General features: G+C 70.1%; 51 protein-coding genes and 1 pseudogene (1 of these 52 cut by a window edge). 17 read left to right on the top strand and 35 right to left on the bottom strand.

Translation table 11 applies throughout. The annotated features are described in order from the left end of the window. The 7 genes from AC3EGR_RS22110 to AC3EGR_RS22080 form a co-directional block, all read right to left on the bottom strand. Positions 1-48, bottom strand: partial view of a M23 family metallopeptidase gene (locus tag AC3EGR_RS22110; RefSeq protein WP_488548688.1) — the 5' end (the start) only. It extends 747 nt beyond the left edge of the window; 48 of the gene's 795 nt are visible here — the first part of the coding sequence; the start codon lies at positions 46-48; its stop codon lies off the left edge, out of view. A 5-nt stretch (positions 49-53) separates the two neighbouring features. Next, a complete protein-coding gene (locus AC3EGR_RS22105; protein WP_488548687.1) occupies positions 54-575 on the bottom strand; it encodes a hypothetical protein in 522 nt (173 codons plus the stop codon). Next, positions 572-1,633 (bottom strand): L,D-transpeptidase family protein, encoded by a 1,062-nt coding sequence (locus AC3EGR_RS22100; RefSeq protein WP_488548686.1) that lies wholly within the window; start codon positions 1,631-1,633, stop codon positions 572-574. Before AC3EGR_RS22100 ends, AC3EGR_RS22105 begins: the two co-directional genes overlap by 4 nt. Positions 1,634-1,738: 105 nt before the next feature. Next, positions 1,739-2,431, bottom strand: coding sequence for a transglutaminase-like domain-containing protein (locus AC3EGR_RS22095; protein ID WP_488548685.1), 693 nt, complete (start codon positions 2,429-2,431; stop codon positions 1,739-1,741). Positions 2,432-2,440: 9 nt separating this feature from the next. Next, on the bottom strand, positions 2,441-3,220 hold the full coding sequence (locus AC3EGR_RS22090; RefSeq protein ID WP_488548684.1) for a 2-keto-4-pentenoate hydratase: 780 nt from the start codon (positions 3,218-3,220) through the stop codon (positions 2,441-2,443). A 1,175-nt stretch (positions 3,221-4,395) separates the two neighbouring features. Next, positions 4,396-5,040 carry a glutathione S-transferase family protein gene (locus AC3EGR_RS22085; protein WP_488548683.1) on the bottom strand — a complete coding sequence of 215 codons (645 nt, stop codon included), beginning with the start codon at positions 5,038-5,040 and terminating at the stop codon, positions 4,396-4,398. 7 nt (positions 5,041-5,047) lie between these two features. Further along, positions 5,048-6,028 carry a Bug family tripartite tricarboxylate transporter substrate binding protein gene (locus tag AC3EGR_RS22080; RefSeq protein ID WP_488548682.1) on the bottom strand — a complete coding sequence of 327 codons (981 nt, stop codon included), beginning with the start codon at positions 6,026-6,028 and terminating at the stop codon, positions 5,048-5,050. A 122-nt stretch (positions 6,029-6,150) separates the two neighbouring features. Between AC3EGR_RS22080 and AC3EGR_RS22075 the strand changes: the two genes are divergently transcribed. The 3 genes from AC3EGR_RS22075 to AC3EGR_RS22065 all read left to right on the top strand — a co-directional run bounded on the left by AC3EGR_RS22075 (position 6,151) and on the right by AC3EGR_RS22065 (position 8,096). Then, positions 6,151-6,768 carry a 3'-5' exonuclease gene (locus AC3EGR_RS22075; protein ID WP_488548681.1) on the top strand — a complete coding sequence of 206 codons (618 nt, stop codon included), beginning with the start codon at positions 6,151-6,153 and terminating at the stop codon, positions 6,766-6,768. A 79-nt stretch (positions 6,769-6,847) separates the two neighbouring features. Next, positions 6,848-6,991 (top strand): hypothetical protein, encoded by a 144-nt coding sequence (locus AC3EGR_RS22070; protein ID WP_488548680.1) that lies wholly within the window; start codon positions 6,848-6,850, stop codon positions 6,989-6,991. Between the two features lie 154 nt (positions 6,992-7,145). Then, positions 7,146-8,096 (top strand): hypothetical protein, encoded by a 951-nt coding sequence (locus tag AC3EGR_RS22065; protein ID WP_488548679.1) that lies wholly within the window; start codon positions 7,146-7,148, stop codon positions 8,094-8,096. A 40-nt stretch (positions 8,097-8,136) separates the two neighbouring features. Here AC3EGR_RS22065 and AC3EGR_RS22060 read toward each other — a convergent pair whose 3' ends face one another. From AC3EGR_RS22060 to AC3EGR_RS22045, 4 genes are all read right to left on the bottom strand, one after another. Beyond that, complete coding sequence (locus AC3EGR_RS22060) at positions 8,137-10,164, bottom strand: penicillin-binding protein 1A (protein WP_488548678.1); 2,028 nt, start codon at positions 10,162-10,164, stop codon at positions 8,137-8,139. 97 nt (positions 10,165-10,261) lie between these two features. Beyond that, positions 10,262-10,618 carry a translation initiation factor Sui1 gene (locus tag AC3EGR_RS22055; RefSeq protein WP_488548677.1) on the bottom strand — a complete coding sequence of 119 codons (357 nt, stop codon included), beginning with the start codon at positions 10,616-10,618 and terminating at the stop codon, positions 10,262-10,264. Between the two features lie 41 nt (positions 10,619-10,659). After that, positions 10,660-10,842 (bottom strand): hypothetical protein, encoded by a 183-nt coding sequence (locus tag AC3EGR_RS22050; RefSeq protein WP_488548676.1) that lies wholly within the window; start codon positions 10,840-10,842, stop codon positions 10,660-10,662. Between the two features lie 103 nt (positions 10,843-10,945). Further along, positions 10,946-12,505, bottom strand: coding sequence for an amidase family protein (locus AC3EGR_RS22045; protein WP_488548675.1), 1,560 nt, complete (start codon positions 12,503-12,505; stop codon positions 10,946-10,948). 185 nt (positions 12,506-12,690) lie between these two features. Here AC3EGR_RS22045 and AC3EGR_RS22040 point away from each other — a divergent pair, with 185 nt between their 5' ends. Then, complete coding sequence (locus AC3EGR_RS22040; RefSeq protein WP_488548674.1) at positions 12,691-13,821, top strand: chitosanase; 1,131 nt, start codon at positions 12,691-12,693, stop codon at positions 13,819-13,821. A 77-nt stretch (positions 13,822-13,898) separates the two neighbouring features. On the opposite strand, the gene AC3EGR_RS22035 is transcribed toward AC3EGR_RS22040, so the two are convergent. After that, positions 13,899-14,921, bottom strand: coding sequence for a LacI family DNA-binding transcriptional regulator (locus AC3EGR_RS22035; RefSeq protein ID WP_488548673.1), 1,023 nt, complete (start codon positions 14,919-14,921; stop codon positions 13,899-13,901). Between the two features lie 140 nt (positions 14,922-15,061). Between AC3EGR_RS22035 and AC3EGR_RS22030 the strand changes: the two genes are divergently transcribed. The 5 genes from AC3EGR_RS22030 to AC3EGR_RS22010 are packed head-to-tail and all read left to right on the top strand — an operon-like array spanning position 15,062 to position 21,152. Further along, positions 15,062-16,093 (top strand): TRAP transporter substrate-binding protein, encoded by a 1,032-nt coding sequence (locus AC3EGR_RS22030; protein WP_488548672.1) that lies wholly within the window; start codon positions 15,062-15,064, stop codon positions 16,091-16,093. A 13-nt stretch (positions 16,094-16,106) separates the two neighbouring features. Beyond that, positions 16,107-17,987: a TRAP transporter large permease gene (locus tag AC3EGR_RS22025; protein WP_488548671.1), complete on the top strand. Its 1,881-nt coding sequence runs from the start codon at positions 16,107-16,109 to the stop codon at positions 17,985-17,987. Between the two features lie 14 nt (positions 17,988-18,001). Continuing rightward, positions 18,002-18,556 (top strand): VOC family protein, encoded by a 555-nt coding sequence (locus AC3EGR_RS22020; RefSeq protein ID WP_488548670.1) that lies wholly within the window; start codon positions 18,002-18,004, stop codon positions 18,554-18,556. 2 nt (positions 18,557-18,558) lie between these two features. Next, positions 18,559-19,842: a ribulose-bisphosphate carboxylase large subunit family protein gene (locus tag AC3EGR_RS22015; RefSeq protein ID WP_488548669.1), complete on the top strand. Its 1,284-nt coding sequence runs from the start codon at positions 18,559-18,561 to the stop codon at positions 19,840-19,842. Next, positions 19,839-21,152, top strand: coding sequence for a four-carbon acid sugar kinase family protein (locus tag AC3EGR_RS22010; protein WP_488548668.1), 1,314 nt, complete (start codon positions 19,839-19,841; stop codon positions 21,150-21,152). The genes AC3EGR_RS22015 and AC3EGR_RS22010 overlap by 4 nt, the downstream gene beginning before the upstream one ends. A 72-nt stretch (positions 21,153-21,224) precedes the next feature. Here AC3EGR_RS22010 and AC3EGR_RS22005 read toward each other — a convergent pair whose 3' ends face one another. Together AC3EGR_RS22005 and AC3EGR_RS22000 are read right to left on the bottom strand one after the other, a co-directional pair. After that, a complete protein-coding gene (locus tag AC3EGR_RS22005; protein WP_488548667.1) occupies positions 21,225-22,283 on the bottom strand; it encodes an alpha/beta fold hydrolase in 1,059 nt (352 codons plus the stop codon). Positions 22,284-22,375: 92 nt separating this feature from the next. After that, positions 22,376-23,440 carry an Ldh family oxidoreductase gene (locus AC3EGR_RS22000; protein WP_488548666.1) on the bottom strand — a complete coding sequence of 355 codons (1,065 nt, stop codon included), beginning with the start codon at positions 23,438-23,440 and terminating at the stop codon, positions 22,376-22,378. A 190-nt stretch (positions 23,441-23,630) separates the two neighbouring features. Between AC3EGR_RS22000 and AC3EGR_RS21995 the strand changes: the two genes are divergently transcribed. Then, complete coding sequence (locus AC3EGR_RS21995; RefSeq protein WP_488548665.1) at positions 23,631-24,893, top strand: phospholipase D-like domain-containing protein; 1,263 nt, start codon at positions 23,631-23,633, stop codon at positions 24,891-24,893. Positions 24,894-24,956: 63 nt separating this feature from the next. Here the strand turns inward: AC3EGR_RS21995 and AC3EGR_RS21990 are convergent, their stop codons facing one another. The 3 genes from AC3EGR_RS21990 to AC3EGR_RS21980 form a co-directional block, all read right to left on the bottom strand. After that, positions 24,957-25,772 (bottom strand): caspase family protein, encoded by an 816-nt coding sequence (locus AC3EGR_RS21990; RefSeq protein ID WP_488548664.1) that lies wholly within the window; start codon positions 25,770-25,772, stop codon positions 24,957-24,959. 110 nt (positions 25,773-25,882) lie between these two features. Further along, a complete protein-coding gene (locus tag AC3EGR_RS21985) occupies positions 25,883-26,533 on the bottom strand; it encodes a cupredoxin domain-containing protein (protein ID WP_488548663.1) in 651 nt (216 codons plus the stop codon). A gap of 10 nt (positions 26,534-26,543) precedes the next feature. Continuing rightward, positions 26,544-26,918, bottom strand: coding sequence for a COG4315 family predicted lipoprotein (locus tag AC3EGR_RS21980; RefSeq protein WP_488548662.1), 375 nt, complete (start codon positions 26,916-26,918; stop codon positions 26,544-26,546). Positions 26,919-27,056: 138 nt separating this feature from the next. Here AC3EGR_RS21980 and AC3EGR_RS21975 point away from each other — a divergent pair, with 138 nt between their 5' ends. Beyond that, positions 27,057-27,920: an alpha/beta fold hydrolase gene (locus AC3EGR_RS21975; RefSeq protein WP_488548661.1), complete on the top strand. Its 864-nt coding sequence runs from the start codon at positions 27,057-27,059 to the stop codon at positions 27,918-27,920. Positions 27,921-27,947: 27 nt separating this feature from the next. Here AC3EGR_RS21975 and AC3EGR_RS21970 read toward each other — a convergent pair whose 3' ends face one another. From AC3EGR_RS21970 to AC3EGR_RS21930, 9 genes are all read right to left on the bottom strand, one after another. Further along, positions 27,948-28,529 carry an NYN domain-containing protein gene (locus tag AC3EGR_RS21970; RefSeq protein ID WP_488548660.1) on the bottom strand — a complete coding sequence of 194 codons (582 nt, stop codon included), beginning with the start codon at positions 28,527-28,529 and terminating at the stop codon, positions 27,948-27,950. Positions 28,530-28,574: 45 nt separating this feature from the next. Further along, entirely contained in the window at positions 28,575-29,174 is a 600-nt protein-coding gene (locus AC3EGR_RS21965) for a DedA family protein (RefSeq protein ID WP_488548659.1), read from the bottom strand. Between the two features lie 31 nt (positions 29,175-29,205). Beyond that, complete coding sequence (locus tag AC3EGR_RS21960; protein WP_488548658.1) at positions 29,206-30,393, bottom strand: aminotransferase-like domain-containing protein; 1,188 nt, start codon at positions 30,391-30,393, stop codon at positions 29,206-29,208. A gap of 133 nt (positions 30,394-30,526) precedes the next feature. Then, positions 30,527-31,132 (bottom strand): hypothetical protein, encoded by a 606-nt coding sequence (locus AC3EGR_RS21955; protein WP_488548657.1) that lies wholly within the window; start codon positions 31,130-31,132, stop codon positions 30,527-30,529. A gap of 15 nt (positions 31,133-31,147) precedes the next feature. Next, positions 31,148-31,771 (bottom strand): hypothetical protein, encoded by a 624-nt coding sequence (locus AC3EGR_RS21950; protein ID WP_488548656.1) that lies wholly within the window; start codon positions 31,769-31,771, stop codon positions 31,148-31,150. Between the two features lie 157 nt (positions 31,772-31,928). Then, a complete protein-coding gene (locus tag AC3EGR_RS21945; protein WP_488548655.1) occupies positions 31,929-33,158 on the bottom strand; it encodes an ROK family protein in 1,230 nt (409 codons plus the stop codon). After that, positions 33,155-33,940 (bottom strand): ATP-binding cassette domain-containing protein, encoded by a 786-nt coding sequence (locus tag AC3EGR_RS21940; protein WP_488548654.1) that lies wholly within the window; start codon positions 33,938-33,940, stop codon positions 33,155-33,157. Before AC3EGR_RS21940 ends, AC3EGR_RS21945 begins: the two co-directional genes overlap by 4 nt. Continuing rightward, positions 33,940-34,977: an ABC transporter permease gene (locus tag AC3EGR_RS21935; RefSeq protein ID WP_488548653.1), complete on the bottom strand. Its 1,038-nt coding sequence runs from the start codon at positions 34,975-34,977 to the stop codon at positions 33,940-33,942. The genes AC3EGR_RS21940 and AC3EGR_RS21935 overlap by 1 nt, the downstream gene beginning before the upstream one ends. Positions 34,978-34,982: 5 nt before the next feature. Continuing rightward, positions 34,983-35,969 carry a substrate-binding domain-containing protein gene (locus tag AC3EGR_RS21930; protein ID WP_488548652.1) on the bottom strand — a complete coding sequence of 329 codons (987 nt, stop codon included), beginning with the start codon at positions 35,967-35,969 and terminating at the stop codon, positions 34,983-34,985. Between the two features lie 101 nt (positions 35,970-36,070). Here AC3EGR_RS21930 and AC3EGR_RS21925 point away from each other — a divergent pair, with 101 nt between their 5' ends. Further along, a complete protein-coding gene (locus tag AC3EGR_RS21925) occupies positions 36,071-36,994 on the top strand; it encodes a carbohydrate kinase family protein (protein ID WP_488548651.1) in 924 nt (307 codons plus the stop codon). Between the two features lie 27 nt (positions 36,995-37,021). Here AC3EGR_RS21925 and AC3EGR_RS21920 read toward each other — a convergent pair whose 3' ends face one another. Together AC3EGR_RS21920 and AC3EGR_RS21915 are read right to left on the bottom strand one after the other, a co-directional pair. Beyond that, positions 37,022-37,969 carry a dioxygenase family protein gene (locus tag AC3EGR_RS21920; protein WP_488548650.1) on the bottom strand — a complete coding sequence of 316 codons (948 nt, stop codon included), beginning with the start codon at positions 37,967-37,969 and terminating at the stop codon, positions 37,022-37,024. 11 nt (positions 37,970-37,980) lie between these two features. After that, complete coding sequence (locus AC3EGR_RS21915) at positions 37,981-38,640, bottom strand: ankyrin repeat domain-containing protein (RefSeq protein ID WP_488548649.1); 660 nt, start codon at positions 38,638-38,640, stop codon at positions 37,981-37,983. Positions 38,641-38,749: 109 nt separating this feature from the next. Between AC3EGR_RS21915 and AC3EGR_RS21910 the strand changes: the two genes are divergently transcribed. Together AC3EGR_RS21910 and AC3EGR_RS21905 are read left to right on the top strand one after the other, a co-directional pair. Continuing rightward, positions 38,750-40,471, top strand: coding sequence for an outer membrane protein assembly factor BamB family protein (locus AC3EGR_RS21910; protein WP_488548648.1), 1,722 nt, complete (start codon positions 38,750-38,752; stop codon positions 40,469-40,471). After that, on the top strand, positions 40,471-41,046 hold the full coding sequence (locus tag AC3EGR_RS21905; RefSeq protein ID WP_488548647.1) for a c-type cytochrome: 576 nt from the start codon (positions 40,471-40,473) through the stop codon (positions 41,044-41,046). Before AC3EGR_RS21910 ends, AC3EGR_RS21905 begins: the two co-directional genes overlap by 1 nt. A 90-nt stretch (positions 41,047-41,136) precedes the next feature. Here the strand turns inward: AC3EGR_RS21905 and AC3EGR_RS21900 are convergent, their stop codons facing one another. Both AC3EGR_RS21900 and AC3EGR_RS21895 read right to left on the bottom strand, forming a co-directional pair. Then, a complete protein-coding gene (locus tag AC3EGR_RS21900; protein ID WP_488548646.1) occupies positions 41,137-42,750 on the bottom strand; it encodes a gamma-glutamyltransferase family protein in 1,614 nt (537 codons plus the stop codon). A 4-nt stretch (positions 42,751-42,754) separates the two neighbouring features. Then, on the bottom strand, positions 42,755-43,720 hold the full coding sequence (locus AC3EGR_RS21895) for a tripartite tricarboxylate transporter substrate binding protein (RefSeq protein ID WP_488548645.1): 966 nt from the start codon (positions 43,718-43,720) through the stop codon (positions 42,755-42,757). An 83-nt stretch (positions 43,721-43,803) separates the two neighbouring features. On the opposite strand from AC3EGR_RS21895, the gene AC3EGR_RS21890 reads away from it, so the two are divergent. The 3 genes from AC3EGR_RS21890 to AC3EGR_RS21880 all read left to right on the top strand — a co-directional run bounded on the left by AC3EGR_RS21890 (position 43,804) and on the right by AC3EGR_RS21880 (position 45,743). Further along, complete coding sequence (locus AC3EGR_RS21890) at positions 43,804-44,658, top strand: LysR family transcriptional regulator (protein ID WP_488548644.1); 855 nt, start codon at positions 43,804-43,806, stop codon at positions 44,656-44,658. A gap of 115 nt (positions 44,659-44,773) precedes the next feature. Further along, a complete protein-coding gene (gene nth / locus AC3EGR_RS21885) occupies positions 44,774-45,424 on the top strand; it encodes an endonuclease III (RefSeq protein WP_488548643.1) in 651 nt (216 codons plus the stop codon). A 34-nt stretch (positions 45,425-45,458) separates the two neighbouring features. Then, positions 45,459-45,743, top strand: a complete 285-nt coding sequence (locus tag AC3EGR_RS21880; protein ID WP_488548642.1) for a hypothetical protein — start codon at positions 45,459-45,461, stop codon at positions 45,741-45,743. Between the two features lie 66 nt (positions 45,744-45,809). Here AC3EGR_RS21880 and AC3EGR_RS21875 read toward each other — a convergent pair whose 3' ends face one another. The 5 genes and pseudogenes from AC3EGR_RS21875 to AC3EGR_RS21855 all read right to left on the bottom strand — a co-directional run. After that, positions 45,810-46,220, bottom strand: coding sequence for a hypothetical protein (locus AC3EGR_RS21875; RefSeq protein ID WP_488548641.1), 411 nt, complete (start codon positions 46,218-46,220; stop codon positions 45,810-45,812). 57 nt (positions 46,221-46,277) lie between these two features. Further along, a complete protein-coding gene (locus tag AC3EGR_RS21870) occupies positions 46,278-47,696 on the bottom strand; it encodes an efflux transporter outer membrane subunit (protein ID WP_488548640.1) in 1,419 nt (472 codons plus the stop codon). Between the two features lie 4 nt (positions 47,697-47,700). Then, a complete protein-coding gene (locus AC3EGR_RS21865) occupies positions 47,701-50,946 on the bottom strand; it encodes an efflux RND transporter permease subunit (RefSeq protein WP_488548639.1) in 3,246 nt (1,081 codons plus the stop codon). Beyond that, positions 50,943-54,107, bottom strand: coding sequence for an efflux RND transporter permease subunit (locus AC3EGR_RS21860; protein ID WP_488548638.1), 3,165 nt, complete (start codon positions 54,105-54,107; stop codon positions 50,943-50,945). Before AC3EGR_RS21860 ends, AC3EGR_RS21865 begins: the two co-directional genes overlap by 4 nt. A gap of 61 nt (positions 54,108-54,168) precedes the next feature. Then, positions 54,169-54,550 (bottom strand): annotated as a pseudogene (locus AC3EGR_RS21855) (hypothetical protein); the annotation flags it as partial.

Genomic DNA, 54,550 nt, shown 5'->3' with positions numbered 1-54,550 from the left:
CAGCACCGCCGCCGCGGCGCAGGCTACGAGCAGGACTTTGCAGCGCATGGCCGTCAGGACCTCCCCCGTCCGGCCGTGGCTGCCTTGCCGTCGGCCTTGGCGTTCGACTCGGCCGCGCCGGAGTCGCTGGCGCTGGCGCCCTGGTTGCGGGGCTGCACCGGGTTTTCGTCCAGGAAGCGCGCGAGTTCGGTGGGCGCCGCTGCGCCATCGGCCGCAGCCGTCGCACCCGGCATTCCCGGGGCCGGCGCGGGAGCTGCGGAGGCCCCCAGCTCGGTGCTGTTCGTCGTCGGTGTCGCCGGCGCGGTCTCCGTTGTTCCGGAAGCGGCGCCAGCCACGGTACTGCCGCTGTCCGCGGCTGCCGGGGCTGGCGCAGCGGCGGTGGCGCCCGGTGCGCTGTCCGCGGGCGTGGCGGCCACGGTGCCGGCCGGCGCCGCGGCTTGCGGCTGCGGGGACGCGGGGGCCGTCTGGCTCGTCGACTGGCCATCGGCGGCGGGCTTGTCGTGCACGGCCACGTCGCAGGCCTGCAGGGCCAGCGCCGAGGCGGCGGCCAGAAGGGTCAGGCTCCAGTTCTTCATGCTTGCACCTCCACGTTGATGCCCTTGTCGGCGACCGTCGACAGGCGCACGACGTCCCAGTTGGTCAGCCGCACGCAGCCGCTGCTTTCCGCGCGCGACATCTGCGAGGGTTCGGCCGTACCGTGGATGCCCAGGTGTTCCTTGCTCAGGGCGAGCCACATCACGCCCACGGGACTGTTCGGCCCGGGCGGCAGCTTGACCTTCTTGTCGCTCTTGGGATGGCGCAGCAGCGCCGGGTTGTAGCTGTAGTCCGGGTTGGGTGCGCGCGCCGCGATCTGCAGCGTGCCCTCGGGCAGGGGAAACTCCTTGCCGCCGATGGTGACGGGGAACGCTCCCATCACGCGGCCGTCGGCGCCCAGCAGGTAGAGCATCTGGTCGGACTTGTCGATGCGCAGCGAAGCCGCCTTGGACATGGCGGCCGCGCGGCCGACGTCCGGCACCACGATGGCCTGGCCCGCCTGCATGTTGCGCCCCTTGTTCAGGGCGGCGAACAGTTTCGGGCTCATGTGGAAGCGCTCGCTGATCGCTTCGTCCATCGCCTCGTATCCCAGCGTGGGCAGCAGCGACTGCGTCTCGGGATCATCCTTGGGAATGGTCACGAACGGGCCGGCGACGTCCTTGTCGGTCAGCACGTAGGTGGCGAACGCGGGCGCCTGCTGGCCTAGCGCCTGCCAGGTCGCGGCATCCACGACGCCGGTGACCGGCAATCCCCGCGACTCCTGGAAGGCATGCAGGGCTTTCTTCATGTTGCTGCCGAAGCTGCCGTCGATCTCGCCCACCGAGAACCACGCGCGATCCAGCATCACTTGCGCGCGGATGACCGCCGGCCCCTTGGCACCCTGCTTGAGGTCGGGGGTCGAGGTGTCCGCGTTCAGTTGCTGGACATGCTGGGCGGCGTCGGCCGGGAAGTTCGCAGGAACCGGCGTCGCACTCTCAGCGGTCTTGTCTGCGGTCGCGGCCGCCTTGTGCGCGGTCTTGGCGAGCACGGCCTGGGGTACCGCGACGGCCAGCGGCAGCACCAGGGCGAGCGCGCGCAGGATCGAGTTGTGTTGGGGCATGGGCAGACTCCATCTTGGAATGCCCTACCGTAGCGCTGCGCCGGCGTGCTTCGTGTAGTCGCCTCGCCATGGCGGCAGTCGGCCTGCGCTGGCCTGGGACCAAGCTCAGCCGCCCTGCGGCTCCTTCGCGACGTCCTGCAGGAAGTCGCTGCCATGCAGTTCGCTGCGCACGCCGGCCGCATGGAGCCAGCGGGGATAGACCTCGCGGAAGTCCGCGACGATACGCGCGAGCGGCATCTCCACGTAGCTGCCGCGGTCCTGCAGGTACTCCATGTGCCGCTGGCCGGTCTTGTCGAACGGATGGTAGATGGAGTCGTGCTGGCCGTCGAAATCCAGCGGATGCAGGCCGAAGCGGTCGCAGAGTTCGACGTTGAAGGCCGGCGTGGCCTTGCGCCAGCCGCCTTCCAGCCACAGCTCGGTGTAGCCGTGCCAGATGAAGACGTCCGTCTGCATCGTCTCGCGCATGCGCTGGGTCGAGAGGTGGTTGCGCACGTCGGCGAAGCCCAGGCGCGCGGGAATGCCCGCCGCGCGCGCGGCCGCGGCCAGCAGCGCCGCCTTGGTCACGCACCAGCCGTAGCCGAGCGAGAGCACGGAGCTCGCGCACATGCCCTGCGGGCCGAGGTCCAGCCGGTACGGGTCGTAGCGGAAGCGGTCCCGCACGGCGTAATAGAGCGCCACCGCCTGCTCGCGCGGCGTGGCGCCTTGTCCGTGTTCCTGCGCGAAGGCGCGCACGGCGGGATGGTCGCTGTCCACGAGCGGCGTGGAAACGAGGCACTGTTCGGGAGACGGGGACTGCATGGACTGCCTTCAGGTGAAACGCACGGACAAGGGGGCGAGCGGCGCGCCGAAGTCCGCACGCCAGTGTTCGCCGCGCTGCACCGGCCAGGCATCCGTCCAGGTGCCGGTGGTGACGACGTCGCCGGGCTGCAGGTCCGTCGCGCCGGGGCAATCCCGCAGCGCCGCCAGGAAATGCGCCAGCGCGTGCAACGGGCCATCGAGGACGTTGGCGCCCACGCCTTCGTCCACCGGCTGGCCGTCGCGCGTGAGGCGGATGCGTGCGGCGGCGAGTTGCGCCTCCAGTGCCGCGGCGTCGGTGGCTTGCACGGCGATGCGGCGGCCGACCAGCAGGCGTGCGTGCAGCCCGCTGTCGGCGACCGTGTCCGCGGCGGAGAATTTCCAGTCCGGCATGTGCGACTGCACGATCTCGAAGCCCGGTGCCATCCACTCGATGCAGGCCGGCAACTGGTCCAGCGTGGCGCGCGCCGGCGGGGTCGCCTTCAAGCCGAAGACGCACTCCGGCTCGATGCGCGGCTGGCAGGTGCCGGCCAGCGAGAGCTCGCCCTCGCCTTCGCAGAACGCGAGCGTCGTGTTCCAGACCGTGCCCCAGATCGGCGCGAACACGCCGTAACGCTCCCAGATCGTGCGATTGGTGAACCCGATCTTGTACCCGCGCGGCTGCTCGCCGCGCCGCATGCGCAGCTGCCGCACGCTCAACGCGCGCTCGTAGGCCTCCCCGACCGAGAGGCCGCAGCCGGCCGGCCAGGGCGTGGCCTGGTCGATGTGTCGCAGCAGGAGTTCCGGTGTCATGGGGGTGCAGCTTAGCGCGGATGCGATGGGGGGCTCGGGCGGCGCCCAGGGTTCCGTCATCCCCGCGCAGGTGGGGACCCAGGGCTTGCTGTTATCGAGCGCTGGCCCCAGGGGCGAGATGGAGCGCTGCGCCCAGGGGCGAGGGCCCGGGTACCCGCTCTCCGGTCAGCTCGCGATGCAGTGCCTGTGGCTTGCCACCGCCTTGGCTCGGAAGACGGCCAGTGGCTGATTGCCCGCCCCAGGGGTCGCGAATGATCCCTGCGATCGGATACCCGAACCCTCACCCCCTCATCGCCGCGCTTGATCGAGGACGCCTGATCGCGCGCCGCGCCCATGACCGGGAACTTCCCAATGCGCCACTGTCCACGAGGGGTCGGCGGTTTGGGTACCCGATCGCAGGGATCATTCGCGGCCCCTGAGGCGCTCGTGTGGCGCTTGCCGGATTCCGAGCAACTGGCCGTGGGTTCTCAACGGCGGCTTCATCGCGAGCTGACCGGAGAGCGGGTGCCCGGACCGACGGCCCTTGGCGCAGCGCTGGTGAGCAAGCTCCTGAACGCTCCGGGTCCCGCCTCCCCTTCTCCCGGCGTTCTGGCGTAGCCGAGTTACCCCTGATCGAACGCTGCGCCCAGGGGCGAGGGCCCGGGTACCCGCTCTCCGGTCAGCTCGCGATGAAGTGCCTGTGGCTTGCCACGGCCTCGGCTCGGAACACGGCCAGTGGCTGATGGTGAGCCCCAGGGGCCGCGAATGATCCCTGCGATCGGATACCCGAACCCTCACCCCCTCATCGCCGCGGTTGATCGAGGACGCCTGATCGCGCGCCGTGCCCAGGACCGGGAACTTCCCGATGCTCCACTGTCCACGAGGGTCGGCGGTTCGGGTAGCCTGATCCCGCGCCGCGCCCATGCCCGGGAACTTCCCAATGTTCCACTGTCCTCGAGGGGTCGGCGGTTTGGGTACCCGATCGCAGGGATCATTCGCGGCCCCTGAGGCGCTCGTGTGGCGCTTGCCGGATTCCGAGCAACTGGCTTTGGGTTCTCAACGGCTGCTTCATCGCGAGCTGACCGGAGAGCGGGTGCCCGGACCGACGGCCCTTGGCGCGGTCGGCTCGAGACGCAATTCATGCAGCGCTTGGTGGAGCGCCCCGTGGATCCCGGGTCCAGCCCGGATGATCCCTCTCACGGCTTCGTCAGCGCCGCCTTCCGGTCCGCCTGCACGCGCTGCGCCGAGGGGCGCTCGCCGATGAACTTCATGTAGGGCTTGTAGTCGACGCCGTTGGCCAGCAGCAGGTCTTCGTCGTACACCGCCTTGGTCGCCAGCCCCACCAAGGGCAGGTCGACGAAGGCGCTGCAGTCGGCCATGGTGAAGGTCTCGCCCGCGGCATACGGCGCCATCTTCAGCAGGCGCTTGACGCCACCGATCTTCTGCTCGATCTCGCGCCGGATGCGCGCCAGGTTGCTTTCGGACAGCGGCGGGGCGCCGAAGAAGGCCACGCCATAGAGCTGCCGCGCCGCCATCTCCAGGTGCCAGTCCAGGAAGGTCACCAGCTCGCGTACCTTCGCCGCGGCGAACGGATCCCGCGGCAGCAACGGCGGCTGCGGGTGCACGCTTTCCAGGTACTCCAGGATCACCTGGCTTTCGCACACGCAGCCCGCGTCCGTGGTGAGGAAGGGGATCTTGCCCAGCGGCGACAAGGCGTACAGCGCGTCGTCCTTGTTGCGGAAGTCGATCACCTTCTCCTCGAAGGCCAGGCCCTTCTCCAGCAGCGCGAGCTTGGCCTTGTTGTGGTAGTTGCTGATGGGGGAGCCGTGCAGGGTCAGCATGCCGTCCTCACTCGATCCTGGCGCCGGATTCCTTGACCACCTTGGCCCACTTGAGCGTCTCGGCCTGCATCAGCGTCGCCAGCGCCTCCGGCGTGCCGGGGTTCGGGTCGAGTCCCAGCTTGGCGAGCTTCTCCTTCACGTCCGGCATGGCCATCACCTTCAGCGTCTCGGCGTTGATGCGCATCTGCACGTCGCGCGGGATGCCCGGGCCGCCCAGCAGCGCGAACCAGGAGGTCGCCTCGAAGCCGGGGAGGCCCGATTCCGCGATGGTCGGGATGTCGGGTGCCGCCGGCGAACGCTTCGCACTGGTGACCGCGATGGCCTTGAGCTTGCCTTCCTGCACCAGGGGCAGCGCCGAGGGCATGTTGTCGAAAATCATCTGGATGCGCCCGCCCAGCAGGTCCGGGATCGCTTCGGCCCGGCCCTTGTACGGGATGTGCTGCATCTTCACGCCGGCCATGGTGTTGAACAGCTCGCCGGACAGGTGGATGGACGTGCCACTGCCCGAGGAGCCGAAGAACAGCTTGTCCTTCTTCGCCAGCTCGATCAGTTCCTTGACGTTGTTGGCCGGCACGCTCTTGTTCACCACCAGCAGGTTGGGCGTGGAGGCGAGGAAGCTGATCGGCGTGAAGTCCTTGATGTTGTCGTAAGGCATCTTCGCGTACAGCGAAGGATTGATGGCGTGCGTGCCCACGGTGCCGACCACCAGGGTGTAGCCGTCGCCGGGCGCCTTGGCGACGATGTCCGCGCCGAGGTTGCCACCGGCCCCCGGCTTGTTCTCCACCACGACCGACTGGCCCAGGCCGCTCCATTTCTCGGCCAGCACGCGCGCCAGCGTGTCGGGCGCACCCCCCGGCGGGAAGGTGACGATGATGCGCACCGGCTTGGCCGGCCAGGCGGCCTGCGCCAGCGCGGCGACCGGAGCCAGCGCGGCGGCGAACAGCAGGGCGGGCACGCCCGCGAGCAGGCGGACGCGGGAACGGGACATGGAGGTTCTCCTGGGACGGGGTTGCATGCAAACATTCTCCGGCGCGGACGAGGAGGCGCCGCTAAGGGTTTCCGCCCCTGTCCGTCGCCAACTCGACAGCCCGTGCCGCTATGCTTGGCGCCATGCAAGCCCCCACCCTGCCGGCGCCCGAGGAAATCGCGCTGCTCGAACCCTTCGAGCGCATCGGGCTGGACCGCATCGCGCTGGTGGCCACGCAGAAGGAGGCGGAACTGGCCGCCGACGCGCTGGTGCTCGCGCCCGTGTGGGGCTTCGACACCGAGTCGCGCCCTACCTTCGAGGCGGGCGTGCCCTCCGAAGGGCCGCACATCGTGCAGCTGGCGACGCACGAGGCGGTGTTCATCTTCCAGCTGCACGAGGCCGGCTGCCGCGCCATCGCCGGGGACTTGCTGGCGCGCACGGGCATCGTCAAGGCCGGTTTCGGCCTGCACGACGACAAGCGCCGCATCACCAGCAAGCTCGGGGTCGAGCCGCAGGACGTGCTGGACCTCGACACGGTGTTCCGGCAGAGCGGCTATCGCCGGCAGATGGGGATCAAGGCGGCCGTGGCGGTGCTGTTCGGAAAGCGCTACCTGAAGTCCAAGCGCGCGGCGACTTCCAACTGGGCGCAGCGGCGACTGTCCGAGTCGCAACTGCTGTATGCGGCGAACGACGCATGGGCCGCGCTGCGGGTCTACGAAGCGCTGGGATTGGGAACCGCTGCGTCGCCGGCACCTGGCTGAGCCAGGCGCCCTGCCCCTAGGGCCAATAGCCGAGGCGCGGCGCAGGGGCCACGCTGCGCTCCGGACCCAAGGAGTGGACATGGCCAAGGCGTTCTTCCTCGTCGCATTGCTCGCGCTCGCGGGTTGCGCCGCCCCTGCGGGCTACGTGGCCCAGCCGGACCCGTGCAGCGCGGGCGAGGCGACGATGGACTGCCAGGCCTACCGCTACCGCAACATGCCTTGAACTCGGGTGGCCCCGCCCCCCGCGCAGATGGCTCGGCAGGGCGCGCAAGTGCGAAAAAATCGCGGGATGAGGCGTTCCGGCGTACGACCATTGAACTTGTGCGCGTAGGCATCCTCCTACCGCGTTCATGTCTTTCTGCTGGAGAGCCATCCGCATGTTGAAGTCCGGTACCGCCGCGCTGCTCGTTCTCGCGGCCGTCTTCCCGTCCATCTCCCGTGCCGACGCCTTCGACAAGGGCATGGACACGATGTGGGAAGTGCTGTGGCACCAGAGCGGCACCGCCACGCGCGTCGTGCGCTGGGACCAGGACCTGAAGGTGCGCGTCTTCGGCGCCGATGCGGCTGGCCACAAGGCCCACACGCTGCGGGCGCTACGCGACGTGGCGGCCGAGGCCGGCCTGAAAGTCATCGACGTGAGCGACGATGCCGATGCGGCGCGCGAGGCGAACGTGAGCGTGGAGATCGTCCCGGACAGCCAGCTCAGCGAAGCCCAGCCTTGCGAGACGCGGCTGCACTACGCGACCGAGACCCGCATCGACTCGGTGACCATGCAGATGCGCGCCAGCGAGGAATGGCGCTGCGCCTACCACGAGTCCATGCACGTCATGGGCGTGCGCGGGCATCCCGAAGGGGCCACCGTGCTGAGCTACTTCGCGACCAAGGTCGAAGGCCTGCAGCCCCTGGACAAGGCGATGCTGCGCGCCTGGTATTCGCCGCGTGCGCGTGGCGGCATGACGCCGTTCGAGATGCTGCCCATCCTGGCCGACGAGCTGGTCGCCATCCTCCCGGACAAGGCGCGGGCCCAACAGTCGCGTGACCGCTACCTCGTGCGCACGGTGCAGGAGATGCAGTCCTTCGCCCAGGGCCAGGCGGACGTGCCGATGATCGTGAAGAAGTGCGGCAAGTCCACGGAGCAAGGCATCCGCTACGGCCGCATGGAGATGAGCTACTTCCTGGGCGTGGCCTACCTGCAGGGCGCTTCCGTCGCCAGGGACGAGGCCCAGGCCGTGAACTGGCTGCAGCGCGCCGCCAGCCTCGGCAGCCGCTCCGCGCTCGCGCAACTGGGCGCGGCAGGCAACACGCTGGCCGGGAGCGGGAAAAGCTAGGCGGCCCGCCGCTCCCCGGCGAGTTCGTCCGGGAACCCGCTCACTGGATCATCCGCATCAGTCTTCCGAGCAGGTCGTTCACGATCTCCTGCACCGGGTCGGCCTGCTCGCGCGGCTTCGGCCGCGGCCGCGGGATGTCGAACTCCACCCGCCCGTCCACCGCCCGCGTGCGCAGGGCCTGCGCGAAGAATTCGCCCACGATCGGCAGCGCGCTGCGGGCGCCCTGCCCCCAGCTGTCGCCCATGGTGACGCGGCTGTCGTTGAAGCCGACCCAGGCGCCCGCGACCAGCTGCGGGTGCATCAGGATGAACCAGCCGTCGGTGTTATCCTGCGTGGTGCCGGTCTTGCCGGCCACGTCGGCCTGGATGCCGTAGCGCGTGCGGATGGCCGTGCCCGTGCCTTCGTCGACCACGCCGCGCATCACGTCCACCAGTTGCAGCGCCTGCGACCTGGGCATCACCTCCATGCCCTTGGGCCGCGTCAGCAGCGCGAGCGTGTGCCCCTCGCGGTTGTCCACGCGGGAGACGATCTGCGGCTCGCCCAGGTAGCGGCCGCTGTTGGCCAGCGTGCCGTAGGCGGTGAGCATCTCGCGCAGCGTCACCGGGCTGGTCCCCAGGGCCAGGGAGGGCACGAGCTCCAGCTTGCTGCTGCGCACGCCGAGGTTGAAGGCGAACTCGCCCACCTTTTGCGGCCCGACCCGCTCCATCACCTGGGCGGTGATGGTGTTGCGCGACTGCGCGAGGCCTTCGCGCAGCGTCATCGGCTGGCCGGTGGGCGGCGTCGCGTCGCGCGGCGTCCAGGGCGCTCCGCCCCGGTCGTGGTAGGTCACGACCTGGTCGATGAAGGTGTCCTGCGGCGACAGCCCGTGGGCGAAGGCCGCGCCGTAGACGAAGGGCTTGAAGGTGGAACCGGGTTGCCGCCGTGCCTGGTTGACGTGGTCGAACTGGTCCTGCGTGAAGTCCGCGCTGCCGACCCAGGCCTTCACCTCGTTGCTGCGCGGGTCCAGCGCCAGGAAGCCAGCCTGCAGCAGCTGGCGCTCGTCGCCCTTGTGGCGGGCGCGGTCGGCCAGGTCCTGCAGCTGGCGTAGCTGCCGCGTGACCGCCGCATTGGCCGCCTTCTGCAGGCGCGAGTCGATGCTGGTGCGCACGACCAGGCCGTCGGCGTAGATGTCGTAGTCCTCGCGGTCGGCCCAGGCGATCAGCCACTTCTTGATCTGCTGCGCGGCGTGGGCCGCGATGCCCACCTGCTGGTCCTGGCGCTCGAAGTCGACGCGCAGCGGCCGCGCGGCGAGCTGCTCGGCGCGCTTGGGGTCCAGCTTGCCGTACTTCGCCATCTGCGCCAGCACGGTGTTGCGGCGCTCGCGCGCGCGCTCCGGGTTGAGCACGGGGTTGTAGTAGGCGGTGCCCTTGAGCATGCCGATCAGCGTGGCGCTCTCCAGCACGTCGAGCTTGTCGGCGGACTTGTCGAAATAGGTCCGGGCGGCCATCTCGATGCCGAAGGCGTTGTACAGGAAGGGAACCGTGTTGAGGTAGGTCTCCAGGATCTCGTCCTTGGAGTAGATGCTCTCGATCTTGAGCGCGGTGATCGCTTCCTTGGCCTTGCGCGTGAGCGACAGCGAACGGCCGATCTCCTCGGGGTACAGGTTGCGCGCGAGCTGCTGCGTGATGGTGGAGCCGCCCTCGCGGCGGCCGCGCAAGGTGTTCAGCACCGCGGCGCCCGTGCGGCGCAGGTCGATGCCATGGTGCTCGTAGAAGCGGCGGTCCTCGGTGGCGATCAGCGCATCGACGACCGGCCTGGAGATCTTCTTCAGCGGCACCCACTCGCGGTTGATCCGCTTGAACTCCGCCAGCACGATGCCGTCGGAGGACATCACCACGCTGGGCACCTCCGACTTGGCCTTGCGCAGGTCCGCGGTGCTGGGCGTGAAGGGGATGAGGACGAGGAGGTAGACGAGAAGCAGGGCCGGCGGGAGCAACGCGGTACGCACCGGATGGCGCCGCACGAGGTCGCGGGCGCTCAGCAAGTGGTCGACGGCCCAGACTCGGGCCCGGGCAAGGGCCGGGGTCATGCGCAGGAATCTAGTAGTGCTTTAGGCTGAGCCATGTAGGACTTCGTCGCGAGCCGGCGGTTCAGCTCCTGACGTAAAGCCTTGTGAGGCCTTGTGACTAACCACCGGCGCGCCTGGACTTGAAGCCCCGCTGCTGCAGCAGGGCCATCACCTTCTCCACGTGGTCCCCCTGGACCTCGATCGTGCCGTCCTTGACGGTGCCGCCGCTGCCGCACGCCGCCTTGAGGTCCTGCGCCAGTTTCACCAGGGCCGCGGCATCGACCGGGACGCCGCGCACCACGGTGACCGCTTTGCCGCCCCGGCCCTTGGTCTCGCGCAGCACCCGCGCGATGCCGTCGCCGGCGGGCGCCGCCGTCGCCTGGCGGCAGGTGCATTGCGCCACGGGCCGGCGGCACGCGGGGCACATGCGGCCGCTGTCGGTGGAATAGACGAGGCCGCCTCCCGTGTTGCGCATCCCTGCATTTTACGGAAGGACGCGGCAGCCTCGCTGCGAGCTCACTCCTGCGCGCTGCGCGAGGCGATCGCCCATTCGAGGAGCACGAAGCCGGCGGCGATCAGCACAGCCCACAGGGCGACCGAGGGCGCGAAGAGGTCCTGGGCATAGGCATCCGAGGCGCGCGTGTACGCCTTGAGCGCAACCCTGATGCCCTGTGCCCATTCCTCGTGAAGGATGTCCATGCTGTCCTCGCTGCCGGCGTGCGGCCGTCCCCGCCTGTGCAAGCAAACTTAGCACCAGCCACCCCCAACTGCCTCGCCCTTTCGGGGGGCCTAGGCAAAATGCTCAATCCAGCGGCGGCGTGCTCTGCGGTGGCTTGCGCGCATGCGTCGCCTGCTCGAACGCGTACGCCAGCGACAGCAAGCGCGGCTCGCTGTAGTCGAGCGCGAGCAGTTCCGCGCCCACGGGAACGCCGATGGGCGCGCTGGCGGTCGGCGCGGAGAAGCCGGCGGGGAAGGTGACGGCGGGGAAGCCGGTGCCATGCGAGAGCACGCCGTTGCGCTCCGGCTGGTCCGGCTGGCCGGTGGCGGCCACCAGCACGCGCTGCAGGGGGTAGAGGATGGCATCGAGCTTCAGCTCGGCGAGTTTCGCCGCGACCAGCACGCGCAGCTTGTCGCGGTTGAGCATGCGCTCGCGGTACGTGGCGTTCGCCAGGCCGTCCTCGATGGCGATCTCGGCTTCCATGGTCTTCTGGATGTCGGGCGACGCGGTGCGGCTGTCCACGAGCTGGCGGAAGCTGCCCACGGGCTGGTTGGGCCCCAGCTCGGCGAAATACTGGTCGAAGGCCGCGCGTGCCTCCCAGCGATCGGCGCCGACGTTGGCGGCCAGCGCGTCGAATCCGGGCAGCGTGAAGCGCACCACCGTGGCGCCTTGCGCTTCCATGGTGCGCATCGCCTGTTCCATCACGCGGTTCACCTCCGCGTGCCGCGGCTCGCTGCCGTACAGGTTGCCCAGCACGCCGATGCGAGCACCGCGCAGCGCCCGCGCATCGAGTGCCGCCGCGTAGCCGGCCGGCACCTTGCCCACGCCGAGCGCGGTGACGGGGTCGCGCGGATCGAAGCCGGCCATGACCTCGAGCAGGCGCGCGGCGTCCTTGACCGTGCGTGCGATCGGGCCGACCTCGTCCTGCGTGAAGCTGTTGGGCATCACGCCGGCGCGGCTCACGAAGCCGCGCGTGGGCCGCACGCCCACCAGCGCGTTGGCCGAAGCGGGCGAGCGGATCGACTGGCCGGTATCGCTGCCCGTGCCCAGCACCGCGAAATTCGCGGCGACCGCGGCCGCCGTGCCGCCGCTGGAACCCCCTGGCGTGCGCGTGAGGTCGTAGGGGTTGCGCACCTGCCCGCCCAGGCTGCTGATGGAGACGCCGCCGCGCGCGAACTCCTGCAGGTTGGCCTTCGCGAGGATCAGCGCGCCCGCCGCGCGCATGCGCTCCACGGTGAAGGCGTCGCTGGCGGGCCGCGAGTTGCGCATGGCCACGTTGCCGCCCGTGGTCGGCATGTCCCGGGTGTTGAAGTTGTCCTTCAGGACGACGGGGATGCCATGCAGCGGGCCCACCTGCCCGCGCCTGGCCTTGTATTCCGCGTCCAGGCGCGCGGCTTCCTCCAGCGCCTTCGGGTTCACCGTGATCAGCGCGTTCAGCGCGGGGCCCTGCCGATCGTAGGCCTCGATGCGCGCGAGGTAGGCCTTCACCAGTTGCACCGTGGTGAGCGTGCCGGCGCGGTACGCGGCGTGGATGCTGGCGATGGTGGCCTCTTCGAGCACGAAGGGCCGGGCGGCGTGGACGGTCATCGGAAACGAAAGGAGCAGTGCCGAGACGGCATGCAGCGAGAAGTGGCGTCGGTTCATTATGTTGCGGATGGGGTGCAGCCGCCGCGAGATGCGCGGCTGCGACGCTCCCGATGCAGCTTGCATGCCAGCACCGCGCGGCAAACCAGTGCAGAGCCAGGCGCGGCAGCGGTACGCAATCCGGCAGATGGCGCAGGCGCCGCGCTGGCATATGCTGGGTGCAGCAGCTTTCCCCGGAGGCGGCCATGAGCGATGTCCTGAGTGCGACCCTGCCGTGCAGCGATTGCAGCGAGCACAGGCTGGACCTGGAAGGCACCGGCCACCACGTGCTCGAATGCCGCGAGGACCCCAGCCTGCCTAGCTATTGCGTGCTGCGCTATACGCGGGCCACTGCAACGCGCGGCGCCGCTGGGCCGACCACGGGCGCGACGCTGCCGACGATGGCCGCAGCCCAGGCGCAGGCAGCCAAGGCGATCATCAACCTCTTCGAGACCGGCACCGTGCGCGGCGCGTACGGCCAGGTGACGCTGTTGCCGGGCGACACCGGCCGCCTCAGCTACGGGCGCTCGCAGGCGAGCCTGGGTTCGGGCAACCTGCACCTGATGGTGGAACGTTACTGCGGCGCGGACGGCGCGCGCTTCGCGGATCGCCTGCGTGCCTGGCTGCCGGCGCTCGAGCGGCGCAGCACCGCCGCCGACACGGACCTGCGGCTGCACAACCTGCTGCGCGCGTGTGCCGACGACCCCGTCATGCGCGACGTGCAGGACGCCTTCTTCGACGAGACGTACTGGGCCCCGGCGGTGCGCGCGGCCACGCGCCTGGGGATCCACTCCCCGCTGGGCGTGGCAGTCGTCTACGACAGCTGGGTGCACGGCTCCTGGGGCCTGCTGCGCGATCGCACGCAGGCTGGCGGCGCGCTGCAGCCCGGCGGTGAGCACGAATGGATCCGCCGCTATGTGCGCACGCGGCGCGAGTGGCTGGCGACGCATCCGAATGCGCTGCTGCGCCAGACCGTGTACCGCATGGACGCCTTCCAGCGCCTGATCGCGCTGGACGCCTGGCAACTGCCGCTGCCGCTGGTGGTGCGCGACGCCGAGATTTCGCTGGCGACCCTGTCGGCCCTGCCCCCTGGCTGCTACGACGGTCCGCCGCCCGGCACCCGCGACCTGGCCGTGCGCACGCCACTGCAGCGCGGGCTGGATGTGCGGCTGGTGCAGCTCGCCCTGTCGGACCAGGGCTGCGACGTGCGCGCCGACGGGATCTTCGGCAACGGCACCGCGCGTTTCATCCGCGTGTTCCAGAAGACGAGCGCCCTGCCGGAGACGGGCGTGGCGGACGTGTCGCTGATCCGCAGGTTGATGACGATGGAGGGGTGAGAGGGGCGTGCGGCGGTGGGGTCCACTGCGGTTCACCTTCCGCGGCTGCGCCGCGGACCCCACCGCCCCCGACGCCCCTAAGGCAAGTTCTCCCGGAAGATCACCTGGCTCCGCACCTGCTCGACGCCGATGTTCGGCTCCCGGCCATCGCGCAGGTTGGCGAAGATGCGCACGCAGTTCATCACCGCGCCTTGCGGGTTCTGCGTGATCACCGCGTCCATCGTCCCGTCGATCAGCAGCGCGCGCGTGTCCGGCGTGAGGCCGTGGCCGATGAACACGGGCGCGCGCGCCAGCCGGGCTTCGCGGATCGCCCGCGCGATGCCTTCGGGCCCGCCGCCGATGTTGTAGATGCCCGCCAGGTCGCCGTGCTGCTCGAACAGCGCCCGGGCCTGCCGGTAGTTCTTCTCCGCGTCGTCCTGGCCTTCGCGCAGCCCCACGACCTGCACGTCGGGATACTGCTCCTCGAACAGGTGCAGGAAACCCGCCTCGCGCTCCTCGTGGGCGCGGTAGCTCAGCGAGCCCGCGATCATCGCGACCTTCGCGCGCTGGCCACGTGCCAGCGGCCCCATGAAGCGCGCGATCAGGTAGGCGGCCGTGCGCCCCGCCGCGCGGTTGTCCAGGCCGACATAGGACGCGCGCTGCGAATTCGACAGGTCCGAAATCAGCGTCACCGTGGGCACGCCGCGCGCCGCCAGTTCCGCCACTGCCTCGCGCACCACCGGATGCTCCAGCGCCATGAAGGCGATGCCGTCGCACTTCCTGCCCTGCCTGAGCAGTTCGCGGGCGAGCGCCTGCGGGTTGAAGCTCTCGATGTATTCGGCCTGGCAGCGCACGTTGAACGGCGCCCAGTGGTCCTGCGAGTAGCCGATCACGTCGCCCAGCATGCGCAGGAAGCGGTTGCTGCCCTCCGGGATGAGGAAGGCCAGCCGCAGCGGCTTGGGCGCGAGAGCGGTCATCGCTTTCGCGTGCGACACGTAGCCCAGGTCGGCCGCGGCCTGCATTACCCGGTGCACGGTCGCCGCGCGCACGCCGCTGCGGCCATGCAGCACGCGGTCCACCGTGGCCAGCGAGACCTCGGCGCGCAGGGCGACTTGTTCCATCCGCGGCAGGGACACCTCAAAACCCCTCAAAAAGCCGGTTTGACGGGCCGGCCCTGGGAACCTACTCTAGCGCCGTTCGGGGCCAAAAGGCAATGCGCCAGCCTCAGAAGACCTCAAAACCCGTCATCAGGAGACAAGCCATGACCCGCCCCTTCGCGCCCGCCTCGCGCCGCACCGTCCTGCGCCAGCTCGGTGCCCTGCCCGCCGCCGCCGTGGCCGCCGCCGTCCCCGGTTTCGCCCGTGCCGCGGAGTACTCCCTGAAGTACGGCAACAACCTGCCGCTGACGCACCCGCTGAACGTGCGCGCGCAGGAAGCAGCGGACCGCATCGCCAAGGAGAGCAAGGGGCGCGTCGAGGTCAAGATCTTCCCGAACAACCAGCTCGGTGGCGACACCGACATGCTGGCGCAGGTGCGCTCCGGCGGTATCGACTTCTTCACGCCCTCCGCGCTGGTGATCGCCACGCTGGTGCCGGTGGCCGCGATCAACGCCACGGGCTTCGCCTTCGGCGACTACGGCCAGGTGTGGAACGCGATGGACGGCAAGGTCGGCGCCCACGTGCGGGCCGCCATCGGCAAGATGCGCCTGCATGCCTTCGAGAAGATGTGGGACAACGGCTTCCGCCAGATGACCAGCAGCAAGGCGCCGATCACCGCCGCCAAGGACATGGACGGCCTGAAGATCCGCGTGCCGGTGAGCCCGCTGTCGGTGAGCATGTTCAAGGGCCTGGGCGCCTCGCCGGCCAGCCTGCAGTTCAGCGAGGTCTACTCCGCCCTGCAGACGAAGATCGTCGACGCGCAGGAGAACCCGCTGCCCATCATCCAGGTGGCCAAGCTGTTCGAGGTGCAGAAGCACTGCTCGCTGTCCAACCACATCTGGGACGGCTTCTGGTTCATCGCCAACGGCCGCATGTGGGAAGGCCTGCCCGCCGACCTGAAGACGGTGGTGTCCACCGCCATCAACGACGCCGGGGTGAAGCAGCGCGAGGACATCAAGAAGCTCAACGAGACGGTGCAGGCGGACCTCGCCACCAAGGGCCTGCAGTTCAACAAGACCAACCCGGACAGCTTCCGCGCCAAGCTGCGTGAAGCCGGCTTCTACGCCGAGTGGAAGGGCCGCTTCGGCGACGAGGCCTGGGGCCTGCTGGAGCAGTCGGTCGGCAAGCTGGCGTGAGCGCGGCGCGGCCATGACGCCCTCCCTCGCGCAGGAGATGCCCGCGCCCGCGCCCACCGGCGCGGCCGGCACGGCGGCGCGCCGCGTCGACGCGGTGCTGGGCGCCGCCGTGGAGACGGCCGCCGGCGCTTTGGTGCTGGTGGAGATCTTCGTGTTGCTGGCCGGGGTGATCGCGCGCTACGCCTTCCACCGGCCGCTGGTGTGGTCCGACGAGCTCGCCTCGCTGCTGTTCCTGTGGCTGTCCATGCTGGGCGCCGTGGTGGCGCTGCGGCGCGGCGAGCACATGCGCATGACGGGGCTCGTGAGCCGCGTCGGCCCGCGCACGCAGGCCCTGCTGGAAACGCTGGCACTGACCATCCCCCTTGCCTTCCTCGCGCTGGTGATCTGGCCCGCGTTCGAGTACGCCCGCGAGGAACTGCCGGTGGTCAGCCCCGCCATGGAGATCAGCAACGCTTGGCGCGCCAGTGCAATCCCGGTCGGCCTCTCGCTCATGGGCGTGATGGCGCTGCTGCGGCTGTGCCGCCAGCATCCGCCGCGGCACATCGTGGCGGCGCTGGTGCTCACGGCAGCGGCAACCGCCTTGTTCTGGCTCGCGGGCCCGACGCTGGCGCCATTGGGCAAGCTGAACCTGGTCATCTTCTTCGTCGCGCTGGTGGCTGCCTGCGTCTTCGGCGGCGTGCCAATCGCCTTCTCCTTCGCGCTGGCCACCTTCGCCTACCTCGGCCTCACCACCCGCACGCCCATGCTGGTGATGGTGGGCCGGCTGGACGAAGGCATGTCGCACCTGATCCTGCTGGCGGTGCCGCTGTTCATCTTCCTCGGCGCGCTGATCGAGATGACCGGCATGGCGCGCGCCATGATCCAGTTCCTGGCCAGCCTGCTGGGACATGTGCGCGGCGGCCTCTCGTACGTGCTGATCGGGGCCATGTACCTCGTCTCGGGCATCTCCGGCTCCAAGATCGCCGACATGGCCGCCATCGCGCCGGTGCTGTTTCCCGAGATGAAGAAGCGCGGCGCCAAGCCAGGCGACCTGGTGGCACTGCTGTCCGCGACCGGGGCCCAGACCGAGACGATTCCGCCTTCCATCGTGCTGATCACCATCGGCTCGGTGACGGGCGTGTCGATCGCGGCGCTGTTCACCGGCGGCCTGCTGCCCGCCGTCGTGGTGGGTGCCTTCCTGTGCGCCGTGGTGTGGTGGCGGTACCGTCGCGAGGACCTGTCCGGCGTGCGCCGCTACGACCGCCGGGACATCGGCCGCTTCCTGCTGGTGGCCCTGCCCGCGATCGCGCTGCCCTTCGTGATCCGCGCCGCGGTGGTGGAGGGCATTGCCACCGCCACCGAGGTGTCTACCATCGGCATCGCCTACGCGGTGATCGTCGGCATCTTCATCCACCGGCAGTTCGACCTCAGGCGCATCCCCCGCATGCTGGTGGAAACCGCATCGCTCACCGGCGCCATCATCTTCATCGTCGGCTGCGCCACGGCGATGGCCTGGGGGCTGACGCAGTCGGGCTTCTCGCAGGACCTGGCAGCCGTGATGAAGGCGATGCCCGGCGGTGCTGTCGGCTTTATGGCCGTGTCCGTGCTCGCCTTCGTCGTGCTGGGCAGCGTGCTGGAAGGGATCCCCGCCATCGTGCTGTTCGGCCCGCTGCTCTTCCCGATCGCGCGCGCGGTCGGCATCCACGAGGTGCACTACGCCATGGTGGTGATCTTCGCCATGGGTATCGGCCTGTTCGCGCCGCCCTTCGGCGTGGGCTACTACGGCGCCTGCGCCATCAGCAAGATCCATCCCGACGAGGGCCTGAAGCACATCGGCGGCTACATCCTGGCCCTGCTGGTCGGCCTGGCCGTGGTCGCGTCCGTGCCCTGGATCTCCACCGGCTTCCTGAAGTAAGAGGTTTCCTTCCCATGAGCAGATTCTTCGGCGAGATCCGCCAGGTCGCCTATCTCGTGCCCGACATCGAGGCGGCGATGGACTACTGGGCCAACGTGCTGGGCGTGGGCCCCTGGTTCTACAACCCGCGCGTGCCGATCCGCAACTACACCTACCGCGGCGAGCGCTACGAGCCGCACAACTCGGTGGCGCTGGCCAACGCGGGCGGCCTGCAGGTGGAACTGCTGCAGACGCGCAACGACGTGCCGTCCATGTACCGCGACTTCATCCGCGCCGGCCACCAGGGCGCGCAGCACTTCGCCTACTGGACCGAGAACTTCGACGCGGATCTCGCGCGCGCGGAAGCGGCGGGCTTCAAGGTCTGCATGGGCGGCGAGGTCGGCGAGAACGGCCGCTTCGTGTACTTCGAGGACCGCAGCAGCCACCCGGGCGTGCACCCCGGCACCGTGGTGGAGCTCTCGGAAGTCGCGGGCCCCAAAGGCAAGCTCTTCAAGATGATCCGCGAGGCGGCGCAGGACTGGGACGGCAAGGACCCGGTGCGGCCCTTCCCCGACCTGAGCAAGCTCTGACGATGGCCGGCGAACGCTTCCAGGCCACTTACCTGATCGAGACGCCGCTGGACCCCGCGCACGTGGCGGAGGTGCTGGCCGGCGAGCAGTCCAGCGGCACCTTCACCCGCGTGGCGGGCGAAACCGACGCCTTGCGCGAGCGCGCGCGCGCCACGGTGGAATCGGTCGAATTGCTGGACGTGGCCGACGCGCCCAGCCTGCCCAATGGCTGGATGGAACGCCGCGGCATGCTGCGCGAGCCGCAGCGCTGGCAGCGCGCCCGGCTGCGCGTGAGTTTTCCGGTCGCCAACGTGGGCGGCAACCTGCCGACGCTGGCCGCCACGGTGTCGGGCAACCTGTTCGACCTGGGCGAAGTCACCGGCCTGCGCCTCGAATCGCTGCAGCTGCCCGCGGCCTACCGCCGCCAGTTCGAGCTGCCGGTGCAGGGGATCGACGGCACGCGCCGGCTGGCGGGCGTGCAAGGCCGCCCGCTGATCGGCACCATCATCAAGCCCAACGTGGGCCTCTCAGCGGAAGAGACGGGCGAGCTCGTGGGCAAGCTGTGCGCCGCCGGCGTCGACTTCGTGAAGGACGACGAGTGCTGCGGCAACCCCGTGCATGCGCCGCTGGAGCGGCGCGTGCGCGCGGTCATGCGCCGCGTGCGCCTGCACCAGGAGCGCACGGGCAAGCGGGTGATGGTGGCCTTCAACATCAGCGACGATTCGGACGCGATGAAGCGGCACGCCGACCTGGTGGAGCGCGAGGGCGGAAGCTGCGTGATGGTCAGCCTCAACTGGTGCGGCTTCTCCGCGGTGCAGGCGCTGCGCCGGCACACGCGCCTGGCCATCCACGGCCACCGCAACGGCTTCGGCGCGCTGTCGCGCCATCCCCTGCTGGGATTCTCCTTCCAGCCCTGGCAGGCCTTGTGGCGCCTGGCCGGGGTGGACCACATGCACGTGCACGGCCTGCAAGGCAAGTTCGCGCAGAGCGACGAGGAAGTGATCGAGGCCGCGCGCGACTCGCTGTCGCCCCTGGCCGAGGGCTGCGACGACCGCGTGCTGCCCGCTTTCTCCAATGGCCAGTGGGCCGGCACCGTGCCCGCGACCTGGGCCAGCGTGGGCAGCCTCGACCTGCTGTTCATGGCGGGCGGCGGCATCCTCGCGCATCCCGACGGCGCGGCGGCGGGCGTCGCCAGCCTGCAGCAGGCGTGGGACGCGGTGCAGGGCGGCGAGACGCTGGCGGACCGCGCGATGCGCTCGCCGGAACTCAAGCGCGCGCTGGAATTCTTCGGAAAAAAGGCCGGGTGATCGACGTGCGCATCGGGTGGTACGGCGACGACTTCACCGGTGCGACCGACACGCTGGCCGTGCTGGCGCAAGGCGGCCTGCGGGCGATGCTGTTCCTGGGCGTGCCGCGACCGGAACACCTGGAACGCGCGCGGCAGGTGCTGGGCGGGCCGCTGGATGCGGTCGGCATCGCCGGTGCGGCGCGTGCGATGGCGCCTGCGGCCATGGAGGCCGAGCTGGTCCTCGTTGCCGATTTCTTCGCGCGCGCGGGCGTGCCGCTGCTGCACTACAAGGTCTGCTCCACGTTCGACAGCGCACCGCAGGTCGGCAACATCGCCGTCGCGGTGCGCACGCTGCGCGCCGGGCGGCCAAACCCGCTGGTGGCCATCGTCGCCGGCCAGCCCAGCCTGGGACGCTACTGCGCGTTCAGCAACCTGTTCGCGGCCGCCGGGCGCGATGGCGCGGTGGAACGCATCGACCGCCACCCCACGATGCGCGCGCATCCGGTGACGCCGATGGCGGAGGCGGACTTGCGGCGGCATCTGGCGCAGCAAGGGCTGGAGCCGGTGGCCGCCCTGCACTATCCGCTGTATGCGTGCGGCGAGGATGCGCAGGACCAGGCCTTGGCGCACGCGTTGCAAGGGCAGCCGCAAGCGGTATTGATGGACCTCGCCGACGCGTCGCACCTCGCGCCCGTGGGACGCATGTTGTGGCAAGCCGCGCAGCGGCAGCCGCTGCTGGCGGTGGGCGCGAGCGCGGTGGCGCAGGCGCTGCTCGCGCATTGGGCGCTTCCGGAAGTGGAGGCACAGCGGCCGCTGGGCATGGCGCAAGGGCCGGTGCTGGTCTGGGCCGGCAGTCTTTCGCCGGTGACGGCGCGGCAAGTGCGCGCGGCGCGCTCGTACGAGACTGTGCGCATCGCGCCGCAGGACTTGTTCGATGCGGGCGCCGCCGCGCAGGCGTCCGCGCGCATCTCGGGTGCGCTGCGCGCCGGCCGGCACGTGCTGGCGTGCACGGCACCGGGGGAGGACCAAGCGCGATCCGCAACGGGCGGCGCGGAGCTCGCGGAGGCGGGAGCGCGCTTCCTGCGCGGTGTGCTGCAAGCCGAAGCGCGCGCAGCCCGGCCGCTGCGGCGCGTTGGCATCGCCGGCGGCGACACGTCCAGCCTGGCCGTGCAGGCGCTGGGCCTCTGGGGCCTGTCCTGCCGCGGCACCCTGGGCGCCGGCGTCGCGGTGAGCCGCACGCACAGCGACGATCCGGCGTTCGACGGCGTCGAGCTGATGCTCAAGGGCGGGCAGATGGGGGCGGCGGACGTGTTCGAGCAGTTGCTGTGAGGGGGTGAAGGTGGGCCGCGCTGGCGGTCGCCCACGGGCCGACGCGTCGCCCCTTCACCTCACCCCTTCACCTCACCCCTCCATCCGCGCCGAATCCGGCAAGGCCATGTAGCACACGGCGCCGTCGGCATCGCAGCCCACCGGATAGATCTTGCGGTCCGGCTCGCCCGGCTGCAGGTCCGCTTCCGACCGGAACAGCCGCGAGAACAGCCGGCGCGACTCGGTGGTCAGTCCGTCGAGGAAATAGCGGTGCCCGCCCATGCCGGTCTGCGCGTTCGAGAAGCTGATGTAGCGAAAGCCCGGCCCGCGCAACAGCGTCGTGCCCGGATCGGTCCCCAGCTTGACCTGCTTGCCGCCATCGGACACGAAGGCGCCGAAGAGCACGTTGTCCGCCTTGTTGAACGTGACGTAGGTGCGCCCCTTGGGCCGCAGCTGGTGCAGCCAGCCCGTATGGCCGTCCGCGCGCGAGCACGGCGCGAGCAGCACGACGTTGTGCGCGGTGGCCACCGATTCGCTGGCGCCGGGGATCTCCAGCATGTACTGCAGCAGGTGGGCGCCCAGGCTGTGCGCCGCCAGCGAGAAAGGCTGGGCGTTGGAGATCAGCCGCGCCGTCGCCACCGTGCGCAGGAACAGGGCGAGCGCGTCGACCGAGTCCTGCGCGTTGGTCTTGGCCTGCCGGTAGCGGCGCGCGAGCTGCTGGGCGTCCGTGCGGCTGCGCGTGGCGGGCTTGACCAGCGACAGCTCCATCTCCTCGACCGGGGCCTCGCCGCCTTCCAGGCGCGGCAGCGGGTTGCCGTCGCACAGGAAGCCCTCGGAGGGCCACGAGAAGCCGGCGACCTCCACGTTGTACTCGGCCTCCAGCTGCAGGCAGCGGCCATAGGTGTGCGCGGGCGTGTGGCTGTTGCCGTGCACGAAGACCAGCACGGGCCGTGTGCCGGAGAACAGCGGCAGCAGCAGGTCCAGTGCGTCGCGCTCGGTGACGTCCTCGTCCGTGCGCGACAGGACCCACTTGCCCGCCGCGTCGCGGGCCACCGAAGCGACGCCGATGCGGCGGCCGCCGGGCGTGAAGCTGCGCTGGAAGGCCGAGGCACCCGCCCCGGCGGCGACGTCGCGGTTGGTGAAGACGAGCATGGGGACCTCCTCGCGTGGAAGGGGCCAGTCTGCACCTGGCGAGGGCGGCTGTCAGCACCTCCTTTGGGAGAGGGGTGGGGCCGCCGTGCGGCTCACATCGGCGCCGGCGGCGCGACCTTCAGCTTCCCGGCCCAGGGCTCCAGCGCATCCATGATCCCCGGGTGCAGCACGACGCCTTCGGCGCTCTGCTTCTTCGCCAGCGCGAAGCCCTTCTCGCCGGGCAAGCGCACCGGCCTTCCCGGCTGCGCCGGCTTCGACGCGTGGCACTGCCGGGCGACCTCGTCCATCTGGCGCACGAACTCCTTGCTGCCGCCGAAGGCCGCCGGGTCCAGGATCTGCAGGAACACGGTGGCGCCCCAGCCCTGCTTGGGGTCCGCCCGGCCGAAGCCCGCGAGGCCGCCGGTGAGGGCCTCCACGGTGAGCGACAGGCCGTAGCCCTTGTGCCCCGAATCCAGCCCGCCCAGCGGCAGGATGGTCCCCTTGGGCTCCTGGAACAGCACGACCGGATCGTTGGACGCCTTGCCGTGGCCGTCGATGACCCACGCGGCCGGCAGCTTGCCGCCTTCCTGGTGCAGCCGGTTGGTCAGGCCGTTCGTGGTCGCCGAGGTGGAGATGTCGGTGACGATGGGCGTGCCGGAGGTCGGGATGCCTACCGAGATCGGATTGGGCGTGAACACCGGCGTCAGCCCGCCGAAGGGCGCGACGCTGGCGGAGTTCGCATCCGAGGACGCGAGGATCATCATCAGCCCTTGCTCCGTCGCGCGCTTGTGGAAGGCCGCAAGGCAGGCGATGTGGTGGCTCTGGCGGATCACCACCGTGCCCGTGCCGCAGCGCCTGGCCATCGCCATGCCCTTCTTCATTGCCTCCAGCACCAGCCAGGGGCCGGGCAGGCGCCGGCCGTCCCAGGTCAGCGTCGCCGGCGTTTCGCGGATCACGTGCGGCTGCCCTTGCACGTTCATGGAGCCGGACGCGACCTCGCGCAGGTAGGACGGCAGCAACTGCAGCCCGTGCGTGGTGTGGCCGAGCAGGTCGCCCTCGATCAGGATGTCGGCGACCCCCTCGGCCTTGTCGTCCGGCATGCCGACGGCGGCGAGCAGGTCGCGCGCGTAGTTGTGCAGGGCCGAGGCGTCGTAGCGGGGGGAGGACTGGGTCGTCATGGCGGGGCAGTCTACGCGCAGCCGGCGCCGCTTGCGTGTCCCTGCGCGGCCCCGCTCGAGCACGCCGGCGAAGGCCCGGCGCCCGGTCTTGCCGGACAAAGCCTGCGCCGCGCTGCGCTCCCGTCGTACCTCAGCCGTGCGCCGGATGGGCCACCATCGAGGGATTTGCATCGTGGGGGAGATCCAAGGCATGGAATCGCAGTTCTGGTTGTGGCTTTCGCTCGCGCTGATCGCCGCGCTGATCTGGGTGATCTACTCGATCCGCTGGCACCGCAGCCCCGTCCTGTCGGTGAGCAGCGATTCGAGCATCGACAAGCTGATGCCCTCGCTCTCGGGCCTGACCCTGAGCACCGCGGTGGAGGGCAACGCGGTGCAGATCGTCGAGAACGGCGCCTTCTTCGACCTGCTCACCGAGCGCATCCGCGCGGCGCAGAAGTCGGTGCACTTCGAGACCTTCCTGTGGAAGCCGGGCAAGCTGGCGGACCGCATGGCCGAAGCCTTCATGGACCGCGCCCGGGCCGGCGTGCCGGTGCGCATCCTGCTCGATGCGCAGGGCAGCAAGACCATCGAGAAGGAGCAGGTGGAATTCCTGCGCGAGGCCGGCTGCCAGGTGAAGTTCTTCCACAAGCGCTCGCTCTACACGATCGGCGTGCTCAACGACCGCGACCACCGCAAGCTCTGCATCGTCGACGGCAAGGAGGCTTTCGTCGGCGGCCACTGCATCACCGACGACTGGCTGGGCAACGCGGAGGACGGCCAGCACACCTCGGACGTGAGCGTGTGGCTGCGCGGGCCCATCGCGCACAGCATCCAGGGCGCGTTCAGCGAGAACTGGGCCGGCGAGACCGGCGAGCTGTTCGTCGGGGATGCCTTCTTCCCGGTGCTGGAGAAGGTGGGCGACGTCTCCATCCACGCCGCGTTCGCGAAACCGGAGAACTCCGCGCCCGCGGTGAAGATCCTGCACCACACGGCGCTGTGCCTCGCGCGCAAGAAGATCTGGATCCAGAACCCTTACTTCATCCCCAAGCACGAGGCGATCGTCGCCTTCGGCGCGGCGGTCAAGCGCGGGGTGGACGTGCGCGTGCTCATGCCCGCGGCCAGCGGATCGGATTCACCCACGGTGCAGCACGCGGGGCACCGCCACTTCGAGGAAATGCTCAAGCTGGGCGTGCGCCTGTTCGAGTACCCGCACACGCTGCTGCACCAGAAGATCATGACCATCGACGGCTGCTGGAGCGCCGTGGGCTCCACCAACTTCGACGACCGCTCCTTCGACACCAACGACGAGATCACCCTGGGCATCCTGGACAAGGACGTGGCGGCGCAGTTCGACGCGATCTTCGAGAAGTACGTGGCCCGCGCCCGCGAGATCAAGCTGGAGGAGTGGCGCAAGCGCGGCTGGCTGCACAAGCTGCACGACAACGCGGCCTACCTGCTGAACGACATCCTGTGAAGAAACAGGGCGCGGCAACCCCTCGCCGCGCCCTGCCCGTCCCGCCTCAAATGTCGTCGCGGACTACTTCGTCACGAAAGGCCGCATCCGCTCGAAGGACCGGTCGACCGTCCCGGCCAGGAAGTACTGCGGGCTCTGCGAGCCGCCCATGGCGGCCGACACCTGCTCCTGGAAGTGGCGGTGCGTGCCGCGGAAGCCGCCCTTGTCCCAGCACTTGAGCACCTGCGTGGTGAAGGCGCCGTTCACCGCGCCGTCGTAGGAGACCTGGTCGTCGCGGCAGCCGGAAATGAGGATGATGCTTGCGGCCACCCTCGCCTTCTCCGCCGGGCCGGCAAGCTGCTGGATCGAGTCGTACAGGGGCTTGCGCGCTTCGTAGATGGCCTGCGATTTCGCCAGCGGCAGCCACTTGGGACGCATCTCCCCGCGCGCGTCGGTCGGGCGCGGGCGGATGCGGTCGCGCGTCACCGAGCCGCTGTGGCAGCTGTCGGAGAGCACGAAGATGCGCGCACCCGGCGCGAAGCGGCCGAACATCGCGTACAGCTCGTCGTCGAGCAGCATGCGGTCGTGCAGGCACCAGGTCTCGTCGAAGGTGTCCGGCTCGTCGCCGTTGGTGTCCGGCACCTGGCCGCCATGGCCCGAATAGGTGAGGAAGAAGTGCTCGCCGGCACGCACCGAGGCGGCCGCCTGCGCGAGCTCCTTGAGCACATGGGCGGAGGTCGCCTGCTCGCGCCGCAGGTGCCGCGCCTCGTAGCCCTGCGCCTTGGCGATGGCGAGCATGTCCTCCGCATCGCGCTCGCAGGCAGCGAGCTGGCCGTCCCAGCCGTCGTAGCCGGCCGGGTCGACGAAGTTGAGGCCGATGTGGAGCGAGCGATGGGCCATGGTGCGCCTCCTGGAGTGGATGGTGCCGCGCGGGCACGGGTAGCCACTCTAGGAGTTTCAACCCGCAGCCGGCATCTGTCCAATGGAGGAGACCGACAGCCGCGCTGCGGTCACGGGGCCCTGCGGCGGCGGGGCACGACCTGCAGCTGCATCGTCGCGTTCGCCGGCGCACTCGTGAGCGTGAGCTGCTGCGCGGGCAGCTCGACCAGCTGGTCGGCCTGCCACGCGCGGATGCGCACGGGCCCGTCGGGCACCGCCTCGAAGCTCGCATCGCCCTGCTCGCCGGTCAACGCGGCCCAGGGCGTGTCGCTCACGAACACGTGCGCCTTCATCGACGCATGCAGGTGGCAGCCCAGGAGCACCGGCCCGGCCTTGTCGAACTTCGCGTCGACGGCGTGCGCGGCCTTTCCCGGCGCCTTGCCGTCCAGGCGCAGCTCGAAGCCGCCGCTGCCGGCCGTGTCGAAGTTGTGGCTGCCGGCGGCGCTGGCGCGCACGTGGTGCTCCCAGGCGTCGTTGTTGACGAAGGTCGCCTGGGCGCCCACGCCCACCAGGGACACGGCGGGCACGAAGCGCATCTTCTCCTGCGAGATGGTGACCCTGGCGGGCAGCGGCTTCGGGGTGCCGGGCGCGGCCGGCGCCAGCACCACGACCGCATCCGGCACGGGCTTGCCCTCCTTGTCGAGGACGGTGACCTTGAGCGTGCCGGCCTGGGCCGACAGCGCCAGTGCGCCCAGGAGGAGCGCGTACAGCGGGCGGGTCATGGCGGCTCCTTCAGCGGACGATGTGCCAGACCTTGTTGTAGTTGTCGCCGTACTTGTCGCCCGGCTCCTGGTCCTCGGGCCAGGTGTACAGCGGCCATCCCTTGTAGGCCCACTGGCGGGTGCCGTCGTTGCGCACCACGATCGTGTAATCGCCACGCGGCTGGGCCGATGCGGCGGCCATGTGCGGCGGCCACTTCACGGCGCAGTCGCCATTGCAGTTGGACTTGCCGTTGCCCCGCACGTCGCGGTCGAACGAGTAGAGCGTCAGGCCCTTGGCGTTGACCAGCATGCCGTCCTTCATGACGGCGGGTTCGCCGCCGGACAGCGAGGCACAGGCCGCAAGCAGGGACAGCGGCAGCAGCGCCGCCAGCAGCAGTTTCTTCATGGTCGTTTTCCTCCGTCGTCAGGCCGCGGAATGCGCCTGCTCTGCCATGAACGCTCGCTGGCAGAACGGTATTCCGTGCGCGCCGTGAACGAGTTGGCACAAAGGCAGTCCGCGCGTGCATGCGGCGACAATGCGGGCATGACCGGCTCGCCGCAACTTCCTCCCCTGGCCACCGACCTTCCGCCCGAAGCCCTGCGCGTGCTCGCGCCGGCGCGCCGCATCACGACACCTTGCGGCGACGGCGAGATGGTGTGGCACGCGTGGGGCGAGGACAGCAACGAAGCTTTGGTGTTACTGCATGGCGGCAGCGGCAGCTGGACGCACTGGATCCGCAACGTGCAGGCGCTGGCTGCATGCGGACGCCGCGTGGTGGTGCCGGACCTGCCCGGCTTCGGCGATTCCGCGCGGCCGCCGGGTGGGCAGGACGCGGATGCGGTGGCTGTCGCCCTGGCCGAAGCCCTGCCCGCGGTCGTGGGGGATGCGCCCGTGGATGTCGTGGGCTTTTCGTTCGGCGGCCTGTGCGGCGGCTTGATGGCGGCGTCGCATCCGCAGCGCGTCAAGCGGCTGGTGATCGTGGGCGCGCCCGGGCTCGGGTTGCGGGACCGCCGCTTGCCGCTGATGTCCTGGCGCGATGCGCCCACCGAGGAAGGCAAGCTCGCGGCGCACCGCAACAACCTCGGCGTGCTGATGCTGCATCCGGAGAACGTCGACGAACTCGCGCTCGCCCTGCAAGCGGCCAACGTGCCGCGCGACCGCATGCACCGGCGCCGCCTGGCGCTCACCGACATCCTGGCGCGCACGCTGCCCACGCTGACCTGCCGCGTCGATGCGATCTATGGCGAGCACGACGCGCTGTACCGCGACCTCCTGCCCGCGCTGCGCGAGAAGATCGCGCAGACGCCTTATCTCGGCGAGCTGGTGATGATGCCCGGAGCGGCGCACTGGCTGCAGTACGAGCACGCCGGGGACTTCCAGCGCGAGTTGCTGCGGCTGCTGTCGTGAGCCCGCCGCGGCCGCGGCGCGTTCACCTCAATCGCGCTGCGGAGCGTTGTCCTTCGCTTCAGGGGATGCCGCCGATTGCTCCTGCGGCACTTCCACGAAACTCTCGTAGTAGCGGAAGTCGTCGCAGCTCCCGGCCCAGTAGCGGTTGGTGGACCGGCGCGTTCCCACGCCGACCAAGGTGCGGCCCGCGGCCTTGATCTTGTGCGACACCGGCATGAAGTCGCTGTCGCCGCCGACGATGACGACGGTGCCCACATGCGGGAAGCGAGCGACGTCCTCCATCGCGTCCAGGCACAGGCGAATGTCGGCACCGTTCTTGGCCGCGGCACCCGGCGGGAAAAGCTGCACCAGGTCCACCGCGTTGTGCATCAGCGCCTCGCGGTAGCGTCCGAAGAACTGCCAGTTGCAATAGGCCCGGTTGATGGCAACGCGTCCGAAGGAAGCGGCGAGCTCCACCACGGCCTGGACGTCCACCAGCGGCTCCTGGAGCTTGAAACGGTTCTCGCGTCCGTAGGAGCCGGGCTCCTTCTCCTCGCACAGGCTTGCGTGCAGGTTCTCGAAGTCCCAATACAGGGCGACGGATCGCCCTTCGTCAATGCTGCTGGACATGCGACATGGTAGCCCCGCCACGCACGGCCGTGCCTTGCGGCCGGCTCAGCGCCGCCGCGTGCGCCACAGGAGCAGGAACAGCGCCACCACCAGCGTGGCGGTGAGCACGTCGTCCACGCGGTCGAAGCGCGCGCTCAGCGCCGACCAGTGCCATCCGAGCGAACGCGCACCGAAGGTGAACAGGCTCGCCTGCAGCAGCGCGGCGACGCCGTCTGCCGCGAGGAAGTGGCGATACGGCATGCGCAGGCTGCCGGCGGCGAAGAACAACGTCGAGCGCTGCCCCGGCAGGAAGCGCGTGATGAACGAGAACGGCAGGGCCCAGCGCCGCGCGGCGGCTTCCATGCCGGGCAGCTTCTCCGGCGGCACGAAGTGGGCCGCCCACGGCCGGCGCACCCAGCGCGCGCCGTAGTGGTGGCCGACCCAGAACGTGAACAGGTCGCCGGCCAGCAGCCCCGCCGCCGCCACGACCACCACGGGCACGGGCTGCATCGCGCCGCTCAGGGTGAAGCCGCCGGCGGCCAGCAGCAGCATGTCCTGCGACACGGGGGCGCCCATGCCGCACAAGGCCATCAGCAGGAACAGCCAGCTGTACGCCTGCGTGCCGTGCAGGGCCGAAAAGTAGCCGATGACGAGTTCGAGGAACAAGGGCGTCGCGAGGTAATCGCCCGCGCGGGGATCAGAGCGCCTTGGCCAGCCGCGCGATCCCGTCGCGGATCTTCGCCACGTCCGCCGTCGCGAAACTCAGGCGCAGGGTCGCCACATCCGGATCCTTCGCGAAGAACGGCGCCCCGGGCACGAAAGCCACGTTCTGCTCGATCGCACGCTTGGCGAACTCGCCGGCGTTGGCGCCCTGGCCCGTCAGACGCGCCCAGAAGAACAAGCCACCTTGCGGCGCGGTGAACTCGATCGCGTTCCCCAGTTCCTTCTTCAGCGATTCGGCCATCACGCTCGCGCGCTCGCCGTACTTCTGGCGCACGTTGCGCAGCGTGTCGGGCATGCGCCCGGATTTCAGGTACTGCGCAGCGGTCGCCTGCGCGAACGTGCTGGTGTGGGCGTCGCTGAACTGCTTGCACATCGTCGCCTTGGCCAGCAGCTCCGGTTGCGCAATCAGCCAGCCCACCCGCAGGCCGGGGCTCAGCACCTTGGACATGCTGCCGCAATGCGCGACCCATTCGCGGCTGCCGGGGACTTCCTTCGTGAGCGCCAGGATGCTCGGGGGCGGCGGCTCGCCGAAGTACAGGTCGCCGTACGGGTCGTCCTCGACGATGAGGACCTGGTACTTCACCGCGAGCTCCAGCACCTTGCGCCGGCGCTCCAGCGACAGCAGCGCGCCGCTCGGGTTGCCGAAGGTGGGGATCAGGTAGACGAACTTCGGCTTGTGCTGCTGGATCGTCGCCTCCAGCTTGTCCACCTGCACGCCGTGCGCGTCGATGGGGGCGCTCTGCACGTCGGCGCCATAGAGGCGGAAGCACTGGATGGTGGCCAGGAAGGTCGGGCCTTCGACGATCACCTTGTCGCCGGGATTGATCATCGTCTTGCCCAGGAGGTCCAGCGCCTGCTGGCTGCCGGTGGTGACGATCAGCTGATGCGGCTCCAGGTCCGTCACGCCCTTGTTGCGCTCGAAGGCGGCGAGCTGGGTGCGCAGGGGCTCGTAGCCTTCGGTGGCGCCGTATTGCAGCGCGCCGCCCGGCTCCTCGGCCAGTGCCCGCTGCGAGGCTTCGCGCAGGCCCTCGACGTCGAACATCGCGCTGTCCGGAAATCCGCCGGCGAAGCTGATGATGCCGGGCTTGCCCAGGAGCTTGAACAGCTCGCGGATGGCGGAGGTTTCGACGTTGTTCAGGCGGTCTGCGAATTGGAGCGGCATGGGGCGTCTCGGGTTGCGAGGGCGTATTGTCGCCCGAGCGCGGAGGGGACACGCCGGCCCATGAAAAAGGGCGGCGGCGTGGGCCGCGCCCTGGGGAGATTGCGGGACCAGCCCGCAAATGACACGCGCCGGCTCAGCGCGGCTTGTCTTCGCGGCCTGCCGCGATGTCGGGCGAGGCGATCGGCTTGTCGTCGTCGACCACTTCCAGCGTGCGCTGCTCGCCCCAGCCTTGCGAGGCGATGGCGCGCTCGGGCTCGCGCTCGGACGGGAAGAACTCGCCCTCGCGCCCTTTCAGGTCCGCGTCGTTGCTCGCGCCCATGTCCGAGCGTGCCGTGCCAAAGCTGTGCTCGAGGTCGGTGGCGCCCCGGTCCGCGACCACGTCGCGCAGGGGGCGCTCGCCGGCGCGGTGGACCAGGTTCACGTCACGGGCTTCCATGCCGTGCAGCGCGTTCTGCGCCCGTTCGGCATGCGCTTCGTCCTGGTGTTCCACGATCACCACGTACAGGCCCTTGTCCAGCGCGCTGTCGTAGGCCTGCGCATGCTTGCCGGCGCCGAACAGGCGCTCGAAGAAGGAGAACTTGCCGACCACGTCGTGGTCGCGCTGCTCCCGCATGGGCGTGCCGTCCGGATGGCGCTGCTCCATGTGGATGTCGTGGCGGGCGAAGCCGGCCTGGACCAGGCGCTCGACGGCCTGCTCGGCGAGGGTGCGGTCCTCGAAGGTGCAGATGGCGGTGTGCATGGATCTCCCGTGCCGTCAGAGCGGCTTGTCCTTGTCGGAATAACGCAGCCCCGGCGCCTTCTCGGTCTCCGGCTCGCGCAGGTCGGGCCCGGAAGTCGGGCTCGCGCGGTTCGAAGCCATGGCGCGCTGGGCACGCTCGTACTCCATGTTGGGCGACGCGAAGCTGCCGGCGGCCTCGTAGGTGTCGTTGCTGCGGTTCACCGCGGGCGACCCGGACTGGCGCTGGGCCACCACCTCGCGCAGCGGACGCTGCTCGCGGCGTTCGACCAGGTTCAGGTCGCCGGCCTGCATGGTGCGCAGCAGGTCCTGCGCGCGGAGGGCCTCTGCCTCGTCGTGCGCGTCCACGACCACGACGAGGGCACCCCGCTCGACGTGCCGCGAATAGGTGTCGACATGGCCGGCGTGCTCGTCGCGGCCGAACAGGTTGGCGAAGAAATGGCCCAGGCCGGCGAGCCGGCTCGGGTCCATCGCGACCTCACGCTCCATCCCGTCCCAGCGCGTGTTGGCGTCGCGCCCCTCGGTCGCGGCATCCTTGTGCTCGATGTGCAGGTCGTGGCGCGCGAAACCGGCGCGCTCCAGCGCGGCGACGGCGTCCCTGGCCTGCTCGTGCGTGTCGAAGGCGCAGATGGCGGTATGCATAGGGTTCCCCTTTCTGTGGCACTCCACCCTGTTTAGGTCGTCCCGCGGGGAAAAAGTGTCGTCCCGCCGAGGTAGGGCGGGTAGGTGCGGGACTACCTCTTGACCTTGCGCAACCGGCCCAGCCCAGCCGCTACGCGCGGCGGCACGGCCAGGGGCGTCAGCGCTCCAGCTTCAGGAACAGGTCGCGGTCGGGTGCGAAATTCGCATACAGCGGCAGCAGCGCGCCGCCGAGCGCGCGCGCATCGGAGCCTATCGTGCCGGCCCGCAGCGCCGGCCGCGCCACGCCTTCCCAGTTGTACGCGGCGAGCCCCTCTTCCACCCGCTCCAGCAGCGCCGCCAGCAAGGGGCGGCCGAAGGAGCCGTCGAGGATCACGCCGTCCAGGTCGAGCAGGCAGGCGGCATGGTTCACCGCCAGCGCGATGGCGGGCGCGGCCTGGTCCAGCCAGCGGGCGGTCTGCTGGTCCCAGGGCGACTGCAGCGCGCGCTCGTCCTGCGCCGCGGCGACGTCCAGCTCCGCGTCCCGGTAGAACGCCTCCAGGTTCAGCAGCGACGCGACGCTGAGCATCTGGGCGGGCGGCTTGCGGCTGCCCACCGGCGCGCTGCCGAGGGCGAGCGACCCCACCGCGCCGGCGTTGCCGTGCAGGCCGCCGCGCAGGTGGCTGTCGATCACCAGGCCGCCGCCGATGAGGGTGTCCACGAAGACGTAGAGGAAGCTGCGCACGCTGCGGCCCATGCCGGCCACCAGTTCGGCCACGCAGGCGGCGGCCGTGTCCTTGACGAAGTGCACCGGCAGGCCGGTGGCGCGGCCCACGCGCCCGGACAGGTCCACGTGGTTCCACTTGTCCGCCACCGCCGGGTCCGCGCCCAGCAGTTGCTGCCAGCCTCCCAGCGACAGGGGCGCGGCGATGCCTATGCCTTGCAGGCGGTCGCGGCGCGCGGCCGGCAGCGCGCGCTTGAAGGCCTTGACCGCCTGCACGATCTCGGGCAGCAGCTCGTCGGGGTCGGGGAAGGCATAGCGCAGGCCCGCGCGCTGGCGCACCTCGCCGGCGAAGTCCACCAGCAGCATGTCCATGCTGCGGCGGCCGACCTTGATGCCGATCGAATAGGCCCCGTCCACGTCCAGGGCCAGCGGCACCGAGGGCTGGCCCACCTTGCCGCGCACCGGCGCGCCCTTCAGCAGCAGGCCGTCGTCCAGCAGACGCTTGGTGATCAGGGACACGGTCTGCGCCGTCAGCCGCGTCAGGCGCGCCAGGTCGGCGCCGGCCATGGCGCCGTGCTGGCGGATCGCCTGCAGCACCACCCGTTCGTTGTACTGGCGCACGCCGCCCTGGCTGGAGCCGTGGGGCCGCAGCGGCGGCCCCCCTTCGGCGTCCAGGACGAAGCTCACGCCAGGCACTCCGGCGGAATGTCCTCCGGACGCATGGCGCCCGTCATGACGGCAACGGTGTCGCTCATGCTGATCTTCCTGGGGTCGACGATGGCGGCGCGCTTGCCGAGCCGGGCGATGTGGATGCGGTCGGCGATCTCGAACACGTGCGGCATATTGTGGCTGATCAGGATCACCGGCAGCCCCTTGTCGCGCACGCGCCGGATCAGCTCCAGCACCATGTTGCCTTCCTTCACCCCGAGCGCGGCGGTCGGTTCGTCCATGATCACCACGTGCCGCGCGAAGGCGGCGCTGCGCGCCACCGCCACGCCCTGGCGCTGGCCGCCGGAGAGCGTCTCCACCGCCTGCGCCATGGAGCGGATGCCGATCTTCAGGTCCGCCATCGCGGCGCGCGCCTCTTCCAGCATGCGCTTCTTGTCCAGGATGCGCAGCAGCCGGCCGATGGCGCCGAAGCGCGTGAGCTCGCGGCCGAGGAACAGGTTCTCGGCGATCGTCATGGCGGGCGCGACCGCCAGTTCCTGGTACACGGTCTCGATGCCGGCGCTGCGCGCATCGCTGGGGCTGCGGAAGTGCACGGGCTGGCCGTCCAGGCGGATCTCGCCCGAGTCCGGCACCGTCGCGCCCGACAGCGCCTTGATCAGGCTGGACTTGCCGGCGCCGTTGTCGCCGATCACGGCGAGGATCTCGCCGGGGCGCAGTTCGAAGTCGGCGCCGTCCAGGGCCGTGACCTGCCCGTAGCGCTTGACCAGGTTCTTTGCTTCGAGGACGAGGGGGGTCTTCATCAGCGGCCTCCGCGGCGTGACAGTTGGTCGAAGGCCACCGCGAGGATGACCAGGATGCCGGTGACCAGGACCTGGTAGATCGAGGACACGCCCATGAGCGTGAGGCCGTTGCGGAACACGCCCACGATCATCGCGCCCACCAGCGAACCGAGGATCACGCCGCGGCCGCCGAACAGGCTGGTGCCGCCCAGCACCACTGCCGTGATCGCGTCCAGGTTCTCGGTCTGGCCCGCGTTGGGGTCGCCGACGCCGGTGCGCGCCACGGACAGCAGCGCCGCCAGGCCGTACATCAGACCCGCCAGGATGTAGACGGACATCAGCACGGACTTCACCGGGATGCCGGTCAGGCGCGCCGCCTCGCTGTTGTTGCCTACTGCGTAGATGTGGCGGCCCGGCGCCGTCTCGCGCAGCGCCAGCCAGGCCAGCACGTAGAGGGCCAGCATCATCAGCACGCCGAAGCTCACCTCGGCGCCGCCGATGGCGAAAGTGTTGCCCAGCGCGGTCAGCGTGTCGGGCAGGCCGGTGGTGGTCTGCGAGGACGAATAGATCTGCGTCAGCGCGAAGGCGATGTTCATCGTGCCCAGCGTCACGATGAAGGACGGCAGCTTCACCCGCGTGACCAGCAGGCCGTTGACCAGGCCGAACAGCGTGGTGACGGCCAGCCCGCAGGCGATCGCCGCCGCGGGCGGCAGGCCGGCGTCGACCGCCAGCTTGCTCATGACGATGCCGCCGAGCGCCATCACCATGCCGCAGGACAGGTCGATGCCCGCGGTCAGGATGATCAGGGTCTGGCCGATGGCGAGCAGGCCCACCACCATGACCTGCTGCGCGATCAGGGCGAAGTTCTGCGCGCTCAGGAAGCGCTCCGCCTGCAGCGAGAAGAACAGGCAGGCGGCGAGCAGCGCCAGGAAAGGCCCGAGCGCGACGAGCGACGGCAGGTGGAAGTGCCGGGGCTCGCGGGCGAGCGCCGGCGGCGCTTCGGCGGTGGCGGCGGGCGCCAGCGGCGCCTGGTCCTGCGGCAGGGCGTGCGTGTCCATGGCGCTCACTTGCCCCAGCACAGTTCCAGGCCCTTCTTCGGGTCGGTGCTGTCCACGCCCTGCAGCGGCTTGGCGGCGATCAGCGTCACGCCGGTGTCGGTGTAGCCGCTGGCCTTCTTGCCGCCCCTGGCGTAGTCGATGCCGGCCTCCACCCCCATCGCGGCCATCTTCAGCGGGTACTGCTGCGCGGTGGCGGCGATCTGGCCGGCCTGCACGTTGCGCACGCCGGCACAACCCCCATCGACGGAGACGATCATCACGTTCTTCTCCTTGCCGGCCTTCTTCAGTGCCTGGTACGCGCCCGCGGCGGCCGGCTCGTTGATCGTGTAGACCAGGTTGATGTCCGGGTTCTTCTGCAGGCAGTTCTCCATCGCCGTCTGGCCCTTGGCGTGGTCGCCGAAGCTGTCGGCCATGCAGACCACCTCCGGCGCCGTGCCCAGGGTGGTCGCGCTGCGGTCCGGGGCGGTGAGGCCGAAGCCCTTGAGGAAGCCGTTGTGGCGCTGGGCGCCCACCGGGTGGCCGGGGAAGAGGTCGAGCGTGGCGATCTTCACCGGCTTGCCCGCGAAGGCGACCTTGGCGTACTGGCCGATCACCACGCCGGCCTGGTAGTTGTCGGTGGCGAACAGCGCGTCGGTCCCGTCGGCGGGATCGGTCGGGCTGTCGAGTGCGATCACCTGCACGCCCTTGGCGCGCGCCTTGGCGATGGCCGGGAGGATCGCCTTGGCATCGCTGGGCGTGATGAGGATGGTCTTCGCGCCCGCGTTGACCATGTTCTCCATCGCGGTCACCTGCCCCGCGTTGTCGCCGTCGGTCTTGCCCGCGGCGCTCAGCAGCTTGCCGCCCTTGGCGGCGGCGGCCTCCTGCGCCCCTTCCTTCATCTTCACGAAGAAGGGGTTGGTGTCGGTCTTGGTGATCAGGCCGATCACCGGTTGCTGCTGGGCAAACGCACTGCCGGCGACGGTGGCGGCGGCCAGGATGAGGACGGATCGCATGGCTGGTCTCCTGGGGAGGGGTGGGGATTTGCAAACTTTGGCGTGCAAATTCTGGTTGGTGTGTTTTAATAAATCAAGTTGATTGACTAATGGAAAACCCGATGATGCTCGTGCTTGGGGAAGCGCTCCTCGATGTCTTCGCCGGCGCGCGCACGGCCACCGGCGTCACGCTGGACGGGCGCGTGGGCGGCTCGCCTTTCAACGTCGCCGTGGGCCTGGCCCGCCTGCGGCAGGCGGTGGCCTTCGTCGGCTGCATCTCCACCGACGCCTTCGGCGACCGGCTGGTGCAGGCGCTCGCGGCCGAGGACGTGGACCACTCGCTGGTGCAGCGGCACATCTCGCCGACGACGCTGAGCGTGGTCACGGCCGATGCGCAGGGCGTGCCGGGCTACGCGTTCCACGGTGACCAGGGCGCCGACCGGCTGCTGGATCCGCGCCCGCTGGAAGTGCTGCCCCGGGCGGCCCGCGTGCTGCAACTGGGCTCCTACCCGCTCGTGGTGGAGCCGATCGCCAGCACACTCAAGCGCGTGGTGGAACGCGAGCACGGCAGGCGACTCGTCGCCTACGACCCCAACGTGCGCCTGAACGTGGAAGCTTCGGTGCTGCGCTGGCGCGCCGCCGTGGAATGGATGGCGCAGCGCACGCACTTGCTCAAGATCAGCGCCGAAGACGCCGCCCTGCTCTATCCCGACGACGCGCTGCCCGCACTCGCGCAGCGCTGGCTGGCGCAAGGCGTGTCGCTGGTGGTGGTCACCCGCGGGAGCGAAGGCGCGACGGCGTGGACCGCCCGCGCCCAGGCGAGCGCGCCGGCCCAGGCCGTGCAGCTGGTGGACACGGTCGGTGCGGGGGACAGCTTCCAGGCAGCGTTGCTGGCCTGGCTGGCGGAAGAAGACCGGCTGGATCCCCGGGCGATCGCGCAGCTGACGCCGGCGGAATTGTCCGCGGCGCTGCGTTTTGCGGCGCGGGCGGCGGCGATCACGTGTTCACGACGGGGAGCCGATTTGCCGCGCCGGGGCGAGTTGTAGGCGCCTGAATGTCCTGCCGGGTGAGCTTCACTCCCTGCGGTCGATCACGACCCGCACCGGCCGCTCACCTTCCGCCTTGCCCGTGATCGGCGGCTTCGGCAACACCGGGGCACCGGGCTCGATCACGAAGTGGTGGTCCAGCGAATACCACTCGCCGCCCACATCCGCTTGCGGCGCCGGCTCGCTCGCATGGTGCAGCACGTACTGCCCCACCAGCGCCCTGGTCACGCCGAACTGCACGTCCGTCTGCAGGAACGGGTCGTCGCTGGAATACACCTGCGAGAACTGCGCCTTGAAGCCCGGCTTGGTGATCAGGAAATGGATGTGCGCGGGCCGCATGTTGTGCCGCCCCTGCGCCCGCAGCAGCGCGCCCACCGGCCCGCCCACCGGGATCGGGTAACCGGCCGGCTTGACGGTGCGGAACCACACGTGCCCGCCCGCGTCGGTGGTGAAGGTGCCGCGCAGGTTCATGTCGGCCTGGCCCGGGTCCTGGTTCTCGTAGAAGCCTTCGGCACTCGTGTGCCAGACGTCCACCTCCGCATCGGCCACGGGGCGCCCTTGCCCGTCGCGCACCCAGGCGTTCACGAACAGGGGCGCGCCGGCGGTGGGCGAACGCACGATGCTGGCGCCGTTGGCAAGATGCGGCGCACCCTGGCGCCAGAACGGGCCCATCATGTTGGCGGTGGTCTCGCGCCGGCCGTCCTCGCCGTTGTTCAGGAGGCAGACGAGCGCCGACACGCCCAGGGATCCCGCGGCGAGCACCACCTCGTTGTGCGATCCGGTGGTGGCCTGCCCCAGCCTGGCGATCCAGCCGCAGGCCTGGTGGAACTCCGCTTCGGTCAGGCGCGCGTCGCGCACGAAGCCGTGCAGGTGGCGCACGGCCGCCGCGAGGATCTCGCGCAGCCGCGCGTCCGGGGTGCGTTCCACCTCCGACAGCACGGCGGCCGTGACGTCCTGTTCGTTGGCGATGATCATGCGGGCCGCCTTCAGGGCTCGAGCAGCTGTGCCAGCGGCGTGTAGCTCAGCTCGCGCGCGATGTCCGCCGCGGTCTTGCCGCGGTCGTCGCGCAGGCCGCGGTCGGCGCCGCGCTGCAGCAACAGGCGCGCCGTCGGCTCGTGGCCATACCCCGCCGTCCACATCAGGAGGGTGAGGTTGTGGTCCAGGCGCGCGTTGACCGGCGTGCCCGCCCGCAGCAACTGGTCGACGCAGGCGGTGCAGCCGGTGCCGGCGGCGTAGACGGCCGCCGTCTTCTTCACGCGGTCCACCGGGTCGGTCCGGGCGCCGGCGGCGAGCAGCTTGCCCACGATCTCCGGCTTGGCGGCAAAGGCGGCGGACATCAGCGGCGTCACGCCCGCCAGGTTCGCCTGCTGCACGTCCGCCTTGGCGGCCAGCAGCACGTCGACCAGCTCGACATTGCCCTTGGCGGCCGCCATGTTCAGCGGCGAGTCGCCGTTGCGGTCGCGCGAGTTCACCTGCGCGCCGTCGGCCAGCAACTGCTTGACGCGCTGCACCAATCCCGCACGCGCCGCCAGCACCAGCTGGCCGTTGATGTTGATGTTGTCGGCGCCTTGCTGCGCCTGCGTGGCGCATGCGGCGGCGGCCAGGGCGAGGGCCGCCAGCCAGGTGTACGAGGTCCGGACACGCATGAAGTCTCCTTGTGCTGGCTACGCGAAATCATGATACTTGCGTCCACTGTTTTGCGAGCCCGACGCTTGCGCGCCGGACTTCACTCGAATCCACCCGAGGAGAAGCCGTATGCAAGTCTTCCGTCTTTCGCTCTGGCCCGTGGCGCTCGCCTGCGCCCTGGCCGCCCTCCCCATCAAAGCCCAGGAGATCCAGGGCCAGCGTGCCCGGACCGGGCCGCCGATGATCATCAAGGCGCCGAACGTGACGCAGGACATGCTCAATGCGGCGCACAGCCAGAACATCAACTGGCTGCACACCAACGGCGGCTACGAGCAGCAGCGCTACTACGCCGGCAACCAGATCAACACGGGCAACGTCAAGCGGCTGCGGCCGGCCTTCATGTTCCAGACGGAAGTCAAGGAGTCCATGGAGACCGCGCCCATCGTGGTGGACGGGATCATGTACATGACCACGTCCTTCAACCAGGTGTACGCGCTCGACGCGAAGACGGGCCAGCAGTTCTGGCACTACAAGCACAAGATGGGGCCGATCACCACCTTCTGCTGCGGGCCCAACAACCGCGGCGTGGCGATCGAGGGCGGCAAGCTCTTCATGGGCACGCTGGACGCCAAGCTGGTCGCGCTGGACGCGCGCACCGGCGCGCTGCTGTGGGAAACGCAGATCGCCGATCCCGAGAAGGGCTACAGCGAGACCATGGCGCCCACGGTCGTCGACGGCAAGGTGCTGATCGGAACCAACGGCGGCGAGTACGGCATCCGCGGCTTCGTGAAGGCCTACGACTCGCGCGACGGCAAGCCGCTGTGGACCTTCTACACCATCCCCGAGAAGGGCCACGAAGGCGTCTGGGCCGAGAACGACCTGACCGGCCGCAACATGAAGCGCAACATCGCCGCCGAAAAGCAGGCGCTGGCGCGCGACGCCTCGTTCTACCAGACGCTGGGCGGCGGGGTGTGGATGAATCCGGCGGTCGACCTGAAGTCGCGCACGATCTTCTTCGTCGTGGGCAATCCCTCGCCCGACCTGTTCGGTGCCGAGCGGCCCGGCGACAACCTCTACACCGACTCCATGGTCGCGGTCGACCTGGACACCGGCCAGTACAAGTGGCACTCGCAGTACATCGCGCACGACGTGTGGGACCTGGATGCCGTCAGCCCGCCCATCCTGGTGGACGCCAAGGACGCCAGCGGCAAGATGGTCCCCGCCGTGATCCACGGCGGCAAGACCGGCCACGTGTACGTGCACGAGCGCGCCACCGGCAAGCTGATCCGCTACTCCGAAGCGATGATCCCGCAGGAGAACATGTGGGTGCTGCCGACGCAGCAGGGCGCGCGCATGCTGCCCGGCGCCAACGGCGGCGTGGAGTGGTCGCCCATGGCCTTCCACCCGAAGCACCGGCTCGCGTATGCGCTCAACCTGCACCAGCCCATGACCTACCACGTCGAGGACGCCAAGTACCCGGGCGGCAAGCTGTGGCTGGGCGGCGCCTTCAAGGTGATCGAGGGCGAGCAGCAATGGGGGCGGCTGGCCGCGGTCAACATCGACACCGGCAAGCTCGCGTGGAAGTTCGACACCGAGCAGCCCCTGATCGGCGGGGCACTGGCCACCGGCGGCGACCTGGTGTTCTACGGCGAAGGCAACGGCTACATCCGCGCCCTGCATGCGGGCACCGGCCAGAAGCTGTGGGAGTTCAACTGCGGCGCGGGCGCCAACGCCATGCCGGTGAGCTACATGGTCGACGGCAAGCAGTACGTCGCCATGGGCTGCGGCGGCAACACCCAGCTGGACTTCAAGCGCGGCAATACCATGGTGGTGTTCGCCCTGCCGGACTGATGCGGCGCACCGCCCTCGCCTGCCTTGCGCTGGCCGCCTTCGCCGCGGCGGCGCAGGACATCGAGGCGGGCCGTGCGAAGTCGCAGGTCTGCGCCGCCTGCCATGGCGCCGACGGCAACGGCGTCGCCGCCATGCCGGAGGTGCCGGCGCTCGCCGGCCAGACCTGGCGCTACCTGTACATCCAGCTGCGCGACTTCAAGGAAGGCCGGCGCAGCAACCCGCTGATGACGCCGATGGCGCAGCCGCTGTCGCGCGAGGACATGATCGACGTCGCCAACTTCTACGCCGCGCAGCCGCTCAAGCCCCAGGACTTCAAGGTCGACGAGGGCAAGGCGAAACTGGGCAAGGCCAAGTCCGACGAGACCCTGTGCACCATGTGCCACCTCGGCGGCTTCATGGGCCAGAACGAGATCCCGCGCGTGGCGGGGCAGAAGTACCAGTACATCGTGGCGCAACTGAAGGCGTTCAAGGACCGCACGCGCACGAACGATGCGGGCAACATGGCGGCGGTGGCCAGGACGCTGAACGAGCAGGACATCGACAACCTGGGGCATTACCTGGCGGGGTTGCGGTAGCGGGGACGGTTGTTCTCGCGCACCGCGCCTCATGTACGGTGGCGCGGCGCACACCGCGGACGGTGAGCGACGCGAACCCCACCGATGCTTCTAGAACCCCGCGGCGAGTCCATCCCGGCGCGAATCCGACGCGATCACATACCCTTCCTTCTTCGGCTCGCCCATGCGCCAGATGAACTGGCCGGCGCCGAAGTCCTGGTAGCTGTCGTTGATCACCTCGATCCTGTGGCCGCGGCCGATCAGGTCCTGCACGACGGCCTTGTCCATCTGGTGTTCGACGTTGATCTCCAGGCCGGAGTTGAAGCGCCAGCGCGGCGCGTCGCAGGCGGCCTGCGGCTGCTGGCCGTAGTCGATCATGCGCACCAGCGTCTGCAGGTGGCCCTGCGGCTGCATGTTGCCGCCCATCACGCCGAAGCTCATGACCGGCTGGCCGTCCCTGGTGAGGAACGCCGGGATGATCGTGTGGAAGGGCCGCTTGCCCGGCGCGACCTGGTTGGCGCCCGGCTGCAGGCTGAAGCCGTGGCCGCGGTTCTGCAGGCTGATGCCGAAGCCAGGCTCCACGCAACCCGAGCCGAAGCCCATGTAGTTGCTCTGGATGAAGCTGATCATCATCCCGTCCTCGTCGGCCGCGGTCAGGTAGATCGTGCCGCCCTTGACCGGGTTGCCGGCCTGGAAGTCCTGTGCCCGCTTCATGTCGATCAGCCTGGCGCGGCTGGCGAGATAGGCGTCGTCCAGCATCTGCCCGGTCGTCACCTCCATCGCGGAGCGCTCGGCGACGTAGCGGTAGACGTCGGCGAAGGCGATCTTCATCGCCTCGATCTGCAGGTGCTGCGAGTCCGCGCTGTCCACCTTGTGCGAGGCCAGGTCGAACTTGTCCAGGATGCCCAGCGCCATCAGCGCGGCGATGCCCTGCCCGTTCGGCGGGATCTCGTGCAGCGTGTAGCCGCGGTAGTTCTTCGCGATGGGCTGCACCCATTCCGGCTTGAACGCGGCAAAGTCCTGCACGGTGTGCACGCCGCCGTTGTCCTTGCTGAAACGCGCCAGCGCCTCGGCGATCTCGCCGCCGTAGAACGCCTGGCCCCTGGTCTCGGCGATCGCCCGCAGCGCGCGCGCCGCCGCGGGGAAGCGGAACAGCTCGCCTACGCGGGGCGCCCGGCCCCAGGGCAGGAAGCTTTGCGCGAACCCGGGCAGGCTGCCCAGTTCCGGCGTGGCCGCCTCCCACTTCTGCTGCACCACGATGGGCATCAGGTAGCCGCGCTCGGCGATCTCGATGGCGGGCGCGAGCAGGTCGGCGAAAGGCAGCTTGCCGTAGCGCTCCGACAGCGCCACCCAGGTCCCCACGGCGCCGGGCACCGTCGCGGAATCGATGCCGCGCTTCGGCGGGGTCTTCGCGTCGGCGCCGTACTTCCTGCGGAAGTACTCGGGCGTCCAGCCGGCGGGCGCGGGGCCCGATCCGTTGATGCCTTGCAGCTGCTTGCCGTCCCACAGGATCGCGAAGGCGTCGCTGCCCAGGCCGTTGCTCACCGGCTCGCAGATGGTCATGGCCGCCGCCGCGGCGATTGCCGCGTCGACCGCGCTGCCGCCCTTCCACAGCATGCGCAGGCCCGCCTGCGCCGCCAGCGGGTGCGAAGTGGACACCGCGTTGCGCGCGAAGACGGGGATGCGCGTGGTCGGATAGGGATTGTGGAAGTCGAACTGCTGCATGGATTCACTCCGGGGTAATGTGGCGCTCGGTGATGATCTTCTTCCACTTGGCGCGGTCCTTGTCCAGCATGGCCGCGAACTGCTGCGGCGTGCCGCCGACGGGCTCGATGCCCAGGCGCGCGAGGCGGTCCTTCACGTCCTTGTCCTGCAGCGCCTGGTTCAGCGCCGTGTTCACGCGCTGGACCAGGTCGGCCGGCAGGGCCTTGGGGCCGTAGACCCCGAACCACGTGACCGACTCGAAGCCGGGCACCGTCTCCGAGATCGCCGGCAGATCGGGCAGCAGCGCAGAGCGCTTGAGGCTGGTGATGCCCAGTGCGCGCAGGCGGCCTTCCTTCACGTGCGGCAGGCCGCTGGGCAGGGAGTCGAACAGCACGTCAACCTTGGAGCTCACCAGGTCGGGGATCGCCAGCGCCGTGCCCTTGTAAGGGATGTGCACCAGGAACACGCCGGCCTGCGCCTTGAAGTATTCGGCGGTCAGGTGCACCACGGTGCCGTTGCCGCTGCTGGCGTAATTGAGCTTGCCGGGGTTCTTGCGGGCGTACTCCACCCACTCCTTGACCGTCCTGGCCGGCGCGGTGTTGGGCACCAGCATGATGCTGGGCGCGTCGCCGACGTGGGCGATGGGGGTGAAGTCGGCCACCGCGTCGTAAGGCAGCTTGGCGGCGCCGAAGCTCGGGCCGATGCTGTGCGTGCTGCTGGTGGCCAGCAGCAGCGTGTAGCCGTCCGGCACGGCCTTGGCCACGATGTCGGAGCCGATCGCACCGCCGGCGCCCGGCTTGTTGTCGACCACCACCGCCTGGCCCAGGCGCTCGCCGAGCTTCTGCGACACGGCGCGGGCGAAGATGTCGGTGGCGCCCCCGGCCGGGAAGGGCACGACGAGGCGGATGGGCTTGGTGGGCCAGCCCTGGGCCTGGGCGGTGGGGGCCAGCAGCGCCGCGGCGGCCAGCACGAGGGGAGCGAACAGCTTCATCGCAGCGATCATAGGAACCGCCACAGCAAAGGAAAAGCGAATATTCCTTTAAAGAGGATAAAGCATTGCTTTAGCATGCCCGCATGAGCAGCATCCGCCTCCTGAGGACTTTCGCCGCGGTGGCGGGCGAAGGCTCGTTCGCCGCGGCCGCGCCGCGCGTCGCGCTCACGCAGGCCGCCGTGGGCCAGCAGATGCGCGCGCTGGAGGCGGAGTTGCGCCGCCCCCTGTTCGAGCGCCAGGGCAAGACCGTCGTGCTGAACGAGGCGGGCCGCGCGCTGGTGCCGCAGGTGCGGCGCCTGCTCGGCCTGTACGAGCAGATGCTGGCGCCGGCCCGCGGCATGGATGCCATGGCCGGCACGGTGACGCTGGGGTCGGTCGTCTCCGCCGTGCGGCCGCTGATCCAGGCCACCCTGGCGCTGAAGGCGCGGCACGCGGCGCTGGACCTGCACGTGCTGGCCGCCAAGTCCATCGAGCTGGTCGAACGCGTGCAGGCCGGGGAGCTCGACGCGGCCATCGCCGTGCGCGAGCCGGGCGCCCGGCCCGACCTGGTGTGGACCGCCCTGTATGCCGAGCCCATGGTGCTGCTGGCGCCGCGCCGGCTGGACGAATCCAGTCCGCGCGCCATCCTGCAGCGCCAGCCCTTCATCCGTTTCGATCCGACCCAGCACACCGGGCGCCTGGTCGAGCGATCGTTGAAGCGCCTGCGCGTGAAGCCGCAGGAGTTCCTGGAGCTCAACGCCCTGGAGAGCATCGTCGACCTGGTGCGCGCCGGCCTGGGCGTGTCCGTCGTGCCGCTGCTGCACGGCGCGCGCTGGGCGCAGGACGCCAGGCTGCGGGTGATCGAGCTGCCCCAGGCCGAAGAGCGCAGGATCGCCCTGGTGCAGCGGCGCGATTCGTCGACCGCGGCGATCGTGGCGGCGGTGGTCAAGGAGTTGTGAGGGCGGGAGCGCGCGAAGCGTTGCCCCGGCGAAGCCGGATGGAGGGTCGCCCGGCGCAGCCGGGGACGGTGAGCGTGCGCGAACCCCACCGCCACCCCGCGCGACAATCCCCTGCATGAAAGCCGCCGACATCGAACCTTTCTTCGCCACGCTCAAGGCCGCCAACCCGATGCCCAGGAGCGAGCTGGAGTACAGCACCGTGTTCGAACTCCTCACGGCGGTGCTGCTGTCGGCGCAGGCGACCGATGCCGGCGTCAACAAGGCCACGCGCCGGCTCTTCCACGTCGCCAACACGCCCCAGGCGATCCTCGCGCTCGGGCAGGAGGGGCTGGAGGAGTACATCAAGACCATCGGCCTGTTCCGCAACAAGGCCAAGAACCTGCTGGAGACCTGCCGCATCCTGATCGAGCAGCACGGCGGCAAGGTGCCGCGCGAGCGCGAGGCGCTCGAAGCGCTGCCCGGCGTGGGCCGCAAGACCGCCAACGTGGTGCTGAACGTGGCCTTCGGCGAGGACGCGATGGCGGTGGACACGCACATCTTCCGCGTCAGCAACCGCACGGGCCTGGCGCCCGGCAAGGACCCGCTGGAGGTCGAGCGCAAGCTGATGGAACGCGTGCCCCCGGCCTACATGCAGGACGCGCACCACTGGCTCATCCTGCACGGCCGCTATGTCTGCGTCGCGCGCCTGCCCAGGTGCTGGCAGTGCGCCGTGGCGCGCTGGTGCGACTACCAGCCCAAGACGCCGCCGCCGGCGCTGCAGGCCTAGTGTCACAATGGCCGCATATCGTTGAGAGACCGCCATGGACCAGGACCAGGAAATCCGAGAAACACTAGACGTCCACAGGCAAAGCATCCAGGGCCTCGTGGACAACCAGCTGATGCTCGCCGCGCAGGTGCACGTCCTGCAGGCCGCCCTCGCCACCGTGCTGCTGCACCACCCCGAGCGCGGGACGCTGCTGCGCACCTTCAAGGGCTACATGAAGATCTCCAAGGAGTCGACGCCGCAGCTGGCCAAGCACATGGAGGCGCTGGAAGGCGGCATGCTGGCGCTGCTGGGGCAAGGGACGGAGCCGGAAAAGGGCTGAGGCCCCGCGCCGGCGTCGGCCCCGCACCATGGGGACGCGGGCTTGCGGCTCGGGGCCGCACTGACATCAAGCCGACCAGTCCCCGAACCCGAAGCGGAACACCCGCGGCTGCTTTTCCGCCGGCCGCTGCAACCTCAGTTCCAGCTCCTTCGGCCGCGGCTGGATGGCGATGAACTTGAGCACGCCGGCGCGGTGCTGGGTGCCGTCCTTGTCGCCTTCCCAGGCCAGCGGCTTCATGCGGCGGCCGTCGCCCAGCAGCACGAAGTCGTCCAGCGGCTCGTCCCCCTTGAGCTGGCGCGTGCCGGCCGCGTGGTAGGCCACCGCGAAATCCCAGACCGTGCTGCCCGCGCCGACGTTGCCCGGCGTCACGGCGACGGTCACGCCCTGCACGACGCTCGTCTGCGTCACCGCAGGCCAGGCCGCCACCCCCACCGAGATCAGGACCGCGAGGACCGCGGCGAACTTTCCATTGCCCATGGCGATACGTTACGCCTGCGCGGGCGCCGCACCTTGACTGGCATCAAATGCCCTTGGTCAGTGTCCGGCTTCGGCCACGGCCAGGCCGCCCCAGCCGCCGCCCAGCGCCTGGATCAAGGCCACCACGGCCGCCTGGCGGTCGATCTGCGACTGGATCATGGCCCGCCGCGCCGCCGCCGCGCTCTGCTGCGCCGTGATCACCTCGGTGTAGTTCACCTGCCCGGCCTCGTAGCGATTGAGCACCTGCTGCTCCACCAGGTCGGCCGCGCGGCTCGCCTGCGTGCGCAAGGACTGCTGCTGCTCCAGCACGCGCAGGGCGACCAGCTGGTTCTCCACGTCCTGGAAGGCCGTGAGCACGGTCTGCCGGTAGCGCGCCGCCGACTGGTTCAGCGTCGCCCGGGCCTGGTCCACCCGCGCGCTGGTCGCGCCGGCATCGAAGATCATCTGCGCGACCGACGTGCCCAGCGCCCACACGAGGCTGGACGCGTTGAACAGGTCGCCGATGCTCGCGGCCGACGAGCCGATCGACCCCGTCAGCGAGAAGCTCGGGAAATAGCCGGCGCGCGCGATGCCGATCTGCGCATTGGATTGCTGCACCACGCGTTCGGCCGCTGCGATGTCCGGACGGCGCTGCAGCAGCGTGCTGGGCACTTCCGCCGGCAAGGACGGGATGCGCACGGTCCACTTCAGGTCCACGGGGATGTCGAAGTTCGCCGGCGCACGGCCGACCAGCACTGCCACCGCATGCTCGAAGGTGGCGCGCTGCTGCTCGATGCCCAGCAGGTCCGCCCGCGCGTTGGCCAGCTGGCTCTCCGCCTGCAGCGTGTCCGTGCGCGCGACGATGCCGGCCGCGTAGCGGTTTCCGGTGATCTGCGAATTGCGCTGGTAGCCGGCCACGACCTGCTGCTGCAGCGCATAGGCGATGTCGGCCTGCCGCAGGGCGAAGTAGTTGGCGGCAAGTTCGCCGCGCGCCGCGAGCTGGGCCGCGGCCAGGTCGGCCTGCGCGATCTGTTCGCCCAGCCGCGCGGTCTGCACGCTCAGCCGCAGGCGGCCGAACACGTCCGGCTCCCAGCTCGCGCCTATGTTGAAGCGGTAGCTGCGCGTGGTGGGCCGGTCCGGTCCCCCGGTGCGGTTCTGGCTCGCATCCAGGCTCACCTGCGGGAACAGCGCCGCGCGCTGCTCGCGCGTGATGGCCCGCGCCTGGTCGTACGCCGCCACGGCGGCCACGACGTTCTGGTTGGAGATCTCGACCTGCGAGGCCAGCGCGTTGAGCAGCGGGTCGTCGAACAGCTCCCACCACGGCCCTTTCTCCAGGGTGTCCGCGGGCGCGGCCTGCACCCACACGCCCTTGCCTTCCTTGAAGGCCACGGGAACGTCCGTGACGGGCGGCTCGTAGGTCGGCGCCAGGTTGGCGCAGCCGGCGAGCAGCAGCGCGGCGACGAGGGACAGGGGACGGAGGGCGCGGAGGCTTTTCATTCTTTCAGGCAACGGTCTGGGCTTCGCCGTGGCGGGACAGCAGGCGCTCGTTGGGGCTGCGGCGGCGCAGCTTGTCCAGCAGCAGGTAGACCACGGGTGTCGTGAGGAGCGTGATCACCTGGCTGGCCACCAGGCCGCCGATGATCGCCACGCCCAGCGGCCGGCGCAGTTCGGCGCCCTCGCCGAAGCCGATGGCCAGCGGCAGCGCGCCCAGCATGGCCGCCAGCGTGGTCATGAGGATGGGGCGGAAGCGCAGCAGGCAGGCCTCGCGCACCGCGTCGTAGGGCGACAGGCCGCGCGAGCGCTCCGCGTCCAGGGCGAAGTCGATGATCAGGATCGCGTTCTTCTTGACGATGCCGATCAGCAGGAACAGGCCGATCAGCGCCATGATGGAGAAGTCCATCTTGAACAGCAGCAGCGCCAGCACGGCGCCTATGCCCGCCGAGGGCAGCGTGGAGAGCACCGTGATCGGGTGCACCAGGCTTTCGTAGAGCACGCCCAGCACGATGTAGATCACGACGATGGCGGCGAGGATCAGCATCGGCTGCTGCTGGTTGGTCTCCTGCGCCTGGCGCGCCTGGCCCTGGAAGCTGCCCCGCACGTTGATCGGCATGCGGATTTCGTCGGCCGCCGCCCGCACCGCGGCTTGCCCGTCCTGCAGGGTGGAGCCCTCCTCCAGGTTGAAGGACACCGTGGTCGCCAGCTCCGCGTCCTGGTGGTTGATGGAGGTGGCGGTCGGCCGCTCGGAAAAATGCGCAATGGCCGACAGCGGCACCATGGTCGTCGGCGCGGCGCTGACCGACTGCCCGGTGGAGGCGTCGCGCAGCGAGGGATTGGCCGAGGTCGCGGCGCCCGTCGTGGCCGTGGCCGCCGGGCTGCTGGCGGCCTGCGCGCTCGCCTGCACGGTCGCCGCGCCGGTGTTCTTCGCCGGCACGTAGACGTTCTTCAGCGCCTCGGGGCTGCGGATGTAGCGCGGCGCCAGCTGCATGATCACCTTGTACTGGTTCAGGTCCTCGTAGATGGTCGCCACCTGCCGCTGGCCGAAGGCGTCGTACAAGGCGTTGTCCACGTCGCGCGAGCTGATGCCCAGGCGCGCCGCCGTCTGCTTGTCGACCTCCACGTAGGTCTCGACCCCGTTCTCCTGCTGGTCGGTGTCCACGTCGGTGAGCGCGGGCTGGCGCTTCATGGCTTCGGCCAGGCGCGTCGCCCACAGCTTGAGGTCGTCCTGGTTGTCGCTCTTGAGCGTGTACTGGTAGGTGCTGTTGGACTGGCGGCCGCCCATGCGCAGGTCCTGCACCGGGTTGAGGAACAGGCTCACGCCGGTCACGCGCGCCAGCTGCGGCCGCAGCCGCGCGATCACGGCCTGCCCGCGCTCGGCGTTGCCGCCGCGCTTGAGGTTCACGAACATGAAGCCGCCGCCCGCGCGGCCGCCGCCGGTGAAGGCCACCACGGTCTCCACCGCCGGGTCGTTGCGGATGATCTCCACCAGCTGCCGGATCTTGTCCTGCATCTGCTGGAAGGAGATGCTCTGGTCGGCGCGGATGCCGCCGTTGATCTGCCCCGTGTCCTGCTGCGGGAAGAAGCCCTTGGGCACTCGCACGAAGAGGAAGCCGTTGAGCGCGATCACCAGCACCAGGATCAGCAGCACCAGCCACTGCGCGGACAGCGCCCAGTCCAGGCTCCAGGCGTAGACGCGCTGCGTGCCGGCGAAGCCGCGCTCGGCCCAGCGCGCGATGCGGCCCGGCCTCTTCTCGTGCGCATCCTTGCGCAGCAGCCAGGCACACATCATGGGCGTGGTGGTCAGCGAGATGAACAGGGAGATGATCACCGCGGCCGACAGCGTCACGGCGAACTCGCGGAACAGCCGCCCGACCTGCCCGCCCATGAACAGCAGCGGGATGAACACCGCGATCAGCGACAGGCTGATCGACAGCACCGTGAAGCCCACTTCGCGCGCGCCGCGCAGCGCCGCCTGGAAGCGGTCCATGCCGGCCTCGATGTGGCGCGAGGTGTTCTCCAGCACCACGATGGCGTCGTCGACCACGAAGCCGGTGGCCACCGTCAGCGCCATCAGCGACAGGTTGTTGAGCGAAAAGCCCAGCATCCACATGACGCCGAAGGTGCCCAGCAGCGAGACGACGGTGGCCACCGCGGGGATGAAGGTGGCGCGCGCGCTGCGCAGGAACAGGCTCACCACCAGCACCACCAGCAGGATGGCGATGCCCAGCGTCAGCTCCACCTCGTGCAGCGAGGCGCGGATGGAGTGGGTGCGGTCGGACGCGACTTCCAGCTTGACGTCCTTGGGCAGCGCCGCTTCGAGCTCGGGCAGCAGGTCGCGCACGGCGTCCACCGTCTCGATCACGTTGGCGCCCGCCTGCAGCGTCACCAGCACGACCACCGCGGGACTGCCGTTGAACAGGCCCATGGTGTTGATGTTCTCGACGCCGTCGCTCACCTCGGCCACGTCGGCCAGCCGCACCGCGGCGCCGTTGCGCCAGCCCACGACCAGGCCGCGGTAGTCCGAGGCCGACTTGCCGTTGTTGGCCATGCCGGTGCCGGTGTAGATCTGCAGCCGGGTGCCGTTGATGGCGATGTCGCCCTTGGGGCGGTTGGCCGTGCCGGCCTGGATGGCGGCGCGGATGTCCTCCATCGCGATGCCGTAGCGGCTGAGGGCGAAGGGGATCAGCTCCACCCGGATCGCCGGCTGCGAGCCGCCGCCCAGCTCCACGTCGCCCACGCCCGGGACCTGCGCGATCTTCTGCTGCACGATGTTGGACACCGCGTCGTAGATCTGCCCGGGCGAGCGCGAAGGCGAGGTCAACGCCAGGATCAGCACCGGCGCCGCCGAGGGATTGGCCTTGCGGTAGGTCGGGTTGCTGCGCAGCGTGGACGGCAGGTCGGCGCGCGTCGCATTGATCGCCGCCTGCACTTCGCGTGCGGCGGCGTCGATGTTGCGGTTGATGTCGAACTGCAGCGTCACGCGCGCGCTGCCGGTGCCGCTGTTGGACGTGATCTCGTTGACGCCCGCGATGGTGGCCAGCCGCCGCTCCAGCGGCGTCGCCACGCTGGTGGCCATGGTCTGCGGGCTCGCCCCCGGCAGGTTGGCCGACACCGAGATCACCGGGAAGTCCACCTGCGGCAGCGAGGCCACCGGCAGGTGGAAGAACGCGAAGATCCCGGCCAGCGCGACCCACACGGTCAGCAGCACCGTGCCGACGGGGCGGCGGACGAAGGGGGAGGAGAGGTTCATTCAGCGGCTCGCGGCTGCCCCCACCCCGGCCCTCCCCCAGGGGGAGAGGGAGGTTCCTCGTGCCCCTCCCCCCTCTGGGAGGAGGCTGGGAGGGGGGCGTCCCCGCGCTTGCCCCGGAACCGCCGCCCCAGGCGATCGAACCCCAGGTAGATCACCGGCGTCGTGAACAGCGTCAGCAGCTGGCTGACGATCAGGCCGCCGAAGATCGCCAGGCCCAGCGGACGGCGCAGCTCCGCGCCCTCGCCGAACCCGAGCATCAGCGGCACCGCGGCGAACAGCGCCGCCAGCGTCGTCATCAGGATGGGGCGGAAGCGCAGCAGCGCCGCCTGGTGGATGGCCTCGCGCGGCGACCGGCCCTGCTCCCGCTCCGCATCGAGGGCGAAGTCGATCATCATGATCGCGTTCTTCTTGACGATGCCGATCAGCAGGATGATGCCGATGATGCCGATCACGCCCAGGTCGTTGCCGGTGACCATGAGCGCGAGCAGCGCGCCGATGCCGGCCGAGGGCAGCGTCGAGAGGATCGTCAGCGGGTGCACGTAGCTCTCGTACAGCACGCCCAGCACGATGTAGACGCAGACCACCGCCGCGAGGATCAGCCACAGCTGGTTCGACAGCGAGGACTCGTAGGCCCCCGCCGCCCCCAGGAAGGTGACGCTCACGGTCGCCGGCAGCTGCAGCTCCTTCAGCGCCGAACGGATCACGTCCACCGACGTGCCCAGCGCGACGCCCGGCGCCGTGTCGAACCCGATGCTGGCCGCCGGGTACTGCGCCACGTGCGTCACCTGCAGCGGCGCGCGGCGCTCGCTGATGCGCGCCACCGCGGTGAGCGGGGTCGGCTCGCCGGAGCTGCCGCGCAGCTGGATGCTGTCCAGCGCGTTGGTGCTGGTCTCGGGCCGCGCCTCCAGCACGACGCGGTACTGGTTGGTCTCGGTGAAGATGGTCGAGACGATGCGCTGGCCGAAGGCGCTGTACAGCGCGTCGTTGATGCTGGAGGTGCTGATGCCCAGGCGCGCGGCCGTGTCGCGGTCGACGTCCACGTACATCGCCGCGCCCGTGGCGGCCGCGTCGCTGGTGACGTTGGCCAGCTTGCGCTCCTGCCGCAGCCGCTCGACGACGCGCAGCGCCTGCTCGTTGACCGTCGGCGTATCGGCGCCTTCCAGCGCGATGCGGTATTGCGTGGGGCCGGTTTCGGACTCGATGGTCAGGTCCTGCACCGGCTGCAGGAAGATCCGCACGCCGGCAACGCGCTGGCCGCGCTGGCGCAGGCTGTCCATCACCGGCTGCAGGTTGCCGCGGGCGGACTTCAGGTTCACCAGCATGCGCCCCGTGTGCAGCATGGTGGCGTTGGCCGCGTCCACGCCCACGAAGCTGGCGATGGAGGCCACGGCGGGATCGTCCATCAGTTCCTTCGCCACCTGCTGCTGCAGCTCGGCCATGCGCGGATAGGAGATCGACTGCGCCGCCTCCACGCGCACCTGCAGCTGCCCCGTGTTCTGCGTCGGGAACAGGCCCTTGGGGATCAGCATGTACAGCAGCACGGTGAGCACCAGCGTCCCCAGCGCCACCAGCAGCGTGAGCGTCTGGCGCGCCAGCACCCAGTGCAGCGCCTGGTCGTAGCGGTGGATCACGCGGTCGAACCCGCGCTGGATCCGGCCGCCCAGTCCCTTCTCCGGCTCGTGGTGCGCCTTGAGCCAGCGCCCCGACATCATCGGCACGAGCGTCAGCGACACCACGGCGGAGATCAGGATGGTGATGGCGAGCGTCACCGCGAACTCGCGGAACAGCCGGCCGATCACGTCGCCCATGAACAGCAGCGGGATCAGCACGGCGATCAGCGAGACGGTCAGGGAGATGATGGTGAAGCCGATCTCGGTGGCACCCTGCAGCGCGGCCTGCATCGGCTTGACGCCGTTCTCGATGTGCCGCGAGATGTTCTCGATCATCACGATCGCGTCGTCCACGACGAAACCGGTGGCGATGGTCAGCGCCATGAGCGACAGGTTGTTCAGGCTGTACCCCAGCAGGTACATCGCGCCGCAGGTGCCGACCAGCGAGATCGGCACCGACAGGCTCGCGATGAGCGTGGCGCGCGGGCTGTGCAGGAAGGCGAAGATCACCAGCACCACCAGCAGCACGGCCAGCACCAGCTCGATCTCCACGTGCTCCACGGAGGCCCGGATGCCGGTGGTGCGGTCGGCCAGCACGTGCACTTCGATGGAGGCCGGCAGGCCGCCGGTGAGCTCGGGCAGGCGCTGCTTGATCGCGTCGACGGTGGCGATCACGTTGGCGCCGGGCTGGCGCTGCACGTTCAGGATGATGGCCGGCTGCAGGTTGGCCCAGGCACCGAGCTTGACGTTTTCCGCGCTCTCCACCACCTGCGCCACGTCCGCCAGCCGCACCGGCGCCCCGTTCTTGAAGGCGACGATGAGGTCGCTGTAGTCCTTGGCGGTGACCAGCTGGTCGTTGGAGTTGATCGTGTAGGCGCGCGTGGGCCCGTCGATGCTGCCCTTGGCGGCGTTCGCGTTGGCCGTGGAGATGGTCGAGCGGATGGTGTCCAGGGTCAGCCCCAGCGAGGCCAGCGCCCGGTTGTCCGCCTGGATGCGCACGGCCGGACGCTGCCCGCCGGCGAGCGTGACCAGGCCCACGCCGTTCACCTGGCTGATCTTCAGGGCCAGGCGCGTGTCGACGATGTTGCGCACGTCGGTCAGCGGCAGCGTGGACGAGGTGATCGCGAGCGTCAGGACGGGCGCGTCGGCCGGGTTGACCTTGGCATAGACCGGCGGTGCCGGCAGGTCCGCAGGCAGCAGCGAGCCGCCCGCGTTGATCGCCGCCTGCACCTGCTGCTCGGCGACGTCCAGGGCGAGGCCGAGGCCGAATTGCAGGGTGACGACCGAGACCCCCGCCGCACTGGTGGAACTCATGCGCGACAGGCCCGGCATCTGGCCGAACTGGCGCTCCAGTGGCGCCGTGACCGTCTGCGCCATCACCTCCGGGCTCGCGCCCGGGTAGAGCGTCTGCACCTGGATGGTCGGGTAGTCGACCTGCGGCAAGGCGGACAGCGGCAGGAACCTCAGGCCCACCAGGCCGGCCAGCACGATGGCCACCATCAGCAGCGAGGTCGCGACCGGCCGCAGGATGAAGGGACGCGACGGACTCATGTGCCTTCACCCCGCCCTTGTGCGCCGTGGAGAAGGTGGGAAATGCGCTCCGCGGACATCGTCATTGGGATTGCTGGCTCGCCTCGCGCTGGGCACGCCGTTGCGCGCGCCTTTGCTCCCGCTCCTCCGGTGTCAGCTTCTGGAACTCGGCCGCGCGCGCGGCGCGCTCTTCCGGCGGCAGGTTCGCCCAGGGGCTGGCGCCGGGCTGCGCCGGTGCGCCCATGGCCGACGAGGCCGCGGCCTGGGCCGGGCTGACGGCGTTCGGTGGCGAGCCCGCCCAGGTGCGCTTGCCGGCGGCTTCCTGCTGCGTGGCCGAGGCGCCGGCAAAAGGCGTCATGGCCGGTCGCTGCGCGGCCGAGGCGCCGCTGAAAGGCTCCGACGCGCCGGGCAGCGCGCCCGATGCGGCAGCGCCCGGTGCCGAGGCGCCGTCGCGCCGGCGGCGG

It is taken from the genome of Ramlibacter sp. G4-7, from assembly GCF_057784995.1.
Note: the sequence above shows the minus strand (reverse complement) of the source record. Positions and strands in the feature narration are given on the sequence as shown.

Excerpts from the sequence above, each read along its gene's own strand:
- AC3EGR_RS22105 (WP_488548687.1), bottom strand. The coding sequence starts at position 575 with ATGAAGAACTGGAGCCTGACCCTTCTGGCCGCCGCCTCGGCGCTGGCC.
- AC3EGR_RS22100 (WP_488548686.1), bottom strand. The coding sequence starts at position 1,633 with ATGCCCCAACACAACTCGATCCTGCGCGCGCTCGCCCTGGTGCTGCCG.
- AC3EGR_RS22095 (WP_488548685.1), bottom strand. The coding sequence starts at position 2,431 with ATGCAGTCCCCGTCTCCCGAACAGTGCCTCGTTTCCACGCCGCTCGTG.
- AC3EGR_RS22090 (WP_488548684.1), bottom strand. The coding sequence starts at position 3,220 with ATGACACCGGAACTCCTGCTGCGACACATCGACCAGGCCACGCCCTGG.
- AC3EGR_RS22085 (WP_488548683.1), bottom strand. The coding sequence starts at position 5,040 with ATGCTGACCCTGCACGGCTCCCCCATCAGCAACTACCACAACAAGGCC.
- AC3EGR_RS22080 (WP_488548682.1), bottom strand. The coding sequence starts at position 6,028 with ATGTCCCGTTCCCGCGTCCGCCTGCTCGCGGGCGTGCCCGCCCTGCTG.
- AC3EGR_RS22075 (WP_488548681.1), top strand. The coding sequence starts at position 6,151 with ATGCAAGCCCCCACCCTGCCGGCGCCCGAGGAAATCGCGCTGCTCGAA.
- AC3EGR_RS22070 (WP_488548680.1), top strand. The coding sequence starts at position 6,848 with ATGGCCAAGGCGTTCTTCCTCGTCGCATTGCTCGCGCTCGCGGGTTGC.
- AC3EGR_RS22065 (WP_488548679.1), top strand. The coding sequence starts at position 7,146 with ATGTTGAAGTCCGGTACCGCCGCGCTGCTCGTTCTCGCGGCCGTCTTC.
- AC3EGR_RS22060 (WP_488548678.1), bottom strand. The coding sequence starts at position 10,164 with ATGACCCCGGCCCTTGCCCGGGCCCGAGTCTGGGCCGTCGACCACTTG.
- AC3EGR_RS22055 (WP_488548677.1), bottom strand. The coding sequence starts at position 10,618 with ATGCGCAACACGGGAGGCGGCCTCGTCTATTCCACCGACAGCGGCCGC.
- AC3EGR_RS22050 (WP_488548676.1), bottom strand. The coding sequence starts at position 10,842 with ATGGACATCCTTCACGAGGAATGGGCACAGGGCATCAGGGTTGCGCTC.
- AC3EGR_RS22045 (WP_488548675.1), bottom strand. The coding sequence starts at position 12,505 with ATGAACCGACGCCACTTCTCGCTGCATGCCGTCTCGGCACTGCTCCTT.
- AC3EGR_RS22040 (WP_488548674.1), top strand. The coding sequence starts at position 12,691 with ATGAGCGATGTCCTGAGTGCGACCCTGCCGTGCAGCGATTGCAGCGAG.
- AC3EGR_RS22035 (WP_488548673.1), bottom strand. The coding sequence starts at position 14,921 with ATGGAACAAGTCGCCCTGCGCGCCGAGGTCTCGCTGGCCACGGTGGAC.
- AC3EGR_RS22030 (WP_488548672.1), top strand. The coding sequence starts at position 15,062 with ATGACCCGCCCCTTCGCGCCCGCCTCGCGCCGCACCGTCCTGCGCCAG.
- AC3EGR_RS22025 (WP_488548671.1), top strand. The coding sequence starts at position 16,107 with ATGACGCCCTCCCTCGCGCAGGAGATGCCCGCGCCCGCGCCCACCGGC.
- AC3EGR_RS22020 (WP_488548670.1), top strand. The coding sequence starts at position 18,002 with ATGAGCAGATTCTTCGGCGAGATCCGCCAGGTCGCCTATCTCGTGCCC.
- AC3EGR_RS22015 (WP_488548669.1), top strand. The coding sequence starts at position 18,559 with ATGGCCGGCGAACGCTTCCAGGCCACTTACCTGATCGAGACGCCGCTG.
- AC3EGR_RS22005 (WP_488548667.1), bottom strand. The coding sequence starts at position 22,283 with ATGCTCGTCTTCACCAACCGCGACGTCGCCGCCGGGGCGGGTGCCTCG.
- AC3EGR_RS22000 (WP_488548666.1), bottom strand. The coding sequence starts at position 23,440 with ATGACGACCCAGTCCTCCCCCCGCTACGACGCCTCGGCCCTGCACAAC.
- AC3EGR_RS21995 (WP_488548665.1), top strand. The coding sequence starts at position 23,631 with ATGGAATCGCAGTTCTGGTTGTGGCTTTCGCTCGCGCTGATCGCCGCG.
- AC3EGR_RS21990 (WP_488548664.1), bottom strand. The coding sequence starts at position 25,772 with ATGGCCCATCGCTCGCTCCACATCGGCCTCAACTTCGTCGACCCGGCC.
- AC3EGR_RS21985 (WP_488548663.1), bottom strand. The coding sequence starts at position 26,533 with ATGACCCGCCCGCTGTACGCGCTCCTCCTGGGCGCACTGGCGCTGTCG.
- AC3EGR_RS21980 (WP_488548662.1), bottom strand. The coding sequence starts at position 26,918 with ATGAAGAAACTGCTGCTGGCGGCGCTGCTGCCGCTGTCCCTGCTTGCG.
- AC3EGR_RS21975 (WP_488548661.1), top strand. The coding sequence starts at position 27,057 with ATGACCGGCTCGCCGCAACTTCCTCCCCTGGCCACCGACCTTCCGCCC.
- AC3EGR_RS21970 (WP_488548660.1), bottom strand. The coding sequence starts at position 28,529 with ATGTCCAGCAGCATTGACGAAGGGCGATCCGTCGCCCTGTATTGGGAC.
- AC3EGR_RS21960 (WP_488548658.1), bottom strand. The coding sequence starts at position 30,393 with ATGCCGCTCCAATTCGCAGACCGCCTGAACAACGTCGAAACCTCCGCC.
- AC3EGR_RS21955 (WP_488548657.1), bottom strand. The coding sequence starts at position 31,132 with ATGCACACCGCCATCTGCACCTTCGAGGACCGCACCCTCGCCGAGCAG.
- AC3EGR_RS21950 (WP_488548656.1), bottom strand. The coding sequence starts at position 31,771 with ATGCATACCGCCATCTGCGCCTTCGACACGCACGAGCAGGCCAGGGAC.
- AC3EGR_RS21940 (WP_488548654.1), bottom strand. The coding sequence starts at position 33,940 with ATGAAGACCCCCCTCGTCCTCGAAGCAAAGAACCTGGTCAAGCGCTAC.
- AC3EGR_RS21935 (WP_488548653.1), bottom strand. The coding sequence starts at position 34,977 with ATGGACACGCACGCCCTGCCGCAGGACCAGGCGCCGCTGGCGCCCGCC.
- AC3EGR_RS21930 (WP_488548652.1), bottom strand. The coding sequence starts at position 35,969 with ATGCGATCCGTCCTCATCCTGGCCGCCGCCACCGTCGCCGGCAGTGCG.
- AC3EGR_RS21925 (WP_488548651.1), top strand. The coding sequence starts at position 36,071 with ATGATGCTCGTGCTTGGGGAAGCGCTCCTCGATGTCTTCGCCGGCGCG.
- AC3EGR_RS21920 (WP_488548650.1), bottom strand. The coding sequence starts at position 37,969 with ATGATCATCGCCAACGAACAGGACGTCACGGCCGCCGTGCTGTCGGAG.
- AC3EGR_RS21915 (WP_488548649.1), bottom strand. The coding sequence starts at position 38,640 with ATGCGTGTCCGGACCTCGTACACCTGGCTGGCGGCCCTCGCCCTGGCC.
- AC3EGR_RS21910 (WP_488548648.1), top strand. The coding sequence starts at position 38,750 with ATGCAAGTCTTCCGTCTTTCGCTCTGGCCCGTGGCGCTCGCCTGCGCC.
- AC3EGR_RS21905 (WP_488548647.1), top strand. The coding sequence starts at position 40,471 with ATGCGGCGCACCGCCCTCGCCTGCCTTGCGCTGGCCGCCTTCGCCGCG.
- AC3EGR_RS21900 (WP_488548646.1), bottom strand. The coding sequence starts at position 42,750 with ATGCAGCAGTTCGACTTCCACAATCCCTATCCGACCACGCGCATCCCC.
- AC3EGR_RS21895 (WP_488548645.1), bottom strand. The coding sequence starts at position 43,720 with ATGAAGCTGTTCGCTCCCCTCGTGCTGGCCGCCGCGGCGCTGCTGGCC.
- AC3EGR_RS21890 (WP_488548644.1), top strand. The coding sequence starts at position 43,804 with ATGAGCAGCATCCGCCTCCTGAGGACTTTCGCCGCGGTGGCGGGCGAA.
- nth (WP_488548643.1), top strand. The coding sequence starts at position 44,774 with ATGAAAGCCGCCGACATCGAACCTTTCTTCGCCACGCTCAAGGCCGCC.
- AC3EGR_RS21880 (WP_488548642.1), top strand. The coding sequence starts at position 45,459 with ATGGACCAGGACCAGGAAATCCGAGAAACACTAGACGTCCACAGGCAA.
- AC3EGR_RS21875 (WP_488548641.1), bottom strand. The coding sequence starts at position 46,220 with ATGGGCAATGGAAAGTTCGCCGCGGTCCTCGCGGTCCTGATCTCGGTG.
- AC3EGR_RS21870 (WP_488548640.1), bottom strand. The coding sequence starts at position 47,696 with ATGAAAAGCCTCCGCGCCCTCCGTCCCCTGTCCCTCGTCGCCGCGCTG.
- AC3EGR_RS21865 (WP_488548639.1), bottom strand. The coding sequence starts at position 50,946 with ATGAACCTCTCCTCCCCCTTCGTCCGCCGCCCCGTCGGCACGGTGCTG.
- AC3EGR_RS21860 (WP_488548638.1), bottom strand. The coding sequence starts at position 54,107 with ATGAGTCCGTCGCGTCCCTTCATCCTGCGGCCGGTCGCGACCTCGCTG.